This window comes from Olleya sp. KKT75, from assembly GCF_055635485.1.
Genome location: NZ_CM145759.1, coordinates 2143014 through 2200684, shown reverse-complemented (window position 1 = coordinate 2200684; position 57671 = coordinate 2143014). Strand labels below are relative to the sequence as shown.

At 33.3% G+C, this 57671-nt stretch carries 63 protein-coding genes (2 of these 63 cut by a window edge); 14 read left to right on the top strand and 49 right to left on the bottom strand.

Annotated features, from left to right (window positions below):
* From secDF to ACZ2G2_RS09725, 9 genes are all read right to left on the bottom strand, one after another.
* Nucleotides 1-1375: the beginning of a protein translocase subunit SecDF gene (gene secDF, locus ACZ2G2_RS09765; RefSeq protein ID WP_101203411.1), read on the bottom strand. It extends 1640 nt beyond the left edge of the window; the window shows 1375 of its 3015 coding nt (coding positions 1-1375); the start codon lies at nucleotides 1373-1375; the stop codon falls past the left edge of the window.
* 155 nt (nucleotides 1376-1530) lie between these two features.
* Complete coding sequence (locus tag ACZ2G2_RS09760) at nucleotides 1531-2121, bottom strand: hypothetical protein (RefSeq protein ID WP_470391964.1); 591 nt, start codon at nucleotides 2119-2121, stop codon at nucleotides 1531-1533.
* Nucleotides 2122-2244: 123 nt separating this feature from the next.
* On the bottom strand, nucleotides 2245-2895 hold the full coding sequence (locus ACZ2G2_RS09755) for a DUF4412 domain-containing protein (protein ID WP_470391963.1): 651 nt from the start codon (nucleotides 2893-2895) through the stop codon (nucleotides 2245-2247).
* 298 nt (nucleotides 2896-3193) lie between these two features.
* Nucleotides 3194-4120 (bottom strand): malate dehydrogenase, encoded by a 927-nt coding sequence (locus tag ACZ2G2_RS09750; protein ID WP_090841192.1) that lies wholly within the window; start codon nucleotides 4118-4120, stop codon nucleotides 3194-3196.
* Between the two features lie 93 nt (nucleotides 4121-4213).
* Nucleotides 4214-5227: a DUF6588 family protein gene (locus tag ACZ2G2_RS09745; RefSeq protein ID WP_090841194.1), complete on the bottom strand. Its 1014-nt coding sequence runs from the start codon at nucleotides 5225-5227 to the stop codon at nucleotides 4214-4216.
* 167 nt (nucleotides 5228-5394) lie between these two features.
* The gene (gyrB, locus tag ACZ2G2_RS09740; RefSeq protein WP_470391962.1) at nucleotides 5395-7344 is read right to left on the bottom strand and encodes a DNA topoisomerase (ATP-hydrolyzing) subunit B; all 1950 of its coding nucleotides are present in this window, start codon (nucleotides 7342-7344) and stop codon (nucleotides 5395-5397) included.
* Nucleotides 7345-7646: 302 nt separating this feature from the next.
* Nucleotides 7647-9323: an asparagine synthase B gene (gene asnB / locus ACZ2G2_RS09735; RefSeq protein WP_090841197.1), complete on the bottom strand. Its 1677-nt coding sequence runs from the start codon at nucleotides 9321-9323 to the stop codon at nucleotides 7647-7649.
* Between the two features lie 467 nt (nucleotides 9324-9790).
* Nucleotides 9791-10339, bottom strand: a complete 549-nt coding sequence (locus ACZ2G2_RS09730; protein WP_282068674.1) for an HNH endonuclease — start codon at nucleotides 10337-10339, stop codon at nucleotides 9791-9793.
* A 64-nt stretch (nucleotides 10340-10403) separates the two neighbouring features.
* Complete coding sequence (locus ACZ2G2_RS09725; protein ID WP_090841201.1) at nucleotides 10404-11033, bottom strand: 7-carboxy-7-deazaguanine synthase QueE; 630 nt, start codon at nucleotides 11031-11033, stop codon at nucleotides 10404-10406.
* A 106-nt stretch (nucleotides 11034-11139) separates the two neighbouring features.
* On the opposite strand from ACZ2G2_RS09725, the gene ACZ2G2_RS09720 reads away from it, so the two are divergent.
* The 6 genes from ACZ2G2_RS09720 (at nucleotide 11140) to ACZ2G2_RS09695 (ending at nucleotide 15904) form a co-directional block, all read left to right on the top strand.
* A complete protein-coding gene (locus ACZ2G2_RS09720; protein WP_272023432.1) occupies nucleotides 11140-12681 on the top strand; it encodes a helicase HerA-like domain-containing protein in 1542 nt (513 codons plus the stop codon).
* 72 nt (nucleotides 12682-12753) lie between these two features.
* Complete coding sequence (locus tag ACZ2G2_RS09715) at nucleotides 12754-13305, top strand: hypothetical protein (RefSeq protein ID WP_090841205.1); 552 nt, start codon at nucleotides 12754-12756, stop codon at nucleotides 13303-13305.
* Nucleotides 13306-13354: 49 nt separating this feature from the next.
* Complete coding sequence (locus ACZ2G2_RS09710) at nucleotides 13355-13726, top strand: cupin domain-containing protein (protein ID WP_090841207.1); 372 nt, start codon at nucleotides 13355-13357, stop codon at nucleotides 13724-13726.
* A 3-nt stretch (nucleotides 13727-13729) separates the two neighbouring features.
* Nucleotides 13730-14569 (top strand): alpha/beta fold hydrolase, encoded by an 840-nt coding sequence (locus ACZ2G2_RS09705; protein ID WP_232782604.1) that lies wholly within the window; start codon nucleotides 13730-13732, stop codon nucleotides 14567-14569.
* Nucleotides 14570-14575: 6 nt separating this feature from the next.
* Nucleotides 14576-15478: a 23S rRNA pseudouridine(2604) synthase RluF gene (gene rluF, locus ACZ2G2_RS09700; protein ID WP_090841209.1), complete on the top strand. Its 903-nt coding sequence runs from the start codon at nucleotides 14576-14578 to the stop codon at nucleotides 15476-15478.
* Nucleotides 15479-15481: 3 nt separating this feature from the next.
* Entirely contained in the window at nucleotides 15482-15904 is a 423-nt protein-coding gene (locus ACZ2G2_RS09695) for a VOC family protein (protein WP_470391961.1), read from the top strand.
* A 74-nt stretch (nucleotides 15905-15978) separates the two neighbouring features.
* On the opposite strand, the gene ACZ2G2_RS09690 is transcribed toward ACZ2G2_RS09695, so the two are convergent.
* The 4 genes from ACZ2G2_RS09690 to ACZ2G2_RS09675 all read right to left on the bottom strand — a co-directional run bounded on the left by ACZ2G2_RS09690 (nucleotide 15979) and on the right by ACZ2G2_RS09675 (nucleotide 20861).
* On the bottom strand, nucleotides 15979-16686 hold the full coding sequence (locus ACZ2G2_RS09690; protein WP_470391960.1) for a YwaF family protein: 708 nt from the start codon (nucleotides 16684-16686) through the stop codon (nucleotides 15979-15981).
* A 58-nt stretch (nucleotides 16687-16744) separates the two neighbouring features.
* Complete coding sequence (locus ACZ2G2_RS09685) at nucleotides 16745-17629, bottom strand: bifunctional 5,10-methylenetetrahydrofolate dehydrogenase/5,10-methenyltetrahydrofolate cyclohydrolase (protein WP_090841215.1); 885 nt, start codon at nucleotides 17627-17629, stop codon at nucleotides 16745-16747.
* Between the two features lie 115 nt (nucleotides 17630-17744).
* Complete coding sequence (gene ffh, locus ACZ2G2_RS09680) at nucleotides 17745-19073, bottom strand: signal recognition particle protein (RefSeq protein WP_090841217.1); 1329 nt, start codon at nucleotides 19071-19073, stop codon at nucleotides 17745-17747.
* A gap of 132 nt (nucleotides 19074-19205) precedes the next feature.
* Nucleotides 19206-20861: a hypothetical protein gene (locus tag ACZ2G2_RS09675; RefSeq protein WP_470391959.1), complete on the bottom strand. Its 1656-nt coding sequence runs from the start codon at nucleotides 20859-20861 to the stop codon at nucleotides 19206-19208.
* Between the two features lie 137 nt (nucleotides 20862-20998).
* Here ACZ2G2_RS09675 and ACZ2G2_RS09670 point away from each other — a divergent pair, with 137 nt between their 5' ends.
* The 3 genes from ACZ2G2_RS09670 to ACZ2G2_RS09660 are packed head-to-tail and all read left to right on the top strand — an operon-like array spanning nucleotide 20999 to nucleotide 24739.
* Nucleotides 20999-21514 carry an RNA polymerase sigma factor gene (locus tag ACZ2G2_RS09670; RefSeq protein WP_090841221.1) on the top strand — a complete coding sequence of 172 codons (516 nt, stop codon included), beginning with the start codon at nucleotides 20999-21001 and terminating at the stop codon, nucleotides 21512-21514.
* 56 nt (nucleotides 21515-21570) lie between these two features.
* Nucleotides 21571-22470 carry a FecR family protein gene (locus ACZ2G2_RS09665; protein ID WP_470391958.1) on the top strand — a complete coding sequence of 300 codons (900 nt, stop codon included), beginning with the start codon at nucleotides 21571-21573 and terminating at the stop codon, nucleotides 22468-22470.
* The gene (locus tag ACZ2G2_RS09660; protein ID WP_470391957.1) at nucleotides 22463-24739 is read left to right on the top strand and encodes a TonB-dependent receptor plug domain-containing protein; all 2277 of its coding nucleotides are present in this window, start codon (nucleotides 22463-22465) and stop codon (nucleotides 24737-24739) included. The genes ACZ2G2_RS09665 and ACZ2G2_RS09660 overlap by 8 nt, the downstream gene beginning before the upstream one ends.
* Before the next feature lie 94 nt (nucleotides 24740-24833).
* On the opposite strand, the gene ACZ2G2_RS09655 is transcribed toward ACZ2G2_RS09660, so the two are convergent.
* The 36 genes from ACZ2G2_RS09655 to rpsL all read right to left on the bottom strand — a co-directional run bounded on the left by ACZ2G2_RS09655 (nucleotide 24834) and on the right by rpsL (nucleotide 47081).
* On the bottom strand, nucleotides 24834-25748 hold the full coding sequence (locus tag ACZ2G2_RS09655) for a dimethylarginine dimethylaminohydrolase family protein (RefSeq protein ID WP_090841227.1): 915 nt from the start codon (nucleotides 25746-25748) through the stop codon (nucleotides 24834-24836).
* Between the two features lie 65 nt (nucleotides 25749-25813).
* Complete coding sequence (locus tag ACZ2G2_RS09650) at nucleotides 25814-27100, bottom strand: citrate synthase (protein WP_470391956.1); 1287 nt, start codon at nucleotides 27098-27100, stop codon at nucleotides 25814-25816.
* 182 nt (nucleotides 27101-27282) lie between these two features.
* Nucleotides 27283-28578 carry a phosphopyruvate hydratase gene (gene eno, locus ACZ2G2_RS09645; protein WP_090841232.1) on the bottom strand — a complete coding sequence of 432 codons (1296 nt, stop codon included), beginning with the start codon at nucleotides 28576-28578 and terminating at the stop codon, nucleotides 27283-27285.
* Between the two features lie 151 nt (nucleotides 28579-28729).
* Complete coding sequence (gene carA, locus ACZ2G2_RS09640; RefSeq protein WP_470391955.1) at nucleotides 28730-29833, bottom strand: glutamine-hydrolyzing carbamoyl-phosphate synthase small subunit; 1104 nt, start codon at nucleotides 29831-29833, stop codon at nucleotides 28730-28732.
* A gap of 90 nt (nucleotides 29834-29923) precedes the next feature.
* On the bottom strand, nucleotides 29924-30388 hold the full coding sequence (rplQ, locus tag ACZ2G2_RS09635) for a 50S ribosomal protein L17 (RefSeq protein WP_090841237.1): 465 nt from the start codon (nucleotides 30386-30388) through the stop codon (nucleotides 29924-29926).
* Between the two features lie 60 nt (nucleotides 30389-30448).
* Nucleotides 30449-31441 (bottom strand): DNA-directed RNA polymerase subunit alpha, encoded by a 993-nt coding sequence (locus ACZ2G2_RS09630; protein WP_090841239.1) that lies wholly within the window; start codon nucleotides 31439-31441, stop codon nucleotides 30449-30451.
* 94 nt (nucleotides 31442-31535) lie between these two features.
* A complete protein-coding gene (gene rpsD, locus ACZ2G2_RS09625) occupies nucleotides 31536-32141 on the bottom strand; it encodes a 30S ribosomal protein S4 (RefSeq protein ID WP_090841241.1) in 606 nt (201 codons plus the stop codon).
* A gap of 178 nt (nucleotides 32142-32319) precedes the next feature.
* Entirely contained in the window at nucleotides 32320-32712 is a 393-nt protein-coding gene (rpsK, locus tag ACZ2G2_RS09620) for a 30S ribosomal protein S11 (protein WP_090841244.1), read from the bottom strand.
* Between the two features lie 8 nt (nucleotides 32713-32720).
* Nucleotides 32721-33095, bottom strand: coding sequence for a 30S ribosomal protein S13 (gene rpsM / locus ACZ2G2_RS09615; RefSeq protein ID WP_090841247.1), 375 nt, complete (start codon nucleotides 33093-33095; stop codon nucleotides 32721-32723).
* A gap of 2 nt (nucleotides 33096-33097) precedes the next feature.
* The gene (ykgO, locus tag ACZ2G2_RS09610) at nucleotides 33098-33214 is read right to left on the bottom strand and encodes a type B 50S ribosomal protein L36 (protein WP_013305171.1); all 117 of its coding nucleotides are present in this window, start codon (nucleotides 33212-33214) and stop codon (nucleotides 33098-33100) included.
* A 4-nt stretch (nucleotides 33215-33218) separates the two neighbouring features.
* Nucleotides 33219-33434 (bottom strand): translation initiation factor IF-1, encoded by a 216-nt coding sequence (infA, locus tag ACZ2G2_RS09605; RefSeq protein ID WP_007094967.1) that lies wholly within the window; start codon nucleotides 33432-33434, stop codon nucleotides 33219-33221.
* A gap of 11 nt (nucleotides 33435-33445) precedes the next feature.
* Complete coding sequence (gene secY, locus ACZ2G2_RS09600; protein WP_101203395.1) at nucleotides 33446-34795, bottom strand: preprotein translocase subunit SecY; 1350 nt, start codon at nucleotides 34793-34795, stop codon at nucleotides 33446-33448.
* 14 nt (nucleotides 34796-34809) lie between these two features.
* Nucleotides 34810-35262, bottom strand: coding sequence for a 50S ribosomal protein L15 (gene rplO / locus ACZ2G2_RS09595; protein WP_090841251.1), 453 nt, complete (start codon nucleotides 35260-35262; stop codon nucleotides 34810-34812).
* A gap of 11 nt (nucleotides 35263-35273) precedes the next feature.
* Nucleotides 35274-35456: a 50S ribosomal protein L30 gene (gene rpmD, locus ACZ2G2_RS09590; RefSeq protein WP_028283887.1), complete on the bottom strand. Its 183-nt coding sequence runs from the start codon at nucleotides 35454-35456 to the stop codon at nucleotides 35274-35276.
* Nucleotides 35457-35467: 11 nt separating this feature from the next.
* On the bottom strand, nucleotides 35468-35992 hold the full coding sequence (gene rpsE, locus ACZ2G2_RS09585; protein WP_101020225.1) for a 30S ribosomal protein S5: 525 nt from the start codon (nucleotides 35990-35992) through the stop codon (nucleotides 35468-35470).
* A 6-nt stretch (nucleotides 35993-35998) separates the two neighbouring features.
* Nucleotides 35999-36352, bottom strand: coding sequence for a 50S ribosomal protein L18 (rplR, locus tag ACZ2G2_RS09580; protein ID WP_090841255.1), 354 nt, complete (start codon nucleotides 36350-36352; stop codon nucleotides 35999-36001).
* A gap of 5 nt (nucleotides 36353-36357) precedes the next feature.
* Nucleotides 36358-36900 (bottom strand): 50S ribosomal protein L6, encoded by a 543-nt coding sequence (gene rplF / locus ACZ2G2_RS09575; protein ID WP_272023445.1) that lies wholly within the window; start codon nucleotides 36898-36900, stop codon nucleotides 36358-36360.
* An 18-nt stretch (nucleotides 36901-36918) separates the two neighbouring features.
* A complete protein-coding gene (gene rpsH / locus ACZ2G2_RS09570; protein ID WP_101020232.1) occupies nucleotides 36919-37317 on the bottom strand; it encodes a 30S ribosomal protein S8 in 399 nt (132 codons plus the stop codon).
* A gap of 59 nt (nucleotides 37318-37376) precedes the next feature.
* Nucleotides 37377-37646, bottom strand: a complete 270-nt coding sequence (rpsN, locus tag ACZ2G2_RS09565) for a 30S ribosomal protein S14 (protein WP_090841262.1) — start codon at nucleotides 37644-37646, stop codon at nucleotides 37377-37379.
* A 3-nt stretch (nucleotides 37647-37649) separates the two neighbouring features.
* Complete coding sequence (gene rplE, locus ACZ2G2_RS09560; RefSeq protein ID WP_470391954.1) at nucleotides 37650-38201, bottom strand: 50S ribosomal protein L5; 552 nt, start codon at nucleotides 38199-38201, stop codon at nucleotides 37650-37652.
* 2 nt (nucleotides 38202-38203) lie between these two features.
* Nucleotides 38204-38515, bottom strand: a complete 312-nt coding sequence (rplX, locus tag ACZ2G2_RS09555) for a 50S ribosomal protein L24 (RefSeq protein WP_090841266.1) — start codon at nucleotides 38513-38515, stop codon at nucleotides 38204-38206.
* Between the two features lie 11 nt (nucleotides 38516-38526).
* On the bottom strand, nucleotides 38527-38895 hold the full coding sequence (gene rplN / locus ACZ2G2_RS09550; protein ID WP_028283879.1) for a 50S ribosomal protein L14: 369 nt from the start codon (nucleotides 38893-38895) through the stop codon (nucleotides 38527-38529).
* Nucleotides 38896-38897: 2 nt separating this feature from the next.
* A complete protein-coding gene (rpsQ, locus tag ACZ2G2_RS09545) occupies nucleotides 38898-39155 on the bottom strand; it encodes a 30S ribosomal protein S17 (RefSeq protein WP_028283878.1) in 258 nt (85 codons plus the stop codon).
* Nucleotides 39156-39168: 13 nt separating this feature from the next.
* Nucleotides 39169-39360 carry a 50S ribosomal protein L29 gene (gene rpmC / locus ACZ2G2_RS09540; RefSeq protein WP_090841268.1) on the bottom strand — a complete coding sequence of 64 codons (192 nt, stop codon included), beginning with the start codon at nucleotides 39358-39360 and terminating at the stop codon, nucleotides 39169-39171.
* Between the two features lie 13 nt (nucleotides 39361-39373).
* Entirely contained in the window at nucleotides 39374-39793 is a 420-nt protein-coding gene (gene rplP, locus ACZ2G2_RS09535) for a 50S ribosomal protein L16 (RefSeq protein ID WP_090841271.1), read from the bottom strand.
* A gap of 20 nt (nucleotides 39794-39813) precedes the next feature.
* Nucleotides 39814-40530, bottom strand: a complete 717-nt coding sequence (rpsC, locus tag ACZ2G2_RS09530; protein WP_090841273.1) for a 30S ribosomal protein S3 — start codon at nucleotides 40528-40530, stop codon at nucleotides 39814-39816.
* A 7-nt stretch (nucleotides 40531-40537) separates the two neighbouring features.
* On the bottom strand, nucleotides 40538-40945 hold the full coding sequence (rplV, locus tag ACZ2G2_RS09525; RefSeq protein WP_090841275.1) for a 50S ribosomal protein L22: 408 nt from the start codon (nucleotides 40943-40945) through the stop codon (nucleotides 40538-40540).
* A 3-nt stretch (nucleotides 40946-40948) separates the two neighbouring features.
* Complete coding sequence (gene rpsS / locus ACZ2G2_RS09520) at nucleotides 40949-41227, bottom strand: 30S ribosomal protein S19 (RefSeq protein WP_090841277.1); 279 nt, start codon at nucleotides 41225-41227, stop codon at nucleotides 40949-40951.
* A gap of 6 nt (nucleotides 41228-41233) precedes the next feature.
* The gene (gene rplB / locus ACZ2G2_RS09515) at nucleotides 41234-42058 is read right to left on the bottom strand and encodes a 50S ribosomal protein L2 (protein ID WP_470391953.1); all 825 of its coding nucleotides are present in this window, start codon (nucleotides 42056-42058) and stop codon (nucleotides 41234-41236) included.
* A 10-nt stretch (nucleotides 42059-42068) separates the two neighbouring features.
* Nucleotides 42069-42359: a 50S ribosomal protein L23 gene (rplW, locus tag ACZ2G2_RS09510; protein WP_090841281.1), complete on the bottom strand. Its 291-nt coding sequence runs from the start codon at nucleotides 42357-42359 to the stop codon at nucleotides 42069-42071.
* A gap of 7 nt (nucleotides 42360-42366) precedes the next feature.
* On the bottom strand, nucleotides 42367-42996 hold the full coding sequence (rplD, locus tag ACZ2G2_RS09505; protein WP_470391952.1) for a 50S ribosomal protein L4: 630 nt from the start codon (nucleotides 42994-42996) through the stop codon (nucleotides 42367-42369).
* Nucleotides 42996-43613 carry a 50S ribosomal protein L3 gene (gene rplC / locus ACZ2G2_RS09500; RefSeq protein ID WP_470391951.1) on the bottom strand — a complete coding sequence of 206 codons (618 nt, stop codon included), beginning with the start codon at nucleotides 43611-43613 and terminating at the stop codon, nucleotides 42996-42998. Before rplC ends, rplD begins: the two co-directional genes overlap by 1 nt.
* Nucleotides 43614-43757: 144 nt before the next feature.
* Nucleotides 43758-44063, bottom strand: coding sequence for a 30S ribosomal protein S10 (gene rpsJ / locus ACZ2G2_RS09495; protein WP_010181931.1), 306 nt, complete (start codon nucleotides 44061-44063; stop codon nucleotides 43758-43760).
* 12 nt (nucleotides 44064-44075) lie between these two features.
* Nucleotides 44076-46202, bottom strand: a complete 2127-nt coding sequence (gene fusA, locus ACZ2G2_RS09490) for an elongation factor G (RefSeq protein ID WP_470391950.1) — start codon at nucleotides 46200-46202, stop codon at nucleotides 44076-44078.
* 6 nt (nucleotides 46203-46208) lie between these two features.
* Entirely contained in the window at nucleotides 46209-46685 is a 477-nt protein-coding gene (rpsG, locus tag ACZ2G2_RS09485; protein WP_090841290.1) for a 30S ribosomal protein S7, read from the bottom strand.
* 21 nt (nucleotides 46686-46706) lie between these two features.
* Complete coding sequence (rpsL, locus tag ACZ2G2_RS09480) at nucleotides 46707-47081, bottom strand: 30S ribosomal protein S12 (RefSeq protein ID WP_028283866.1); 375 nt, start codon at nucleotides 47079-47081, stop codon at nucleotides 46707-46709.
* 181 nt (nucleotides 47082-47262) lie between these two features.
* On the opposite strand from rpsL, the gene ACZ2G2_RS09475 reads away from it, so the two are divergent.
* From ACZ2G2_RS09475 to ACZ2G2_RS09455, 5 genes are all read left to right on the top strand, one after another.
* Entirely contained in the window at nucleotides 47263-48954 is a 1692-nt protein-coding gene (locus tag ACZ2G2_RS09475) for a ShlB/FhaC/HecB family hemolysin secretion/activation protein (RefSeq protein WP_470391949.1), read from the top strand.
* 118 nt (nucleotides 48955-49072) lie between these two features.
* On the top strand, nucleotides 49073-52297 hold the full coding sequence (locus ACZ2G2_RS09470) for a SusC/RagA family TonB-linked outer membrane protein (protein ID WP_470391948.1): 3225 nt from the start codon (nucleotides 49073-49075) through the stop codon (nucleotides 52295-52297).
* 12 nt (nucleotides 52298-52309) lie between these two features.
* The gene (locus tag ACZ2G2_RS09465) at nucleotides 52310-53746 is read left to right on the top strand and encodes a SusD/RagB family nutrient-binding outer membrane lipoprotein (protein WP_470391947.1); all 1437 of its coding nucleotides are present in this window, start codon (nucleotides 52310-52312) and stop codon (nucleotides 53744-53746) included.
* Between the two features lie 427 nt (nucleotides 53747-54173).
* The gene (locus tag ACZ2G2_RS09460) at nucleotides 54174-57179 is read left to right on the top strand and encodes a SusC/RagA family TonB-linked outer membrane protein (RefSeq protein WP_470391946.1); all 3006 of its coding nucleotides are present in this window, start codon (nucleotides 54174-54176) and stop codon (nucleotides 57177-57179) included.
* Nucleotides 57180-57191: 12 nt separating this feature from the next.
* Nucleotides 57192-57671, top strand: the beginning of a protein-coding gene (locus ACZ2G2_RS09455) for a RagB/SusD family nutrient uptake outer membrane protein (RefSeq protein ID WP_470391945.1). The gene runs 999 nt beyond the window's last position; 480 of the gene's 1479 nt are visible here — the first part of the coding sequence; the start codon lies at nucleotides 57192-57194; its stop codon lies off the right edge, out of view.

Below are 57671 nucleotides of genomic sequence, written 5' to 3'. Positions count from 1 at the left end.
TTCCAGAGATTTCTGTACTTCCTCCTGCAATTGGTCCAGAGTTTGAAGTTGGTGCAGAGTATACTGTTTTATCTAAAACAACAGCAATTTGACTTTGCGTTTTAAAAGCATCACCCGTCATTTGCTCCCAGATTTTTGCTCCTTTACTGTTCATTTGCATACTAACTACAACCCTATTACCTTGGTCATAAGATTGACGTGCATCTGTAACTACAGCTCCATTTAATGGTGGCTCGTTATCTCTGTTACCTTTTAATACATATAGGTCTATTAACTCACTATCTTCAGATGGCTTACCGAATAAGAATTTAGTGTACCTTAAGTCTGCTGGTAGTAACCCTCTAACTTCTGGCATTGCTAAGTAGCTAGCTACTTTTTCTCTATCTGCAATATTAAATTGTGCTAAAGTTGCACCAAAACCAGGTCCTGCAATTAGGTCTAATAATGGGTTAACTTCATTAATAGTTTCGTCTTGTTCTCCTGTAAGAGCAGCAATTGCTTTTTCCTCTTCAGTCATTTCTTTTTCTTCTGCGTCTGCAGTAGCGTCCGTCTTAGTAGTAGCGTTTAATTTAGTTTTTAATAAATCGTTTGCAGATAATAAAAACTGGCTAAATTGCTCTCCTTTTAGACCTTCCCAGAACTCTAACTGTGCTGTTTGAGTAATTAACTCTGTAGCACGTGCTACATCTTTAACACCTGGTAATTCTAATAATACACGTCCAGTGTTACCTAAACGTTGGATGTTTGGAGACGTTACACCAAACTCATCAATACGCTTACGTAATACTTCAAAAGCAGAAACGATTGACTCGTCAACCTTTGTTTCTAAAACTGCTTGCGCATCACTATTAGACATATTTAAGTCAATTTCTCCAACTAAAGATCTGTTAGCAAAGATATCTGGAGATGCTAATTTTTTATCTCCGTCAATATCTTCAAATGCTGTAAAGAAATCTTCTAAGTAGGTGTTTTGACTATCTTTTTGGATTTCGTCTGCATCATCTAATGCTTTTCTGAATGTAGGATCCTTACTATCGTTTGATAATCCTACTAATAAATCTCTAACTGAGATTTGTAATATTGCTTCTAAACCACCTTTAAGGTCAAGACCTAACTTCATTGAGTTTTGCTTAACGTCCTCATAAGTGTTACCTAAGAAAACGCTTTCTTTTGAAGCTGCTAACGTATCTAAATACTTAGCCGCATACTCGCTTACTAGATTGTTACGGTCTGTTGCTGAGGCGTCAATCTTACTTTCGGCCACTTGTGCTGCACTGTTTTCAATCGCATTATTTTTAAATGTGAAAGACAGTTGGTAAATACTTACCAACCCAAACAATACTGCAAATAATTTTACTAATCCTTTATTTTGCATGGTTTTGTTTATTTAGTCATTTTTTTTGATCGCGCAAATATATGGTATGCACGTAAATTTGACAATTATTTTTAATGGTTTAAAATGAATTATTTATGACTCCAATAACGCGATGTTTTGAAGTCTATAAGGTAATATGATGTTATTGAAAAATATTAAGCAGTTGGTCCCGCTCTGCCTTCTGGTATATTGAAGGTCCCCTTATCTATACTAATAGAGATGTTAGTATTTACTTTTTCACCAACCACAATAGGTTGATTTAATTGTATAATGTTTTCTGATATGGCAGAAAAAGATACCGTAACCTGAGAGGCTCTAGTATATTCTTGTTTTGCTTCGACAAAATATTTACCATCAAAACCTGCACCGGACTGGGTTGTAGTTTTAATTTCAAAAACATCAAAGTTGTAATTCTGGCTTTGTGGATTATCAGACGGTTTATCTTGTCCAATAAGTTTGATTAACTTCTCTTTTAGTAAAATAGCTTTTACACTGGCAACAGAGGCATCACTATAATACGTGATTTTTAGTGTTCCGTTTTGCTCAATAACTGATGTGTTTTTTACACCAATACTTTTAAGTTGGCGTTTTACAACAGCAATAGTAGTTTCTGTTTGAGAAACAGAGGTTTGGTTATCAGTAAATTGAAAGACAATTTGCTGATTAGGTACAGTCATTTCTTGTTGACAAACAACAAAAAATGCAAGTGCAGTGATTACAATACCAAAGTACCATTTAGACTTCATGCCTCAAATATAGAAAATAAGGTGATAGTACTATAGTTTTTAAGCAATTAAATAAGGTTATAACGCAAAAAAAAGAGCAACTATTACGCTGCTCTTTTTTTGTATTTGTTTTAAAAGGAACTATTACATTCCTTCCATTTTCTCATATCCTTCTGGAGGTGTCATATCAAACTTATCATCTGATACAGATTCTTTATTAACTCCAGTAACTTCATAAGTCATTTTCATTTGCATTCCTGACTGATTAACATTAATGGTCATTAATAATGGAAACCCTTTAAAGTCCTCTCCAAACTCAACTGTTTGTTGGTTTGAAGCTTCAATAGCTTCAGTAGTATAAATATCCATAGTCATAGCAACCCCTTGTTGGTCCATAGCTACGTTATACTCATTACAAGTGTATCCTAAAATAGTTTTAGTCCCTTCTCCTTTTGTAATAGTAATTCCTGATGTATCAGGATTAGCTTCAATTTCTGTCTCTGAGTACTTCTTACCCATCATTGGGTTATTAAGTAACGTTAACATCTTTTTAGCTTGTGTATCAATTATTGAAACAGACTCACCAGACATTGGGTTATTAGTTTCAGATCTTGTTTTATCCCCTTTAAAATATGTTTTAATAGCGATATCTCCAATCATTTCGAATTGAGCCTTCATTTGCTCATTATCACTAGACATAGTCATTTTAGAATCGATTACACCTTCTGTCAATTTTTCTTGAGCAACCATAGATAAACTAAAAGTCGCTACTAATAAGAATACTAATTTTTTCATTTTGTAAAATTTGTTATGATTAATTACGGTTATGTTGTTTGCCTCATTAATGACAAATACCTTGCCACAACAATTTTACAACAATAAATAGAAAGCTACAATACTAGCTTTTTATTTAAATACTAATTTTTTAGAACGTAAAAGTAGGATTTATATCTCAAACTTAAAACAGAAAATAAAAAGTAATAGTTCAAATACATATTATTTTGCATTTGGATTATTAAATAATACTACTTTAAACAAAAAAAAGACTGCCTTTACAGACAGTCTTTTAATTTATATAAATATTAGATACTTATTATAGCTCTAATAATGCGTTAGTTTTTTTAACACCTTCTGCAGACTCAGCTAATTTTGCTTTTTCAGCATCACTTAAGCTAATCTCTACAATTTTCTCAATTCCTTTTGCACCTAATACACAAGGTACACCAATTGATAAATCACTTAAACCAAACTCACCACTTAATAAAGCAGAACATGGGAAGATTTTTTTAGTATCACAAGCAATTGCTTGAACCATTGCAGATACTGCTGCTCCTGGCGCATACCATGCAGATGTACCTAATAAACCTGTAAGTGTTGCACCACCTACTTTAGTATCTTGTACTACTTGCTCCATTCTTTCTTCTGATAAAAACTCAGAAACTTTTACACTATTTCTAGCTGCTTTATTAATTAATGGCACCATTCCTTTATCAGAGTGTCCACCAATTACCATTCCGTCAACATCGCTAATAGGTGCTCCTAAAGCTTCTGCTAATCTGTATTTGAAACGTGCAGAGTCTAAAGCTCCACCCATACCAATAATTCTTTCTTTTGGTAATCCTGTTGTTTTATGCACTAAATAAGTCATAGTATCCATAGGGTTACTTACAACTATAATAATAGTGTTTGGAGAATTTTTGATTAAGTTAGAAGATACTGTTTTTACAATTCCTGCATTAATACCAATTAACTCTTCACGAGTCATTCCTGGTTTTCTTGGAATACCTGAAGTAATCACACAAACATCACTTCCTGCTGTTTTAGTATAATCGTTAGTTACTCCTGTAATTTTTGTATCAAAACCGTTTAATGATGCAGTTTGCATTAAATCCATTGCTTTACCTTCAGCAAAACCTTCTTTAATATCTAATAAAACTACTTCTGATGCAAAGTCTTTAATTGCAATATATTCTGCACAACTTGCTCCTACTGCTCCTGCTCCAACTACTGTTACTTTCATATCTTATTTACTATTTAAAATTAATTGTGTATGTTTTTTACTTCTTACAAAATTAACATTTTAAAATTACTTTTTATTAAGAAAATTATAAATCTAGAACATCAAATTTATTCCTAATGATGCTGTGTCAAAATCTGCTAGTGTATAAGAGGCGTTTAAACCAAAAACACCCAATTTCAAATTCGCGCCAAGTGTAGCTGTAACACCACTTGTGTCTGATTTTACAGAGAATGGATCTACAATTTCTTCTGAAAACAAAATACCGTTTGAGACTCTGTAAGTCCCTAATAAATCTGTTTCTGATGTTGCACTTAAATATCCTATCGCTCCGTAAACATTAAAAACATCGTAATTAGTCCCTGCAATTAATTGAAATAACAAACTATTGACATTGGTTTGTACTTGTTGATTCTCGCCATCAACGACATCTGTTTTTGTAAAATCATAATTAGCATCTAAATGTGTGTACGCTACCAAACCCGAAACTGAAAGCGGAAAACTAGTCCCTTCTGGTAACCAAGCTGTAAATTCTTGCTGAAGACCAACACCGTACAATCCTATTTTAGTATCGTCTGTTTCTACTTTTGGAAAATATCTAGCTTTTATTTGTGTGCCCTTAAATACAGAAAAGCTTCCTTGTAAAAAAGCAGTCGGAATTAAATTTACATTAGCAGACCCTACGCCTGTCGGTAAGGTTAACTCCACTTCTTGATTACCAAAAATAGGATCGCTATAGGTTACAATAACATTTATTTCTGGATCATTATGTCCTAAAGCTGTAGCTACAGTTTTTGAGGCACTATTATCTGAAAACCTTATATTTTCGTAATCTGACACATTTAAATCAAATGCTTTGTTTTCGTCCTTTATAAAAGAAGCATTTCCTATAATTGAGAATTCAAAACCATATTTTTCTGGTGATTTAGCATTATTAAACCATCCAGAACTAATCCCATAAGCCAATCCATCTGTTGCTGGCAATACATATTGTCCGGCAAACTGCTGTGCATCATTAATACCTGCTGCCAATAAATCGTTTAAGTTTTGTTGCGCAAAAGACATCTGAAAAGAAAGTGCTAATACTATTAAAATAATTGTTTTTTTCATTGTTATATATTTGTTTCTATAGATATAAACGTAAAAATATGTGTTTTGGTTTTTCTGAGTAAAATTATTACCATCAAAAACTAGTATCGTGTTGACTTAAACCGATTCACAAAAAAAAAGGAAACATTAAAAAATGCTTCCTTTTCAATATAAAAATACTTTCCTATTTATGCGTCAATGTTTGCGTAAATAGCGTTTTTCTCAATAAACTCACGTCTTGGTGGCACTTCGTCCCCCATTAACATAGAAAATACGCGATCAGCTTCTACACCGTTATCTATTTGAATTTGACGTAATGTTCTAAATTCAGGATTCATTGTTGTATCCCAAAGTTGTTCTGCATTCATCTCTCCAAGACCCTTATAACGTTGAATTTTTGAAGACTCACCAAACTCTTCCATAATCTTAATACGTTCTTCATCACTCCAAGCATACTGCTTTTTAGCACCTCTTTTAACTAAGTATAAAGGTGGTGTTGCAATATAGATATGTCCGTTTTCGATTAATTCTTTCATATATCTAAAGAAGAAAGTCAAAATTAAAGTTTCAATATGCGAACCATCAATATCGGCATCACACATGATTACTATTTTATGGTATCTTAATTTAGAAAGGTTTAAGGCTTTACTATCTTCTTCTGTACCGATAGTTACACCTAAAGCTGTAAAGATATTTTTTATCTCTTCGTTTTCAAACACTTTATGTGTCATCGCTTTTTCAACATTTAAAATCTTACCACGTAACGGTAAAATAGCTTGAAACGCTCTGTCACGACCTTGCTTTGCTGTACCACCTGCCGAATCCCCCTCGACTAAGTATACTTCACATTTTGCAGGATCTTGCTCAGAACAATCAGATAATTTTCCAGGTAAACCACCTATACTCATTACTGTCTTACGCTGTACCATTTCACGTGCTTTTTGAGCGGCGTGACGGGCTTGTGCTGCAAGTATTACTTTTTGCACAATGATTTTAGCATCGTCTGGATTTTCTTCTAAATAATCAGATAACATTTCTGAAACAGATTGACTTACCGCTGCAGAAACTTCTCTGTTTCCTAATTTAGTTTTTGTTTGTCCTTCAAATTGAGGTTCTTGAACTTTTACCGAAATAATAGCTGTTAAACCTTCACGGAAATCATCTCCTGCAATATCAAACTTTAACTTGTCTAACATTCCTGACTCATCCGCATACTTTTTAAGCGTATGTGTTAAACCACGTCTAAAACCAGAAAGGTGCGTACCACCTTCGTGCGTATTAATGTTGTTTACATAAGAGTGTAAGTTTTCTGCATATGATGTATTATAAATCATTGCAACCTCAACTGGCACTCCGTTTTTTTCACCTTCAAAAGAAATAACATCTTTCATTAAAGGCTCTCTTGTAGCATCTAAAAACTTGATAAATTCTTTTAATCCTTCTTCAGAATGAAATGTTTCACCTTCAAAAGAACCATCTTCCTTTGTAAAACGCTTATCTATTAAATGTACCGTAATACCTTTATTCAAATACGCCAATTCGCGCATTCTACTAGCTAAGGTATCATAGTTATAAATTAACGTTTGTGTAAATATTGTTGGATCCGGTCTAAAAGTAACTGTTGTTCCTCTTTTATCTGTATCTCCAATTGCTTTTACTGGGTATAATGCTTTTCCTTTAGAATACTCTTGCTCCCAAATTTTTCCTTCTCTATATACTGTTGCTGTTAAATGATCTGACAATGCATTTACACAACTTACACCAACACCGTGAAGTCCACCAGATACTTTATAAGAATCTTTATCAAACTTTCCACCGGCACCAATTTTAGTCATAACAACCTCTAAAGCTGAAACACCTTCTTTTTTGTGCATTCCTACAGGAATACCACGACCGTCATCTTCTGTAGTAATCGAGTTATCCTCGTTAATTGTAACTGTAATATTATCACAATGACCAGCTAAGGCTTCATCAATCGAGTTATCTACAACTTCATATACTAAATGGTGTAAACCACGTACTCCTACATCTCCAATATACATTGAAGGACGCATACGTACATGCTCCATACCCTCTAAAGCTTGGATACTATCTGCTGAATATCCATCTTTATTGAACTCTTCCTTTTTTTCGCTCATATTTATATTGTTTATGATCTATTTCTGTTATTTAGGCATAAAAAAAGATGCGATTAAGCATCCTTTTGAATACAAACAAATATACACAATTAAAAACGTTTTTCAAGTGTATTTAAGCGTAGAGATGAAAAATTATTAACATTTGTTAATTATTACAAAACCCTCTTAAAACGTCTAAAAATAGCTTTAAAATTAAAACACAGAATTTAAAATAGTCGTAAAAAAGCTAAAAAACACAAAACCCCGCAGAAGCGAGGTTTTGAGGCTAATAATCTTTATAATATTCAATCAATTACACAAAATTACTTGGATGTTGCGTAAGATTTATCATGTACATTGGCAATTGCACGTCCAGATGGCTCATTCATGTTTTTAAAGGCTTCATCCCACTCTAATGCTGTCGCAGTACTACATGCAACACTTGCTTCTTGTGGCACGCTTAAAGCAGCTGCATCACTAGGGAAGTGTCCTTCAAAAATAGAACGGTAATAAAACTCTTCTTTGTTTTGCGGTGTCTGTATTGGAAAACGGAATTTAGCATTTGCCATTTGCTCATCTGTTACTGCTGTATCTACTACTTCTTTTAAAGTATCAATCCAACTATATCCTACACCATCACTAAATTGTTCTTTTTGTCTCCATGCTACGCTTTCTGGCAACATATCTTCAAATGCTTTACGGACTACCCATTTTTCCATGCGCTCTCCATTAATCATTTTATCTTGTGGGTTGATACGCATGGCAACATCCATAAATTCTTTATCCAAGAAAGGTACACGACCTTCTATTCCCCAAGCTGCTAAACTCTTGTTTGCTCTTAAGCAATCGTACATGTGCAACTTATCTAATTTACGTACAGTTTCTTCATGAAACTCTTGTGCATTGGGCGCTTTATGAAAATATAAATACCCTCCAAAAATCTCATCGGCACCTTCACCAGACAATACCATTTTTATTCCCATAGATTTAATAACTCTCGCCATTAAATACATTGGTGTAGACGATCTGATTGTTGTTATATCATAGGTTTCTATGTTATAAATCACATCTTTTATAGCATCTAAACCTTCTTGAATAGTAAATTTAATTTCATGATGCACTGTTCCAATATGATCCGCTACTTTTTGTGCTGCAGCTAAATCTGGAGACCCTTCTAATCCTACAGCAAAAGAGTGCGTTTGTGGATACCAAGCTTCTGACGTGTCATCACTTTCAATACGTTTTTGAGCATACTTTTTAGCAATTGCTGATACTACTGAAGAGTCTAAACCTCCCGATAATAAAACACCATAAGGCACATCACTCATTAATTGTCTGTGTACCGCTGCTTCTAGAGCTTCTTTTATTTCGGCAATACTTGTTTCGTTTTCTTTTACAGCATCATACTCACTCCAATCTCTATTGTACCATTTTACAAATTCACCATCTTTACTAGACATATAATGTCCTGGAGGAAATAATTCTATCTTAGTACAAACACCTTCTAAAGCTTTTAATTCTGAAGCAACATAAAAAGTTCCGTTTTGATCCCAACCAATATATAATGGTATAATCCCCATGTGGTCACGTGCAATAAAGTACTCGTCTTTTTCAACATCGTAGATTGCAAATCCAAAAATTCCGTTCATTTCATCTACAAAATCAACACCTTTTTCTTTATAAAGCGCTAAAATAACTTCGCAGTCACTTTCTGTTTGAAACTCGTATTTACCTTCAAACTGCTTACGTAATGCTCTGTGATTATAGATTTCGCCATTAGCTGCTAAAACCAATTTACCATCAGGGCTAAATAACGGTTGTTTTCCAGATGCTGGATCTACAATTGCTAAACGCTCATGCGCTAAAATAGCTTTATCATCACTATAAATCCCTGACCAATCTGGTCCACGATGACGAATAGTTTTAGACATTTCTAAAACCTGAGGTCTTAAATCTTCACTTTTTTGTTTTAGGTCGAAAGCACATACAATTCCACACATAACTTATATATTTTAAATTCTTTAATTCTAATTGATGTAGCAAATATTGGCTTTATGTTTCAATTTTAAAACAGTAAACATTAAAACGCTTACAAATTGAAACTAAAAAACACAAATTCACCATCAATTGTATCTCTTAACCAATAATTATCTAAGGTTTGGTATAGATTTTTAATTTTAAACAACCTTTTTAGCTTAAAAACCAAATACTAACCAACAGTATTACAGAAAAAAGCAAGATTACATATTTTCTTAACTTATTTAAGTTATACTATTTAAAACAATAACACGACATTAAATACAAATGACAAACTACAATAATATAAAAGTGCTCCAAAAGGAATACCTATTCCAATTGAAGCACTTTTTATAAATTATTATAATATTTAGGTTACTTAAAAAACATAAGATAAACTGAAGAAATATCGAAAGAAAGATTTAAACCAAACACTACACTAAAGCAAAAATTAGATTTTAACATGTCCCCAATTCTCACCTGTTTTAATACGGTGTAACTGCATTTCGGACACACCAAATTGTCGTGCTAGTATTTTTAACCTTGTGCGCCTTTTAGGATCAAAAAGTCGTTTTTTAAGTCTTATCACCTCCGTTTCGGTTAATTTAGAGGTTGGAATGACTTTTTTTCTGGTTTTGTAATGCGGATTATTAAATTGATGCACTTCCTTTTCTCGCTTAGTTGCCCATTTTAAGTTTTCGATAATATTATTGCTTTTATCGTAATCTAAGTGCAACACAAATTTAGCGTCTTCAGGTTTTTCCAAATGGTGTTGGGCAACTAATTTGTGGATGTATCTTGCAGTACGCTTACCATCCTTTTTAAAAACAGGTATGGTACTATATCCATTAATAGGATATGGCTTCTCTATTAAAACATCTACCCCATCTACGACTTTACAAAGCCGTCCAAGGTTAGATATTTTATATTTTATTTGTTCCGAAATAATTTGGTCAAAAATTACGGGTTTCCAAGTTTCGTTGTAAAAATTTCTAATCATAAAGCAAAGTGTATAAGGATTACTTACGCTGTGATTAATAGTTATAGTCTAAAGTACAACTTTTTTACGGAATATTTAAATACTTATGCGTTTGTAATGATACTTTCCATTTTGGATTAGCCATAACATAATCCACAATCATAGGAATCATAGTATCACGCTTGCTCCATTCTGGCTGTAGATATAAAATACAATCGCTATTCACTTTAGCAGCTTGCTCTTCAGCAAACTTAAAATCGTCTTTATTATAAATAATACATTTTAACTCGTGTGCCTTATCATAAACCCCTTGAGTAGGTAGTTTCATTTTTTTAGGGGATAAACAAATCCAATCCCATTGCCCAGTTAACTCGTAAGCACCAGAAGTTTCAATATGGATTTTACAGCCTTCAGCTTTAAGCTTATCTGTTAATGCTGTCATATCCCAAGTTAATGGCTCACCTCCAGTAACTACTACAGTATCACTATACTTTTTAGCATTAGCAACTATAACATCTGTACTAGTTGGCGGATGTAAATTAGCATTCCAACTTTCTTTAACATCACACCAATGACATCCAACATCACAACCACCAATTCTTATAAAATAAGCAGCAGTTCCTTTATGGAAACCTTCTCCCTGGATAGTATAAAATTCTTCCATTAAAGGCAGCATCAATCCTTTGTTAACTAAATCTTGTATCTCTTGTTTCATGGACTGCAAATATAATCTTATCTATTGGAAATTTTAAGCATTTAAAGTTGAAAGTTTTCAATGATTTACGCTAAGATTAGTATTTTTACATCAAATAATTTCAAGAATGAGTAGACAAGACGAATTTTTCAAACACATCACAGAGGGAAACACTTGTAAAGGCGACTATATAACATTGGGATCTGCTATGCTAGATGGCCAAACGGTTAAAGATGCTTTTGTAAACGTGCCATTAAAAACCATGAATAGACATGGTTTAATCGCAGGTGCTACAGGAACGGGTAAAACTAAAACCCTACAAGTTTTAGCAGAAAACCTAAGTGATAAAGGAATTCCGGTCTTACTTATGGATATTAAAGGGGATTTAAGTGGTATTGCACAACCTAGTCCTGGACATGAAAAAATTGACGAACGTCATGCTAAAATTGGATTACCCTTTGAAGCTAAAGGTTTTCCAGTCGAGATATTAAGTCTATCGGAACAAGATGGTGTAAGACTTCGTGCTACAATTAGCGAATTTGGCCCTGTATTATTATCAAGAATTTTAGACCTTACAGATACACAATCTGGAGTAGTGTCTGTTATTTTTAAATATTGTGATGATAATAAATTACCGTTATTAGATTTAAAAGATTTCAAAAAAATATTACAATACTGTACTAACGAAGGTAAAGAAGAGTTTCAAGAAGAATATGGACGTATCTCCTCTGCCTCCACTGGAGCAATCCTTAGAAAAGTTATAGAAATAGAACAACAAGGTGGTGATCTATTTTTTGGCGAAAAAAGTTTTGAAGTTGAAGATTTATTAAGAACCACAAGAGATGGTCGTGGGTATGTTAATATTATTAGATTAACAGACATACAGGATAGACCAAAATTATTCTCGACATTTATGCTAAGTTTATTAGCCGAATTATATGAGACTTTACCCGAGCAAGGTGATTCTGGAAAACCAGAACTAATCATGTTTATTGATGAAGCACACTTAATTTTTAACGAAGCCTCTAAAGCCTTATTAAACCAAATAGAAAGTATTGTAAAACTAATCCGTAGTAAAGGTGTTGGTTTATACTTTGTCACACAAAATCCAACAGATGTGCCAGAAGGTGTATTAAGTCAGTTAGGTTTAAAAATACAACACGCCCTGCGTGCCTTTACAGCAAAAGACAGAAAAGCAATTAAATTAACTGCTCAAAATTATCCAGACACGGATTATTATGACACCGCAGAGGTCTTAACCTCATTAGGTACAGGAGAAGCTTTGGTATCTGCCTTAGACGAAAAAGGAAGACCTACACCACTTGCATCAACTATGATGCGTGCACCAATGAGTAGAATGGATGTTTTAAACGATAATGAGCTACAAGCGTTACTAGATGACTCTAAGTTAGTTTTAAAATATAACGACACAATAGATCGCGAAAGTGCCTATGAGTTATTAAATAAAAAAATAGAAAAGGCTGAAGCTTTACAAATTGAAGAAGACGCTAAAGCGGAAAAAGAAAAAGAGAAAGAACAAGCAGCAAAACAATCTAGATCAACAAGTACAAGACGAAGAAGCACTGCCCAAAACCCGATAATTAAAGTACTAACAAGTGCCACTTTTATTAGAAGTGTCTTCGGTATTTTAAAACGTGTAATGAAATAGTTTTAAAACACGACAGCGTAACAAAACACTATAAAAAGTATTTCGCTTAAGCGGAAATAAAAAATAACACCAATGAAAAAAACAATAGTATCCCTTAGTATTTTAGCATTAATCCTTACTTCTTGTGGTAAAGGAACAGATCCATATTTAGTTCAAAACCAAAACGTAGGATTATTAACCGACTCTACTCAAGTTAAAGAATTAAAAACGATATATGCAAACGACTCCATAATAAGTCCAATTGCTGGAGATGAGTTTTCCGGATCAATAAACACTATCGAGGTATACGAAAAAGGAGGAAAACATTTATTAAGTATTATTCCAAAACAATTACTAGATTCTACTTCAACAATATCAAGCATCAAGTTTAAAGACCCAAGATTTAAAACCGATAAAGGGATTACTAGTAATAGTACTTTTGGAGATATAAAAAAGAATTACACAATAACAAAAATTCAGAACTCATTTAAAAGCGCTTCTATTTTTGTAAAAGAAAGTGATGCGTTTTTCTTAATTGATAAAAAAGAATTACCAGCAGAATTTAAAGTTGATACGCACAAAACAATCGAAGCAACTAACATTCCAGAAACTGCCAAGGTTAAGCATTTTATTTTAGGTTGGTAAAACCTTTAGTCTACTAGACTTAAAAACTGCTCATCAATATTTCAAAAAAATGGAAAACAAAAAAAAATACACCATACAAAACAGTCCATTTGTTGTTCCTACAACGGATGGTAAATTAATTGAAGAACATGTTGGTTTAGCAACAGATGGTAATAAAGATATTAGCATTGCCCACATGGTTGCTCCTGCTGGTTGGAGCGAACCGTTTCAAACCCCTGCATTTGATGAGTATACTTACATTATTAAAGGAAAGAAGCAATTTATTATTGATGATGAAGAAATAATATTAGAAGCTGGACAATCTATTAAAATAGAAAAAAATACTCGTGTACAATACTCAAACCCATTTACAATAGCTTGCGAATATATTGCCATTTGCACACCTGCTTTTTCAATGGACTTAGTAAACAGAGAAGAATAAAAAATGAAAAAAACAATTGCTAAAGTACTGCCTAAAATAATTGGTAACGGTTTAAACGCGGTTAGCTATGTTGCTCCTAAATATGCAAGCGCAAAAGCATTAGACATATTTGCAACGCCTAGACAAGGACGCTTTAAAGACAAACATCAAGCGTTTTTAGACACTGCTAAACAACATACTTTAAACTACGATAATAACACTATACAAACCTACAATTGGGCTGGAACTAAAAAAACAATCTTACTGGCGCATGGTTGGGAAAGCAACACCTTTAGATGGAAAAAATTAGTTGAAGCGCTACAGCTTTTAGACTATAATATAGTATCCTTAGATGGTCCTGCTCATGGAAATTCTAGCGGTACACAGTTTAATGCAATTTTATATTCTGAGTTTTTAAATGTAGTTGCTAAACACTATAAGGCAAATGTGATTATTGGTCATTCGGTTGGTGGCATGGCTTCTGTGTTTTTTCAACATAAATATCAAAATGATTCGTTACAAAAAATGATTTTGCTTGGCGCACCTTCAGAATTTACAAACGTTTTTAAAAACTATGTCAATATGTTAGGTTTTAATAAACGTATTGAGAACGGATTAAACCAATTAGTTTTAGAGCGTTTTAATAATTTACCATCACATTTTTCAGCTGCTAAATTTATAAAAGAAATTGATTTAGAAGGTCTTATTATTCATGATAAAGGAGATAAGATTATACAATATGACGAAGCAGAGCTAATTTCGTCTAACTTTAAAAATTCAACATTAATTACCACACAAGGTTTTGGTCACGGACTACGCGACGATAGTGTAAACAAGGCTATTATTAACTTTATTAAATCGTAAAACATTTTGGAAGAAAAATTAACAAGACTTAATAAATACCTCAGCGAAGCTGGTTTTTGCTCACGTCGTGAAGGCGATAAACTAATTGATGCTGGACGCGTTACTATTAATGGTGTTGTACCAGAAATGGGAACAAAAGTAACTCCTAGTGATGTTGTTGCTGTAGATGGCGAGATTATTAAAGCCAATACAGAAAAGCCTATATACTTAGCGTTTAACAAACCAGTAGGTATTGTTTGTACAACAGACACAAATGTTGAAAAAGACAATATTATAGATTACATTAATTATCCAAAACGTATTTTTCCAATTGGACGTTTAGATAAATTAAGTGATGGTTTGATCTTTATGACAGATGATGGTGATATTGTAAACAAAATTTTACGTGCTAGTAACAATCACGATAAAGAATATTTGGTAACGGTTGACAAAGCAATATCGCAAACCTTTATAAACAGAATGGCTAGCGGAATATATCTTGAAGACTTAGACCGTACGACTAAAAAATGTTCTGTTAAAAAAATAGATTCTCATACATTCAGAATTATTTTAACGCAAGGTTTAAACAGACAGATTAGACGTATGTGTGAGTATTTAACTTATGAAGTAACATCACTTAGACGTGTTAGGATAATGAATATCAAATTAGATGTTCCTGTTGGAGAATACCGTGAGTTTACAGAAAAAGAGTTAAAAACACTACACTTACTTTTAGAAGACTCTACTAAAATACATGAAGCTAAAACTGCCAAAGAAAACACTACTAGAATAAGTAAAGCGAGTAAAGAGAGACAATCTCGAGAAACTACTGAGCATAAAGCAGAACCGTCTAGAGATGATTTAAAGGAAGAACAACCTATTAGAGAAAATAGAGAACGTCCAATTAGAAACCGTCGTAAAGAAGATTAAATTATGGGCAGCGTATCTCCTTTTCATTTAGCAATTCCAGTTCATAATTTAGAAGCTTGTCGTCTGTTTTATAGAGATATTTTAAATTGTGAAGAAGGACGTAGTAGTGACCAATGGGTTGACTTCAATTTTTTTGGACACCAATTAGTCATTCATTATAAAGAAAAAACAACAACAGAAACTGTAGCCAATGAAGTTGATGGAAAACACGTACCTGTACCGCATTTTGGTGTTGTTTTAGATTGGGACGCTTTCGCGGAATTTGAAGCACACTTGAAAACTAAAAAGATTCATTTTATTATTGAACCCTACGTGAGATTTGAAGGTTTAGTTGGAGAACAAAAAACAATGTTTTTTAAAGATCCTTCTTGCAATGCTTTAGAGTTTAAGACCTTTAAAGATAATAGCCAATTATTTGCGAAGTAATAATTGTACAATATAAAATAGCCCTCACTAAAAAAACTAGTGAGGGCTATTTTTTTTAGCACAAATTAAGCTTACTAATTAACCGCCTTTTTATTTTTCTTACTAACTAAAAAGAAAGGAAAATAAATAAGGAAAAAAGCTGGTATTAAAATTAACTGCGCTGTAATAACATACGTGGGCCACTCTCCAAAATAATCTAAAATAGTAGCTGATTTTGGTTTCTGATTTAAGTAGCCATAATTAGCATCAAGCAATTTATTTATACCCATTAATATTAGTAAATACACTTGTAAACCTATAAATGACTTAACAACGCTTTTCAGGTTTGGTTTCATTTTAAAAACTACAATAGCATAAGCAATTATCAATATTAATCCTAAATGGACCACCCAATATCGGAAGTAATCAAAACTAGGAAAACCAACTTCAATCTCTGGTGTAATAACGCCCTGAGTAGTGCCAATAATAACCCAAAATACTAAAAACTCAAATAAGACAAATCGCCTGGTTGCAGTAAACGCCACTATAAATAAGGCCATAAAACTGCATAAAAACAACGGTAAATCTGTTTGTAAACTGTACCCACCTTTACTAATTTGATACCCATGAAAAACAACCATAACCCCTGATACAAAAACCCCAAGTAATTTAAACACTTGTATTTGTATACTCTCATGTTTGTTTTTTGCATATAAAATAACAACAAAACCCAATACTATAGTTAATAGTATTGGTAGTATATGTTGTAAACTTCCAAACAGTACTCGTGTAGTTAATTCCATAAAAAAAACCTGAAACAATTAGTTTCAGGCTGTAAAATAAGTAATTATTTTTATATCGTTATGATCTTTGAATATGACGCTCTCTTGCCAATAATGTGTTTTTTAATAACATTGCTATAGTCATTGGTCCTACGCCTCCAGGAACAGGTGTTATATGACTTGCCTTTTTACTTACGTTTTCAAAATCTACATCTCCAGTAATACGGTAACCTCTCTCTTTAGTCTCATCCGGCACACGTGTAATACCAACATCAATAATAACTACATCATCTTTTACCATTTCTGCTTTTAAGAAATTAGGAACACCTAATGCCGAAATAATAATATCTGCTTGACTAGTAATTTGTGTTATGTTTTTAGTATGACTGTGTGTTAACGTTACGGTACTGTTACCAGGAAATCCTTTACGTCCCATTAAAATACTCATTGGTCTTCCAACAATATGAGAACGACCTATTACTACAGTATGCTTCCCTTTAGTATCTACATTATACCTGTCTAACAATTCTAAAATCCCGAAAGGTGTTGCAGGAATAAAAGTAGACATATCTAATGCCATCTTCCCAAAATTCATTGGGTGAAAACCATCAACATCTTTATCAGGGTTTACAGCCATTAAAACCTTTTGTGTATCTATTTGATCCGGTAATGGTAATTGAATGATAAAACCATCAATATCATCGTTATTATTAAGCTCTTCAATTTTATCTAACAACTCAACTTCACTTGTAGTATTAGATAATCTTACCATTGTAGATTCAAAACCTACACGTTCACAGGCTCTAACTTTACTTCCTACGTAAGTTAAACTTGCACCATCGTTTCCAACTATAACAGCAGCTAAATGGGGTACTTTTTCGCCATTAGCTTTCATCTTATCGACTTCTGCTTTTATTTCGTTTTTGATGTCGTTACTAACTTTTTTTCCGTCTAAAATTGTCATGGTTTAAATAGTCTTCAGATTGTAGGCCTCAGTTGGCGATCTACAAATTAATATATATTGTAAAACAACGTAAAAAGCAAAAACAGCCTACTTTGGACTGTTTTTTACTTCTAATTTATTTCATGTTTTTCATGGCTTGCATCATGGCTTTTCCTTTACCACCTTGCATCATTTTCATCATCTTGCTCATTTGATTAAATTGCTTTAGCAACTGATTAACTTCTTGCACAGATGTTCCAGATCCTTTACCAATTCGTTTTTTACGACTGGCGTCAATTATAGCTGGATTAGTACGCTCCTTAACTGTCATGGAGTGGATAATAGCTTCGATACCTTTAAAAGCATCATCATCTATATCTACATCTTTCATCATTTTTCCAGCACCAGGAATCATTCCAATAAGGTCTTTCATGTTCCCCATTTTCTTGATTTGCTGAATTTGCTTTAAGAAATCGTCAAACCCAAATTGATTTTTAGCAATTTTCTTTTGAAGCTTTCTAGCCTCTTCCTCATCAAACTGCTCTTGAGCACGCTCTACTAAAGACACAACATCTCCCATACCAAGGATACGATCTGCCATACGAGAAGGATAGAATATATCAATAGCTTCCATTTTCTCTCCAGTACCAATAAATTTAATTGGCTTATTTACTACAGATTTAATAGATATTGCTGCTCCACCACGTGTATCCCCATCTAATTTAGTTAAGATAACACCGTCAAAATTAAGAACATCATTAAAGGCTTTTGCTGTATTTACTGCATCTTGCCCTGTCATTGCATCTACCACAAATAATGTTTCTTGTGGTTGTATAGCTTCATGGATATTAGAAATTTCTTTCATCATTGCTTCATCAACAGCTAAACGACCGGCTGTATCAATAATAACAACGTTATGTCCATTTTGCTTTGCATGCGCAATACCCGCTTTTGCAATAGCAACAGGATCAGTATTTCCTTTATCACTATAAACATCAACTTTTATTTGATCTCCTACAACATGTAATTGATCTACTGCAGCTGGACGATAGACATCACAAGCTACTAATAAAGGTTTTTTAGTTTTTTTATTTTTCAAGAAGTTAGCTAACTTACCTGAAAAGGTAGTTTTACCAGATCCTTGTAAACCAGACATCAAAATAATAGTAGGTGTACCAGACATGTTAATGCCTTCTACATCACCACCCATTAATTCAGTTAATTCGTCTTTAACGATTTTAACCATTAATTGTCCTGGTTGTAACGTTGTTAAAACGTTTAGACCTAGTGCTTTTTCTTTTACTCTATTAGTAAAATCTTTAGCAATTTTAAAGTTAACATCGGCATCTAAAAGTGCTCTACGTACTTCTTTTAAGGTTTCGGCAACGTTTACTTCTGTAATGCTACCATGTCCCTTTAATACGTGTAACGCTTTATCTAACTTTTCGCTTAAATTATTAAACATAATTTTTTCTGGTTTTAAGAAGCACAAAAATAGCAATTTGAAGCGTATTTACGAAGTTTCATATATAAATAATTCCATAAAAAAAGGCTACTAAAATTAGCAACCTTTAATCAACTTAACTTAAACTAAGTTTTAAATACAATCTTTATCCAAAACTAACTCGTTATTACTATTGCTGACGTCATGCAGTATCATTTGCTCTCCAGTACACTCCACAACATTAAAATCGCCATTTAAAACCTGTACATTTCCTCCAGATATATTTGAAAAAGAAACCACTACTTGACCGCTACTACCAGAAGTAGCCCAATTACCGGTGTAAGTTTCAGTATCTGATGCGATTGTCATGTTTTGATCATCCTGAAAATTAATGTCAAATATATCAAAACTACTATCTCCGGCGTAATTGGTAATAGTCCATACGCACATTTGCAAGGTGCCATCAACATCATCTTCTGTGCAGCTAGTAGAACAGTTTTCTACAAGAATAGTAACCTCAAATATTTGAAATGTATTAGGATCATTAGCTAACTCAACTCTAGCATAAAGCACATCTGGGTTTGCCATATTTGTGTATGGAGATACTAATGCGTTTATACTTGCTTCTGCGTCTGCATTAGTATTATAATAGTAAACTACTAAATCATTTTGTGCACAGTCTTGATAGATTGTATCAATATCAAAAGCGGTAAATAAATCCAATGTATCGTCATTATCACATATTGTAACAGTAATATCTTCAAAACAATCAAAAAGATTAGCCGTATTACAATTATTAAGTAGCACTAATGTATCATCACCTTGTTCCAAAATTAATTCGCCCGAAGCACATTCCACAACTTTCCATTGTCCATTATATTCTTCTAAACCATTAAAATCTATAAACACATACAAGTAACCTCCAATTGTAGCAATATCCCAACTACCATCATAAAACAAATCACCTTCAAACAATGTTGATATTATAGTATTATCTTGAAAACTAAATGTGGTAAAGGATGGAGTATATCCATTTAAACTAGGAATTTGACCACAACTTAGTAAATAATCACTAACATCTATTTGTGTACAGTCATTATCATCTGTATAATCGTAATCATCATCCTCATCACAATTACCATCGGCATCATTTATAGCATTTTCTAATTCTTGATTGCTATTAACTTCAATAGTATCACCATTAGCCAAAACCATTGTTACAGGAAAATTTAAACTTGCCAGTATCGGTCCTTGTAACGATTCTAAAAACAGATATAATGCTTGATCATCCTCTATTATTGTTACTTCTGTAACCTGAAAATCAGTATTATAAATAGAAAACGCAATTGGATATTGAAAATCAATACACTCAATATCATCATCTGCTTCATTCTCACCATTACAATTTTCTATTTGCCCTTCTAATTCGTCTTGATTATTTATTACAATTTGAGAATAATCATTTAAAACAACGGTAATAGGAAACGTGATCCCAATGATATCATCATCTGTTGTAAAGGCTTCTAATAATGTTTCCAACACATTGTAATCTGTAATACTTTCAATAGTTACTGTAACGCCATTTGTTGTAATGGTAACCGGTAACACGACCTCCAAACAATTAGCATAATCTATAATATTATCTATAGACCCATCGTTTAAAACGGTATTACTTATAAGGTTGGCAATTGTTGAATTACCTGATATTAAATCGTCTTGCAGATTTACAATTTCTGACTCTTCATTTTGACAAGAAAAAAATAACATCAAAACTAATAACGGAAATACAAGGGTAGTTTTAAAATTCATAATTGTTTTGGGATTGGTTAATTTCTCTTTTTCAAGGGTATACATTTCGGGTTTCGTTAATAAAACATTTATTTTTAAGAAACTCCTACCCTAAAAATCAAAAAAAATAGTTCTACTTTGTAGCTCTATAAAATACTATGTCAAAAAATTTACATAAAGATATTTGCGATAAATCAAGATTTGAAGCGCTATTTAAACAGCATGCTAAAAACCTACATGACTTTTTGTATTACAAATTTGGTGATCGCTTAAATCCAGAAGATAAAGCACAAGAAGCATTTATTAAATTATGGCAAAACTGTGAAAAAGTGACGCCAAGTAAAGCAAAAAGCTTTCTATTTACAATTGCTAATAATTTAATGTTAAACGAAGTTGCGCATCAAAAAGTGGTCTTAAAACATCAAAAAACAATAACATCACACCACACCAATTTGTCTCCTGAATTTTTAATGGAAGAAGATCAATACCGTCAAAAATTAGAAAAAGCAATATCTAATCTTACAGAAGCGCAACGTGTCGCTTTTTTAATGAATCGTGTAGAAGGTAAACGTTTTAAAGAAATTGCATCCCTTTTGGATATTAGCACAAAAGCAGTAGAAAAGCGAATCTATGGCGCTTTAAAAAAATTAAGACAAGACATAGAAGAATTATAATAGTAATTAAGGTAGGATTTTTACTCTTGACCTTGTTATATGTTTGAATTGCAATTATGAATAAAGAAGAATTAATATTAAAATGGTTAGATAATAACTTATCGCCCGAAGAGCTTGAAGCATTCAAAGCTCTGGAGGAGTATGAGTCTATTACAAAATTATCTAATTACACCAATGAATTTAAAGCACCAGAATTTAATACTGAAGCTGCTTTACAGTCTACATTATCTAAATTAGAATCTAAATCTGTTTCTAAAAACAAATGGTTTGCACCGTTACTAAAAGTAGCTGCCATACTAGCCATCTGCTTTAGCACTTATTATTATACCACAACTTTAGACACTACTATAGCCACACAATACGCAGAAAAAACACAAATAAATCTTCCGGATCATTCCAAAGTAAATATAAACGCATTATCAAAAATTACTTATAATAAGAATCAATGGGATGCTAATAAACGTAATATTAACCTTGAGGGTGAAGCCTTTTTTAAAGTTGAAAAAGGAAGCACTTTTAACGTTATCACAGATGCCGGAATTGTAAGTGTCGTTGGGACACAGTTTAATGTTAAGCAACGTCAGAATTATTTTGAAGTTACTTGTTTTGAAGGTATAGTAAGCGTAACTCTTAAAGATCAAACTACTGTATTAAAAGCTGGAGGTTCTTTTTTAATTATAGATGGTAATCAAATAGAACGCTTAAAAACTAACAGCCAACAACCTGATTGGATAAATAGTGTAAGTAGTTTTATTAGCGTACCTTTAAAAGAGGTATTAGCTGAGTTTGAAAGACAATATAATGTCAAAATAGAAGTTAATACTATAACAACAAGTACATTGTTTTCTGGTAAGTTTACACATAATGACATAAATATTGCATTACAATCTATAACGCAACCATTACAATTACAATACAAAAAAGTTAACAAAACCATTATTTTAACGCGTGAGTAAATCGTTAAAGACTACACTACTTATTTACCTATTACTAGTTTGTAGTTTTTCCGTTTATGCCCAAAATAAAAAACTACCATTGTTAGATGTTTTGTCTACAATAGAGTATCAATTTAAAGTCAGTTTTTCTTATGCTGACAAAGTCATTAATGGCGTTATGGTTGACTATAACGTAAAAGATAACCTTAGTACTACCCTTTTAAAATTAGAATCTCAAACGGACTTAAAATTTAACCGTTTAGACAGTCACTTTATTACAGTTACTACTAATAAAGATGCCTTTTCTTTTCAAAAATTAGACGAAATTACTATATCCAATTATTTAACAACCGGAATCAATAAAGACAACTCCGGAGCTATTACTATTGCACCCAAACAATTTGGTATTTTACCAGGTTTGATTGCACCAGATATTTTAAAGACCATACAAGACTTACCCGGTGTTTTAAGTGTTGACGAGACCGTATCTAATATTAATGTTAGAGGTGGTACGCATGACCAAAATCTGATTTTATATGACGGTATTAAGATGTATCAATCCGGTCATTTTTTTGGATTAATTTCGGCCTTCAACCCTTATTTAACAAAAAGTGTTGCTATAACAAAAAACGGTACAAGTGCTAGATTTGGAGATGGTGTATCTAGTGTTGTAGATATGCAATTATCGGATAGTTCTAACGAAGAATTTAGTGCTGGAATTGGTATAAATATGATTACCGCAGATGGCTTTGCAATAATGCCCTTAGCTAAAAACACACAACTACAGTTATCTACAAGACGATCTTTAACAGATGTATTAAATACTCCAACTTACAACCAATACTTTAAACGTGTCTTTCAAGACGCTAATGTTAGTAATAATGCAATATCCACTACTAAAAACAAAACCTTCAAGTTTAGTGACATCTCTTTAAAATTATTACACGATTTTAGTAAAAAAGACAAACTAAGATTTACACTCTTAAATGTATTTAATCAATTGGATTTTGAAGATGCTAGCAATACATCAGATTCAGAAAACAGAACTAATCAATTAAAGCAACAAAATCGAGCATCGGCATTACAGTATGAACATGTTTGGAATAATAAATTAACAACAAGTATAAAAGGATATTATTCTAATTATGATTTAAGATCCTCAGACTACGATATTATTAATAACCAACGCCTGATTCAAGAAAACAAAGTCATTGACAATGGGTTTAACATAGATGCTAGTTATACCTTTAATAAGGTAATAAAGGTAAATGGAGGCATTCAGTTTAACGAAATTGGTATCAGTAATCTAGAAGAAGTAAATGCGCCCTTTTTTAAACGCAATATAAAACGTGTCCTTCGTACTTATAGCGCTTACGCGGAAACTGTGTTTAGTTCTATTAATAAAAACACACAACTAAAACTGGGACTGCGACAAAATTATTTCCGAAAATTTAATATTTCCATTACCGAACCTCGTTTTTATATTAGTCAGCGTTTTCTAAAAGATTTTAGGTTGGAATTATCTGGAGAATATAAAAGTCAAAGCACTTCTCAACTTATAGATTTGCAAAACGATTTTTTAGGAGTAGAAAAAAGACGATGGGTTTTAGCCAATGACAATACAATTCCGATTCAAAAAAGCAAACAAATAAGTTTAGGATTAATATATAACAAACACAAATTATTACTAAGTGCTGAAGGGTATTATAAAACTGTAAATGGTATTACCACTAGAAGCCAAGGATTCCAGAACCAATACCAATTTACAAATGCAATCGGAGACTATACCGTTAAAGGTTTAGATGTCTTAATAAACAAAAAAACGGATGCTTTAAGCACATGGATAAGCTACAGTTATAGTGATAACAACTACACTTTTGATAACTTAAATAATAACGATGCTTTTCCAAGTAATTTTGATGTAAAACATCAGATAAACTTTGGGAGCACTTATCAATGGGAGCAACTAAAATTAGCCTTTGGAGTTAATTGGCGCTCCGGTAAGCCTTACACTAAACCAGATAGCAATACGCCTAATACAGGTAACACTATTAACTATCAAGCACCAAATAGTAGTCGATTAGAATCCTATGTCAGAGCCGACTTATCTGCTACATATCAATTAAAACTAGGAAACAATAAGGCTGTTATTGGCGCATCAATTTGGAATATTCTAGATAAAGAAAACATATTAAACACCTATTACACTGTAAAAGAGGATCAAGTCTCTAAAATAGAAAATGTATCTTTAGGCCTAACCCCTAATGTTAGTTTTAGAGTAAAATTTTAATTTAATTTTGGTCTAATAAAAAAATATACAAACAAAAAACGCCTCTTAAATAAGAGGCGTTTTTTTATAATAAATAGTTTACTTAAAAGTATACTTAATCTCTTAATAAAGGCATTGTACTGCAACGTAACAAGCCTTCTTGTTTTGCAATCTCTGCATACGGTACTTCTTCAACAGTAAAACCATTGTTTCTTAACCACCCGTTTAAACGTGTAAAGTTTTTTTCAGAAATAATAACATCCTCAGAAATACTAAATATGTTACTATTCATATTAAACATTTCTTCTTTTGAAATTATAAAACAATTGTCTTTGCCAAAAAAGTCTAATAACCATTCAAATTCAGTTTCATCTCTAAAACCTTCTTTATGCAAAATAGCTTTATTAGTTCCAATAGGCTGAAAACAACAATCTAAATGCAATGCATTATCATGTGGATTAGTTTGCGATTTATTAAGATCAAAACTCTTTACTGTTTTATTAGGAAATTGTTCTGTAATAAAGTCTACTCCTGCCTTGTTAGTTCTAGCCACGATATAATCAGAATAATCTTCACCTCTATAGGTACCTATAAAAATATAGTCATTCCAAAGCATAACATCTCCACCTTCAATATGTACTTCCTCTGGTGGACGAATTACCTTTTTAGGATCTATCTGGTCAATAACATATTGTATTGCTTCTAGCTCGTTCTCACGATCTGGAAGGATATTAGCTTTTACAAAAACGTCATCAATTACAAATGCAATATCACGAGCAAAAATCTGATTACAATCCTGAATTAATTCAGGTCTGTAAACTTTAACATCATATTTCTCAAAAACTTTAGCCACAGCTTCCATTTCTGTAACCATATCTTTTTCTAAAGGATAAGTTCCGGCTTTAATATGTAATAAAGATTTTGGATCGTAAGCCTCTTCTAATTTAGGTGTTGGTCCATTACTAACTGCTGTTCCTAAAACAACTGCTCTTAATCTAGATGTTTCGTTTTTTACGTTTATTTTTAACATAAAGTGTGGGTATAAAAAAGCTCCATAGTAATATATGAAGCTTTCTTTAATATAATTTTGAAATTTTATCTTTCTGTAATTGACTTGAAAGGTCTTAGGTTTTCACCAATATAAATTTGTCTTGGTCTTCCAATTGGTTCTTTACGGTTACGCATTTCTTTCCATTGTGCAATCCAACCTGGTAAACGTCCTAATGCAAACATTACTGTAAACATTTCTGTTGGAATCCCCATACCTCTGTAAATAATTCCTGAGTAGAAATCTACGTTTGGATATAATTTACGATCTACAAAGTAAGGATCACTTAAAGCTTCTTCTGCTAAACCTTTTGCTATATCTAATACTGGATCATCAATACCTAAATCAGCTAAGACTTCGTCAGCTGCTTTTTTAATAATTTTTGCTCTAGGATCAAAGTTTTTATAAACTCTGTGTCCAAAGCCCATTAAACGGAAAGGATCTTGTTTATCCTTAGCTTTAGCCATATATTTTTTAGTGTCTCCACCATCTTCCTTAATACCTTCTAACATTTCTAAAACTGCTTGGTTAGCTCCACCATGTAATGGTCCCCATAATGCAGAAATACCTGAAGATAAAGACGCGAATAAACCAGCGTGAGAAGATCCTACAATTCTAACAGTAGATGTAGAACAGTTTTGCTCATGATCTGCATGTAAGATTAATAACTTATCTAAAGCATTTACTAAAATTGGATTTTGAGTATACTCTTGATTTGGTTTTTTAAACATCATTTTAAGGATGTTTTCTACATAACCTAAAGAATCATCACCGTAATCTAATGGCAATCCTTTTTGCTTACGCATTGTCCATGCTACTAACACAGGAAATTTACCCATTATCTTACAAACTGTATTGTAAACATCTTCTTCAGAGTCTACATTTACAGAAGATGGGTTAAATGCTGTTAAAGCACTTGTTAAAGATGATAACACTCCCATTGGATGTGCTGACTTAGGAAAAGCATCTACGATCTTCTTTACATCATCATCAACAACAGATTGTTCTTTAATATCTTGTTCAAACTTTAATAATTGTTCTTTAGTTGGTAACTCTCCAAAAATCAATAAAAATGCAACTTCTAAGAAATCTGCTTTTTCGGCTAATTCTTCAATAGAATAACCTCTATATCTTAAAATTCCTTTTTCTCCATCTAAAAATGTAATAGCACTTTCGCAAGATCCTGTGTTTTTAAAACCTGGATCTATAGTTGTTACTCCTCCAGTAACAGCTCTAAGATTTTTAATATCTATTCCTATTTCATTTTCTGTACCAACAATTAAAGGAAATTCGTGCTTTTCTCCATTAATTTCAATCGTTGCTTTATCTGACATATATATTAATTTATTGTAAGTTATTTTGGATTGTAAATTTACAAAAACTATAACGATTTAGAAAGTCTATTTATAATGGTTTTAACAATTTTACTATAGGATAAACTTATTCTTATAAATTTAACATAAAAAAGCCTTTCAATTTACATTGAAAGGCTTTTTACAAGAACTTTAAAAATTTCTTATTTTTTTATTTTGAAAGCTTTTACACCAGGATAGTATGCTACTTCTCCTAATTCTTCTTCAATACGCAATAATTGATTGTATTTTGCCATACGATCACTTCTTGATGCCGACCCTGTTTTAATTTGCCCACAATTTAAAGCTACAGCCAAATCAGCAATAGTATTATCTTCTGTCTCTCCAGATCTATGAGACATCACAGACGTATAACCTGCATTATGTGCCATATTAACAGCTGCAATAGTTTCTGTTAACGTTCCGATTTGATTTACTTTAATTAAAATTGAATTAGCTATGTCTTGAGAAATCCCTTTAGCTAAACGTTCTACATTAGTTACATATAAATCATCACCAACTAATTGCACTTTATCTCCAATTTGTTCAGTTAAATATTTCCAACCTTCCCAATCGTTTTCATCCATACCATCTTCAATAGAGATAATAGGATAATTTCTTGATAATTCTGCTAAATAATCAGCTTGTTCTTTACTAGAACGTACTTTACCTGTTGGTCCTTCAAACTTAGAATAATCATAATTACCATCTACATAAAATTCTGCAGCAGCACAATCTAAAGCAATCATAACATCATCTCCTAAAGTGTATCCTGCGTTTTTAACAGCTAATGCAATAGTTTCTAAAGCATCTTCAGTACCTCCTTCTAGATTTGGAGCAAAACCACCTTCATCACCAACAGCTGTACTTAAACCTCTATCATGTAATACCTTTTTAAGATTATGGAAAATTTCCGTTCCCATTTGTAATGCATGTGTAAAGTTTTTAGCTTTTACAGGCATCACCATAAACTCTTGAAAAGCAATAGGTGCATCACTATGTGATCCTCCATTAATAATATTCATCATAGGTACAGGAAGTGTATTAGCACTTACCCCACCAATGTATCTGTATAATGGCAAACCTAATTCTGCTGCAGCAGCTTTAGCCACCGCTAGAGATACTCCTAAAATAGCATTAGCTCCTAATTTAGATTTATTAGGTGTACCATCTATTTCGCACATTAATGTATCTATATAATTCTGTTCGAAAACATTAACACCTAAAAGTTCTGAAGCTAAGATAGAATTTACATTATCTACAGCTTTAGATACCCCTTTACCCATATACTTATCGCCACCATCACGTAATTCTACAGCTTCATGTTCTCCAGTAGAAGCTCCTGACGGTACAGCTGCTCTACCAAAAAAACCATTTTCAGTTTCTACATCTACTTCAACAGTTGGGTTTCCTCTAGAATCAAAAATTTGTCTTGCGTGAACGTTGATTATAATACTCATATAAGTGTGGTTTTAATTTATTAAATTCAAATTTAATGTTTAATTATTAGCTATAAATAAGATTTACAGTAGAAATACATAATAATCTACCTATAACGTTTTAGTATAATAAAAAAGACAACGAAATATGAATATCGTTGCCTTTTTAATATTATTTATTTTTAATATTACTTATAAACTGATCAAATAAGTAAGATGAATCATGTGGCCCAGGACTTGCTTCTGGGTGATATTGAACGGAAAAAACATTTTTCGATTTCATTTTTAAACCTGCTACAGTATCATCATTTAGATGTAAGTGCGTTATTTCTAAATCTGAATGTGCTTCAGCTTCCACTCTATTAACAGCAAAACCATGATTTTGAGATGTTATTTCTCCTTTACCTGTTACTAAATTTTTAACAGGATGGTTAATACCTCTATGTCCATTATGCATCTTGTAAGTGGAAATACCATTAGCTAAAGCAATCACTTGGTGTCCTAAACAAATACCAAATAATGGTAAATCTCTGCTAATAATTTCTTTAGCTAACGCCTGAGCATCTACCAAAGGTTGTGGATCTCCTGGTCCATTAGACAAGAAATAACCATCAGGATTCCAAGAACTTAAATCCTCAAAACTAGCATTGTAAGGATATACTTTTACGTAAGCATCACGCTTAACTAAATTTCTTAAGATATTCTTTTTAATACCAATATCTAAAGCTGCAATTTTGATTGGCGCATTTTCATCACCAACAAAATAAGGCGTTTTAGTAGATACTTTAGAAGCTAATTCTAAACCATCCATAGAAGGTATATCAGATAATTCTTTTTTAAGGTTTTCAAGATTATCAACATCAGTAGTAATTACAGCATTCATAGCACCATTATCTCTAATGTAACTAACTAATGCACGTGTGTCTACGTCAGATATTGCCAAAAGATTATTTGCATTTAAAAAATCTTCAAGAGAACCGTTAGAATCTACTCTAGAATAATCATAACTAAAGTTTTTACAAATTAAACCAGCAATTTTAATTGAATCTGATTCAACCTCATTATCATTTACCCCGTAATTACCAATATGTGCATTAGTAGTTACCATAAGTTGTCCATAATACGAAGGGTCTGTAAAAATCTCTTGATAACCCGTCATTCCAGTATTGAAACAAACTTCACCAAATGCAGATCCTTCTCTACCTACTGCTTTACCATGAAAAATGGTACCGTCCTCTAATAAGATTAAGGCTTTTTTTAATTTTTGATACTTCATAGTCTTTAAAAAAGTTTAGCAAAATTGCATAAAAAAAAGGATAATCTAAAATAGATTATCCTTTTTATATTAAATGCTTATTAACATTTCTTATTCTTCTTCGTTAGATGCTACTGGTGGCGTTACTGTTTTAGCACTACCTCCTCTTCTACTTCTACGAGTAGTTTTCTTAGCTTTATTATCTGCATTGTAGATTTCATTGTAATCTACTAATTCGATCATAGCCATATCAGCATTATCCCCTAAACGGTTTCCTAACTTGATAATTCTTGTATAACCACCTGGACGGTCTCCAATCTTAGCTGCTACATCTCTAAATAATTCCGTTACTGCCTCTTTTTGACGTAATCTAGAAAATACTATACGTCTGTTGTGCGTAGTATCATTCTTTGATTTTGTAATCATTGGCTCTAGGAATCCTCTTAAAGCTTTAGCCTTAGCAACAGTTGTGTTAATACGTTTGTGTTCAATTAAAGAACAAGCCATATTAGCTAACATTGCTTTTCTGTGAGCTGTTTGTCTACCTAAGTGGTTTACTTTTTTTCCGTGTCTCATGACATTTTTTGTTTAATCACCATCTTGCTACAACTCTTACGAGGAGCAAAATATGATGTATTAGTCTTTATCTAGTTTATATTTTGATAAGTCCATTCCGAAATTAAGACCTTTTACATTTACTAGCTCTTCTAGCTCAGTTAAAGATTTCTTACCGAAGTTACGGAACTTCATTAAATCATTTTTGTTGAATGATACTAAGTCTCCTAAAGTATCAACCTCTGCAGCCTTTAAACAATTAAGAGCACGAACAGATAAGTCCATATCAACTAATTTTGTCTTAAGTAACTGTCTCATGTGAAGTGATTCTTCATCATAAGTTTCAGTTTGTGCAATTTCATCCGCCTCTAAAGTAATACGCTCATCAGAGAATAACATAAAGTGGTGGATTAACGTTTTTGCTGCTTCAGTTAAAGCATCTTGAGGACTAATAGATCCATCAGTTTGAATTTCAAAAACTAATTTCTCATAATCCGTCTTTTGCTCTACACGGTAATTTTCAATGCTATATTTAACATTTTTTATCGGTGTGTAAATTGAATCAGTAAAGATTGTTCCAATTGGTGCAGAAGCTTTCTTATTTTCTTCAGCAGGAACATAACCTCTTCCTTTTTCAATTGTAATTTCCATATTGATGCTTACTTTAGAATCAAGATTACAGATAACCTGATCTGTATTTAATACTTGAAACCCTGAAATAAACTTCTGAAAATCTCCAGCAACTATTTTATCCTGACCAGAAATTGAAATAGAAATAGACTCATTGTCTACATCTTCTATCTGACGCTTAAAACGAACTTGCTTTAAGTTTAAGATAATTTCTGTTACATCTTCAACAACCCCTGCGATTGCTGAAAACTCATGATCTACACCTTCTATTCTAACAGAAGTTATTGCAAATCCTTCAAGAGAAGATAATAAAACTCTTCTTAAAGCATTTCCTACTGTTAAACCGTAACCAGGTTCTAGTGGTCTGAATTCGAATTTCCCTTCGAAATCAGTAGAATCAATCATGATTACCTTATCAGGCTTTTGAAAATTAAATACTGCCATATTGTTCTTCGTTTTAATTGTTATTTAGTTGCGCGATTTAAAAGCTTGAAGATCACTAACAAATCCTTTGGCTAAATACCAATATGATTATTTATTATTTAGAGTATAATTCAACGATGAATTGCTCGTTGATGTTTTCTGGAATCTGAATTCTAGCAGGAACAGAAACATAAGTCCCTTCCTTTTTCTCACTATTCCAAGTAATCCATTCAAATACGTTACTTGAGTTAGCTAAAGAACTTCCAATAGCTTCAAGAGATTTAGACTTTTCTCTAACTGCAACAACATCTCCAGCTTTTAACTGGTATGAAGGTACATTTACTAATTGTCCATTAACAGTAATATGTCTGTGAGACACTAATTGTCTAGCACCACTTCTAGAAGGAGAAACTCCCATTCTAAATACTACATTGTCTAATCTAGACTCACATAATTGAAGTAACACCTCACCTGTAATTCCAGGAGAAGCAGTAGCTTTTTTGAACATGTTTCTGAATTGACGCTCTAATATACCATAAGTATATTTAGCTTTTTGCTTCTCCATTAATTGGATTGCATATTCAGATTTCTTTCCACGTCTTCTTGCGTTACCGTGTTGCCCAGGTGGGTAATTTCTTTTTTCGAAGGATTTATCATCTCCGAAGATAGCTTCACCAAACTTACGAGCTATTTTAGTTTTAGGACCAGTATATCTTGCCATTTCTTTAATTGATTTAAGAGTGATTATGAATTAAGGTCTTAATCTTATCCTTCGATAATCGTTAATCTCTTGTTGATACTTGTTAATAATTTCAGTTTGCAAATTTATACAAAAAATTAATACCATCTGTAAACAGATGATATTAATTTTTCAATTTGCTGTATTTTAAAAAAAGTAATTAAACTCTTCTTCTTTTTGGAGGACGACATCCATTATGTGGTAAAGGTGTAACATCAATAATTTCTGTTACTTCTATTCCCGCATTGTGGATTGAACGAATAGCTGATTCTCTACCATTCCCAGGTCCTTTAACGTAAACTTTCACCTTTTTTAAACCTGCCTCTTTAGCTACTCCAGAAGCATCTTCCGCTGCTAACTGTGCTGCATAAGGTGTGTTTTTCTTAGATCCTCTAAATCCCATCTTACCTGCAGAAGACCATGAAATAACGTCTCCTTTTTTATTGGTAAGTGAAATAATGATATTGTTAAATGAAGCAGTAATGTGAGCCTCTCCAACAGCGTCAATAATAACTTTACGTTTTTTCGTGCTTTTAGCGTTTGTCTTTGCCATACTACTTATTATTTAGTTGCTTTTTTCTTGTTAGCAACAGTTTTTCTTCTACCTTTTCTTGTTCTAGAGTTGTTTTTAGTACGTTGACCTCTTAAAGGTAAACCAGCTCTATGACGTATACCTCTGTAACATCCAATATCCATTAGACGTTTAATGTTCAATTGTGTTTCAGAACGTAATTCACCTTCAATTGTAAAAGTTCCAACAGCGTCACGGATTGCTCCAATTTGATCATCTGTCCAATCTTGTACTTTGATGCTTTCGTCTACTTTAGCTGCTGCTAAAATTTCTTGAGATCTACTTCTACCTACTCCGTAGATATAAGTTAAAGAGATTATTCCTCTTTTCTGTTTTGGTATGTCTACACCTGCGATTCTTGCCATAATTACCCTTGTCTTTGTTTGAATCTAGGATTCTTTTTGTTAATGACGTAAAGTCTACCTTTTCTGCGTACGATTTTACAATCTGCACTTCTTTTTTTAACTGATGCTCTTACTTTCATCGTATTAGTATCTATAGGTTATTCGAGCCTTAGTTAAATCGTAAGGACTCATTTCTAATTTCACTTTATCTCCTGGTAACAATTTAATGTAATGCATACGCATTTTACCTGAAATATGTGCGGTCACAATATGACCATTTTCTAATTCAACACGAAACATTGCATTTGATAATGCTTCTATTATCGTACCGTCTTGTTCTATTGCTGCTTGTTTTGCCATAGTGAAAAATATTAAGCTACTGCTTTTCTGTTTTTACCTGTTTTCATCAAGCCATCATAATGTCTATTTAACAAGTAAGAATTTACTTGTTGCATAGTATCTATTGCAACTCCAACCATAATTAATAAAGATGTACCTCCAAAAAATAAGGCCCAACCTTGCTGTACATTTAACAACTTAACTATAAACGCTGGGAACACAGCTATTAAAGCAAGAAATATAGAACCAGGTAAAGTTATTTGAGACATAATTTTATCCAAATACTCTGATGTTTCAGATCCAGGACGAATACCAGGAATAAATCCTCCGCTACGTTTTAGATCATCTGCCATTTTATTTGTAGGAACAGTAATTGCAGTGTAAAAATAAGTAAATATTACAATTAACAATGCAAATACTAAGTTATACCAAAATCCGAATATATCCGAAAAGTTTGATTGCATCCATAAACCAGTAGCTGTATCCTTTAATAAAGAAGATCCTCCTATTAGCCCAGGAACAAACATAATTGCTTGAGCAAATATAATTGGCATTACACCAGAAGCATTTAATTTTAAAGGAATGTACTGTCTTGATCCAAAAACATTCTTCTCATATCCTCCAGTTGCAGAACGTCTAGCGTACTGAACTGCGATTTTACGTACTGCCATCACTAATAATATTGATAGCAAAATAATAACGAACCAAATTACGATTTCAAATAAAATCATCATAACGTTGTTTCCAGTTTCTAATCTTGATGCAGCATTCTGTAAGAAAGACTTAGGCAAAGTAGCAATAATACCTACCATAATTAATAATGAAATACCATTACCAATTCCTTTATCCGTAATCTTTTCTCCTAACCACATAGCAAAAATAGTACCTGTAACTAAAATAACTATTGATGAGAAATAAAACACCCCTCCTTGACCAAGTAAAAACGCTGAGTTTGGAATCCCAAACATAGGCTGTAAACTAGCCAAATAACCAGGTGCCTGTACTAAACAAATAGCAATAGTTAACCAACGTGTTATCTGAGTGATTTTTTTCTGACCACTAGCTCCTTCCTTTTGTAGTTTCTGTAAATAAGGAATAGCTATTCCCATTAACTGAACTACAATAGAAGCAGAAATGTATGGCATAATTCCAAGTGCAAATACAGAAGCATTAGCGAAAGCCCCTCCTGTAAATGCGTTTAAGATACCGAATATACCATCAGATGTACCAGCTTGTAAACTCTCTAATTGAGTAGCGTCAATACCTGGTAATACAACTTGTGCTCCGAAACGATAAACTAATAACAGTCCTAGTGTAACTACGATTCTGTTTCTTAACTCTTCAATTTTCCAAACATTTTTTAATGTCTCTATAAATTTCATCCGTTCAATTATTCTTATAAAGTTACAGCTTCTCCTCCTGCAGCTTCAATAGCAGCTTTTGCAGTAGCAGTAAATTTATGAGCTGTGATACTTAATTTAGCTTTTAATTCTCCTCTTCCTAAAATCTTAACTAGCTCGTTTTTACCAGCTAAACCAAGACCTACTAAGGTATCAAAATCTAAAGTATCTTTAATTTTCTTATCGTCAACTAATTGTTGTATCACATCTAAGTTTACACCTTGATGCTCTATACGATTAATATTAGTAAAACCAAACTTAGGTACTCTACGTTGAAGTGGCATTTGCCCTCCTTCGAAACCTACCTTTTTAGAATAACCAGATCTAGATTTAGCTCCTTTGTGACCACGTGTTGCAGTACCACCTTTACCAGAACCTTGACCTCTACCTATTCTTTTACCTTGATTTTTAACTGAACCTTCTGCAGGTTTTAAATTACTTAAATCCATTTTCAGTATTATTATTTAGTTTCTTCAACAGAAACTAAGTGATTTACTTTTGCTACCATTCCTAAGATATTAGGAGTAGCCTCGTGTTCTATAGTTTGCCCAATCTTTTTAAGACCAAGAGCCAATAAAGTTCTCTTTTGTCTCTGTGTTCTATTGATTGCGCTTTTAACTTTTGTTACTTTTATCTTAGACATTGCTGTTATGATTATCCGTTAAAAACTTTTTCTAAAGAGATACCTCTTTCACGAGCAATCGTTCTTGGGTCTCTTAGTTGTAATAAAGCATCGAAAGTTGCTTTTACAACATTATGAGGGTTTGATGAACCTTGAGATTTAGATAATACATCATGTACACCCACTGCTTCCAAAACTGTTCTCACAGCTCCACCAGCAATAACTCCTGTTCCAGGCGCTGCAGGTATAACATTTACTCTTGCACCACCAAATTTTCCTTTTTGTTCATGAGGTAAAGTTCCTTTCATGATTGGAATACGAACTAAGTTTTTCTTAGCATCTTCAATTGCCTTTGCGATTGCACTTGCAACATCTTTAGATTTTCCTAAACCATGTCCAACAACACCAGCTTCATCTCCAACCACTACGATTGCCGAGAAACCAAATGCTCTACCCCCTTTTGTTACCTTAGTAACTCTCTGTACACCAACTAAACGATCTTTAAGATCTAAACCACTTGGTTTTACTAGCTCTGCGCTTCTATATTTTTTAAACATAATTTCTTAAAATTTAAGTCCGCCTTCTCTAGCTCCTTCAGCTAATGATTTGATTCTACCATGATATAAATATCCACCTCTATCAAAAGCTATAGTTGCAACTCCAGCCTTAAGGGCCTTCTCTGCGATAGACTTACCTACTAATGCAGCTACTTCTACTTTATTTCCTTTTGCAGCAATATCTTTATCTCTAGAAGATGAAGCTACTAATGTTTTACCATTAACGTCATCTACAATTTGAGCATAAATTTCTTTATTACTTCTAAAAACAGCTAATCTAGGTCTAGCTTCTGTACCAGAAACAACCTTACGGATTCTGTTTTTAATTCTTAATCGTCTTTCGTTTTTTGTTAACGCCATAACTATTATGCTGATTTACCTGCTTTTCTTCTTAATATTTCTCCAACAAATTTGATACCTTTTCCTTTATAAGGCTCAGGTGGTCTAAATCCTCTAATTTTAGCAGCAACCTGACCAACTAATTGTTTGTCAAATGATGTTAAAATTACTTTTGGATTTTTCCCTTTATCAGAAACTGTTTCTACTTTAACTTCTGGAGCTACACTTAAAACTATATTGTGAGAAAAACCTAAAGCCAAATCAAGGATATTACCTTGGTTTGATGCTCTATACCCAACACCAACTAATTCTAATTCTTTCTTCCAACCTTTAGATACACCTTCAACCATGTTGTTAACTAATGAACGATATAAACCGTGCTTAGCTTTGTGTTCTTTAGTATCTGCTGAACGAGTAACTAATACGTTACCATCTTCAACTTTTACTTCTACAGCATCAAAATTCTGAGTTAATTCTCCTAATTTTCCTTTTACTGTTATCGTTCCGTTGTCTACTGTTACAGTTACTCCTTCTGGAATGGCAACTGGATTATTTCCTATTCTTGACATTTTCTTCTGGATTTTAGATTAGTAAACGTAACATAAAACTTCACCACCTACGTTTTCTCTTTGCGCTTGCTTACCAGTCATAACTCCGTGAGAAGTTGAAACGATAGCAATACCTAATCCATTAAGAATACGTGGTAATTCAGTTGAACCAGAATATTTTCTTAAACCAGGCTTACTGATTCTTTGTAATTTTCTAATTACTGGTTCTTTAGTTTCCTTATTATACTTTAAGGCTATTTTGATAGTACCTTGAACAGTACTATCATCGAACTTATAACTTAAAATATACCCTTGATCGAATAATATTTTAGTCATGTCCTTTTTTAAATTTGATGCAGGAATTTCTACAACTCTATGATTAGCACGCACTGCGTTTCTAATTCTAGTCAAGTAATCTGCAATTGGATCTGTATACATATGTATTGATTTGCGGACTGGGTTTTCGGACTATTCCGAACCTTAGACCAATTATAATTTTACCAACTTGCTTTTCTAACACCCGGGATTAACCCTTGGTTAGCCATTTCTCTAAACATTACACGAGAAACACCAAAGGTACGCATATATCCCTTTGGTCTACCAGTTAATTTACATCTATTATGTTGACGAACTGGTGAAGCGTTTTTCGGTAACTTTTGTAACGCCTCATAATCTCCAGCTTCTTTCAAAGCCTTACGTTTTTCAGCATATTTAGCTACAGTTTTTGATCTTTTGACCTCACGGGCCTTCATTGATTCTTTAGCCATATCTTAATTTTTTTGAAAAGGTAAACCTAATTCAGTTAATAATGATTTTGCTTCCTTATCTGTCGGAGCAGAAGTTACAAATGTAATATCCATTCCGTCAATTTTATTAACTTTATCGATATTTATTTCTGGAAAGATAATTTGCTCAGTAACTCCTAAGTTATAATTACCTCTTCCATCAAATCCTGTAGCTTTAACTCCGTTAAAATCTCTAACACGTGGAAGTGCTGAAGTTATTAAACGATCTAAAAACTCATACATTCTTTCTCCTCTTAACGTAACTTTCGCACCAATTGGCATCCCTTTACGTAGTTTAAAAGATGCAACATCTTTCTTAGATATAGTAGCAACTGCTTTTTGACCAGTTATTGTAGTAAACTCGTCTACTGCATGATCTACAAGTTTCTTATCTGCAACTGCAGCTCCAACTCCTCTAGATAATACTATCTTTTTTAGTTTTGGAACTTGCATTACATTACTGTATCCAAATTCTTCTGTAAGAGCAGCAATTACTTTGCTTTTATACTCTTCTTTAAGTCTCGGTGAATATCCCATAACTATATTACTTCATTAGATTTTTTAGAAAATCTGACTTTTTTATCACCTTCAACTCTATAACCTATTCTTGTTGCTTCTCCTTTAGAAGTTAGCAATGATAAATTAGAAATATTGATTGGCGCCTCTTTTTCTACGATACCTCCTTGAGGGCTTTGTGCACTTGGTTTAGTATGTTTCTTAACCATGTTCACACCTTCAACTATAGCCTTATTTTTCTCAATAAAGACCTTTTGGACTTTACCTTCAGAACCTTTATGATCCCCAGCTATAACTTTGACTGTATCTCCTGTTTTAATTTTAAGCTTTGTCATTTTTTTATCAATTAAAGCACCTCTGGTGCCAATGATACAATTTTCATGAATTGTTTATCACGAAGTTCTCTAGCTACAGGTCCAAATACACGTGTTCCTCTCATTTCACCCGTTGGGTTTAAAAGTACACAAGCATTATCGTCAAATCTAATATAAGATCCGTCTGGACGTCTAACTTCTTTCTTTGTACGTACAACAACTGCTGTTGATACCGCTCCTTTTTTAATGTTTCCATTAGGAGTTGCATCTTTTACAGTGACAACAATTTTGTCACCTACAGAAGCGTATCTTCTCTTAGTACCACCTAGAACACGTATTGTTAATACTTCTTTTGCTCCAGTGTTATCTGCTACTCTTAGTCTTGATTCTTGTTGTACCATAATTACTTCGCTCTTTCAATTATTTCAACTAATCTCCAACATTTAGATTTACTTAAAGGTCTTGTTTCCATGATCTTTACTGTATCTCCAATATTACAATCGTTTGTCTCATCGTGTGCAACATATTTCTTTGTTTTTAACACGAACTTTCCGTACATAGGGTGTTTTACTTTTTTAACTTCAGCAACCACAATTGATTTCTGCATCTTGTTACTAGTAACTATCCCGATACGCTCTTTTCTTAAGTTTCTTTTTTCCATCTTGTAAGCAGAATTATTGTAAATCTCTTTTAGTTAATTCTGTTGCAATTTTTGCAACCGAACGTCTTACTTGACGTAATTGAATTGGGTTCTCTAAAGGAGAAACTGCATGAGCCATTTTTAAATCTGAATAACTCTTCTTTGTTTCACTAAGTTTCTCTTGTAACTCAGCTACAGATAATTCTTTAATTTCTGATTGTTTCATAATATCAAATAAATTATGCTTCGTAATCTCTAGCGATTACAAACTTAGTTTTTACTGGTAATTTTTGAGCTGCAAGTCTTAATGCTTCTTTAGCTATTTCTAAAGGCACTCCTCCAACTTCGAAAAGGATTCTTCCTGGTTTAACAACTGCTGCCCAATATTCTACTCCCCCTTTACCTTTACCCATACGTACTTCAAGAGGTTTCTTAGTGATCGGCTTATCTGGAAATATCTTAATCCAAAGCTGACCTTCTCTTTTCATGTGACGAGTAGCGGCAATACGAGCTGCTTCTATTTGACGTGATGTTAAAAAATTAGAATCCAATGATTTTATTCCAAAAGTTCCGTTTGAAAGTAAGTGACCTCTACCAGAGTTCCCTTTCATACGTCCCTTTTGCATTTTTCTAAATTTTGTTCTTTTAGGCTGTAACATTTTTTCTGTTCTTTAAAAAATTACTTTCTACGACGTTGTTGTGGCTTTCCACCTTGGCGTCCACCTTTTCCTTGCTTCTTAGCTAAGCCAACAAGAGGAGAAAGTTCTCTTTTACCATATACTTCACCTTTCATGATCCATACTTTAACCCCTAATCTACCATAAGTAGTATGAGACTCAACTAAAGCATAGTCAATATCGGCTCTGAATGTAGATAAAGGAATACGTCCTTCTTTGTAGTGTTCTGAACGTGCCATCTCTGCCCCGTTTAAACGTCCACTAATCTGGATTTTAATTCCCTCAGCATTCATTCTCATTGTAGCAGCAATAGCCATCTTAATTGCACGTCTGTATGAAATTCTGTTTTCAATTTGACGAGCAATGCTAGATCCTACTAAAAATGCATCAAGCTCAGGTCTTTTAATTTCAAATATATTTATTTGAACTTCTTTCCCTGTAATTTTCTTAAGTTCTTCTTTTAACTTGTCTACCTCTTGTCCACCTTTCCCAATAATAATACCAGGTCTAGCAGTAGTGATAGTAACGGTTACAAGTTTTAAAGTTCTCTCAATAATTACACGAGAAACACTAGCTTTAGATAAACGCGCGTGAACGTATTTTCTGATCTTATCGTCTTCGGCAAGTTTATCACCATAATCGTTTCCTCCGTACCAGTTAGATTCCCATCCTCTGATAATTCCTAAGCGATTTCCGATTGGATTTGTCTTTTGTCCCATATCTATCTTAGCTTTGTGTGTTATTGTTAGCACCAACCACGATTGTTACGTGGTTAGAGCGTTTTCTTATTCTGTGAGCACGTCCCTGTGGTGCTGGACGTAATCTTTTTAACATAGATCCACCATCTACTCTTATTTCTTTAACGACTAATTCAGCATCTTCGATACTTGCATCTTCGTTTTTTGCCTGCCAATTAGCTATCGCTGAAAGTAATAATTTCTCTAAACGATTTGAAGCTTCTTTTTGACTGAATTTCAAAATATTAAGTGCCTTTTCTACGCGTTCACCTCTTACTAAATCGGCTACTAAACGCATTTTTCTTGGTGACGTAGGACAGTTATTAAGCTTAGCAAAAGCGATTTGCTTTTTACCTTCCTTAATAGCGTCTGCCATTTGTTTTTTACGACTTCCCATAGCTTACTTTTTACCTTTATTTTTAGCACCTGCATGACCTCTAAAAGATCTTGTTGGTGAAAATTCTCCTAATTTATGCCCAACCATGTTTTCTGTAACATAAACTGGAACAAACTGACGACCGTTATGTACTGCGATTGTTTGTCCAACAAAATCTGGAGTAATCATACTTGCTCTTGACCAAGTTTTGATTACCGTTTTCTTGTCAGCTTCAACATTAGCAGCTACTTTTTTCTCTAATTTATAGTGAACGTAAGGTCCTTTTTTTAATGATCTTGCCATGATTTCTTATTTCTTTCTACGTTCTATAATATATTTATTACTCGCTTTAGTTTTAGAACGTGTTCTATATCCTTTAGCTGGTATACCGTTTCTAGAACGTGGATGTCCACCTGATGACTTACCTTCACCACCTCCCATTGGGTGATCTACTGGGTTCATTACAACTGGTCTTGTTCTTGGTCTTCTACCTAACCATCTGCTACGTCCTGCTTTACCAGAAACTAATAGTTGATGATCAGAGTTAGATACTGCTCCAATTGTTGCCGCACATGTTACTAGTATTAATCTAGTTTCACCTGAAGGCAATTTAATTGTTGCAAATTTACCATCCCTAGCCATTAATTGAGCAAAAGCTCCAGCACTTCTTGCCATTACAGCACCTTGTCCTGGTCTTAACTCTACACAAGAAATAATTGTTCCAAGTGGAATGTTTGCTAATGGCATTGCATTTCCTATTTCAGGAGCTACATTTTCACCAGAAACAACAGTTTGTCCAACTTGTAAACCATTTTGAGCAATGATATAAGTCTTTTCACCATCTTGATAATTTAACAAAGCGATGAATGCTGTTCTGTTTGGATCGTATTGGATTGAAGCAACTTCTGCAGGAATACCTGCTTTAGTTCTCTTGAAATCGATAATACGATATCTACGTTTATGACCACCACCTTTGTAGCGCATTGTCATACGTCCTTGACTGTTTCTACCACCTGATCGTTTTTTCGGAGCCAATAGGCTTTTTTCCGGCTTATCAGTAGTAATGGCGTCAAATCCGTTTACTACTCTAAATCGCTGACCTGGTGTGATTGGTTTTAATTTTCTTACTGACATTTGTCTTTAATTACATGTTAGTGTATAAATCAATCATTTCACCTTCCGCCAGTTGTACAATTGCCTTTTTCTTAGCATTTGTTTTACCATGCTGAATACCAGTTTTTGTAAACTTGGTACTCCTATCTGGACGGACATTTATAGTACGAACTTTTTCAACAGAAACTCCATAAGCAGCTTCCACTGCTTTTTTGATTTCTACCTTGTTCGCCTTAGTGTTCACAAAAAAGCTAAAACAATTGTTTAACTCGCTGTTAGCAGTTGCTTTTTCTGTGATTATAGGTTTAATTAAGATATTCATTTTGTTTCTATTTGCTTAAATTCGACTCAATAGCTTCTAAAGAACTCTCTAGAAGAATAACTTGATTTGCATTTAATATTTTATAAGTACTTAATTCTGAGCTCATTATAACTTCAGAGCCTTTTAAATTACGTGATGACAAATATACATTATTATTTGACGTACCCAACACAAACAATGATTTTTTGTTTTGTAGGTCTAACGCATTTAAAACCGCTGTAAAATTCTTAGTCTTTGGAGCGTCAAAATTAAAGTCTTCTAAAACAATAATTGACTTTTCACTTGCCTTAATACTAAACGCTGATTTACGTGCTAAACGCTTCAGGTTTTTGTTAAGTTTAAATGAATAATTTCTAGGTCTTGGTCCGAACATACGTCCACCTCCTCTAAAAACTCCTGACTTAATACTACCAGCTCTGGCTGTACCAGTACCTTTTTGTTTTTTAATCTTACGTGTACTTCCAGTTATCTCAGCACGCTCTTTAGCTTTGTGAGTACCTTGTCTTTGGTTAGCTAAGTATTGCTTAACATCCAAATATACAGCATGATTATTAGGTTCAATAGCAAAAACACCGTCAGAAAGGTCTGCCTTTCTACCTGTTTCTTTTCCGTTTATATCTAAAACTGCTACTTTCATTATTTTCTAATAATTACATAAGCGTTTTTGTGTCCAGGTACACAACCTTTAACAACAAGTAAATTCTTTTCAGGAACTACTTTTAAAACTCTTAAATTTTCAACTTTAACTGAGTCCGTTCCCATTCTTCCTGCCATACGCATTCCTTTGAATACTCTAGCTGGATAAGACGCTGCTCCAATAGATCCCGGTGCTCTTAAACGGTTATGTTGTCCGTGAGTAGCTTGACCTACACCCGCAAAACCATGACGTTTTACAACCCCTTGAAATCCTTTTCCTTTTGATGTACCTGATACATCAACAAATTCACCTTCTGCAAAGTGATCTACAGTGATTGCATCACCTAATTTGTACTCCGAATCAAAACCTTTAAATTCAACGATTTTGCGTTTTACAGAAGTCCCTGCTTTTTTAGCATGACCTAAGTCAGCTTTAGTAGCACTTTTTTCTGTCGCGTCATCGAAACCAAGTTGAACAGCACTATAGCCGTCAACTTCTTCAGTTCTGACTTGGGTAACGATACATGGTCCAGCTTCGATTACTGTACATGGCATATTCTTACCATTTTCATCGAAAATGCTGGTCATACCGATTTTTCTTCCAATTAACCCAGACATAATTTTTATTTATTTGTTATTACTATTTATTAAAACACAAGGCTGAAAAATACGTTTCAGCCTTGAATTGTATTTTAACCGTTTTTCCTTCGCACGAAGCTTAGGACATGTTTCGCTTAATCAACGTTAAACGAATAAGTTTACTTAAACCTTAATTTCAACTTCTACTCCACTTGGTAATTCAAGTTTCATTAAAGCGTCAATTGTTTTAGAAGATGAAGAGTAAATATCTAATAATCTCTTGTAAGAGCTTAATTGAAATTGTTCTCTTGACTTCTTATTAACGTGAGGTGAACGTAATACAGTGAAAATTTTCTTGTGCGTTGGTAATGGAATTGGTCCAGTTACAACAGCACCTGTACTTTTTACTGTTTTTACAATCTTTTCAGCAGACTTGTCTACTAAGTTATGATCGTAAGACTTTAATTTTATTCTAATTTTTTGACTCATTTTCTTAACTTTTTAAGATTGTTCTCCTTTAGCTGCTTTTATAACTTCTTCAGATACATTTGAAGGTGTTTGAGCATAGTGTGAAAATTCCATTGTTGATGTTGCACGACCAGAAGATAATGTTCTTAATGTTGTAACATAACCAAACATTTCTGATAATGGAACAGTAGCTTTTATTGTCTTTGCTCCAGCACGGTCACCCATACCTTCCATCATACCTCTTCTTCTATTTAAATCACCTACAATATCACCCATGTTTTCTTCTGGTGTGATAACCTCTAGCTTCATAATAGGCTCCATGATTACAGCTTTGGCAGCTTTAGCACAGTTTTTAAATCCTAATTTAGCTGCTAGCTCAAAAGATAATTGATCAGAATCCACATCATGGTAAGATCCATCTCTTAAAGTAACTTTCATTGAATCAACTTCAAAACCTGCTAATGGTCCATTAACCATCGCCATTTTAAATCCTTTTTCAATTGAAGGGATAAATTCCTTAGGAACGTTACCACCTTTAATTACAGATTCAAATTGAAGACCAATAACACCTTCATCAGCTGGTTCAACTGTAAATACAATATCAGCGAATTTACCACGACCACCAGATTGTTTCTTATAAACCTCTCTATGATCTGCAACTGCTGTAATTGCTTCTTTATACTCAACCTGAGGTTGACCTTGATTTACTTCAACATTAAACTCACGTCTTAAACGATCTACAATTACATCAAGGTGAAGCTCACCCATTCCTGAAATAATAGTTTGTCCAGAAGCTTCGTCAGAACGTACAGTAAACGTAGGATCCTCTTCAGCTAATTTAGCCAAACCAATACCTAATTTATCAACATCTGCTTTAGTCTTAGGTTCCACAGCGATACCAATTACTGGATCTGGAAAGTCCATAGATTCTAATACAATAGGATGATCTTGATCTGAAAGTGTATCACCTGTTTTGATTGACTTAAATCCAACAGCCGCTCCAATATCTCCAGCTTCTATATAATCAATTGCATTTTGCTTATTTGCATGCATTTGGTAGATACGTGAAATACGTTCTTTTTTACCAGAACGGTTATTTAACACATAAGAACCAGCGTCTAAACGACCAGAATAAGCTCTAAAAAATGCTAAACGTCCTACGAAAGGATCTGTAGCAATTTTAAATGCTAATGCAGCGAAAGGCTCCTTAACACTTGGCTTACGAATTTCTTCTTTGTCCGTATCTGGGTTAATTCCAACAATACCTTCCTTATCCATAGGAGAAGGCAAGTAACGACATACAGCATCTAATAAGAACTGAACACCTTTGTTTTTAAACGCAGAACCACAAATCATAGGAATAATTGCCATATCCATTACAGCTGCTCTAAGTGCTCTATGCACTTCGTCTTCTGTAATAGAATTTTCATCTTCCATAAATTTTTCTAAAAGATTCTCGTCATAACTTGCTACTTCTTCAATCAAAAGTGCACGGTACTTACGAGCTTCTTCTTTCATATCCTCAGGGATTTCGATTACATCGAAAGTTGCTCCTTGAGTTTCATCATGCCATACAATAGCACGGTTTTTTACTAAGTCAATAATACCTTTAAAATCCTCTTCGTCACCAATATTTAAAACTATTGGCACCGCGTTAGACTTTAACATGTCTTTTACTTGTTGACAAACTCCTAAAAAGTCAGATCCTTGACGGTCCATTTTATTAACGAAACCAATTCTTGGCACTTTATAGTTGTCAGCAAGTCTCCAGTTAGTTTCAGATTGAGGCTCAACACCATCAACTGCACTAAATAAAAACACTAAACCATCTAATACACGTAAAGATCTATTTACCTCTACAGTAAAATCTACGTGACCAGGAGTATCAATAATGTTAAAGTGATAACCCTTTGTATCAGGAGTAGGTTCTGCATTTTCTAATGGAAACTTCCAAGTACAAGTTGTAGCTGCAGACGTAATAGTAATACCACGTTCTTGCTCCTGCTCCATCCAGTCCATTGTAGCAGCACCATCATGTACTTCTCCAATTTTGTGTGAAACACCTGTATAATAAAGAACACGCTCTGTTGTTGTAGTTTTACCTGCATCAATATGAGCCGCAATTCCAATGTTTCTTGTATATTTTAAATCTCTAGCCATATCTTATTAAAATCTAAAGTGAGAGAATGCTTTGTTTGCCTCAGCCATTTTGTGAGTATCAGTACGTTTCTTAACTGCTGCTCCTTCTTCTTTAGCTGCTGCTAAAATTTCTGATGCTAAACGTAGTGCCATAGATTTTTCATTTCTCTTACGAGAAAAACTAATTAACCACTTCATTGCAGTTGAAACCTTACGGTCTGCACGTATTGGGTTAGGAATTTGAAATGTAGCTCCACCTACTCTACGACTACGTACTTCTACGTGAGGCATAACGTTAGATAATGCATCCTTCCAGATTTCTAATGCTGTTTTTTCTTCGTCTGTCTTTTTAGTATCTACGATGTCAATTGCGTCGTAAAACACTTTAAAGGCTACAGACTTCTTTCCGTCCCACATCATCATGTTAACAAATCTAGTTACTAACTGATCGTTAAATCGAGGATCTGGTAAAAGCGGTCTTTTTTTTGCTGCTCTTTTTCTCATGTCTTCTTCTTAAGTTTTTAATTAACTTTTAGGGCGTTTTGCACCATACTTAGATCTACGTTGTGTTCTACCTGCAACACCTGCTGTGTCTAAGGCACCACGAACGATGTGATATCTAACTCCTGGTAAATCTTTTACCCTTCCACCTCTAACCAATACTATCGAGTGCTCTTGTAAATTGTGACCTTCTCCACCGATGTATGCATTTACTTCGTTACCGTTTGTTAAACGAACCCTTGCTACCTTACGCATTGCTGAGTTTGGTTTTTTAGGTGTCGTTGTATAAACACGAGTACACACACCACGTCTTTGAGGACACGAATCTAAAGCAGCCGATTTACTCTTCTTGGTTATTTTGGCTCTTCCTTTTCGTACTAATTGTGAAATTGTTGGCATATAATTCTAATATAATTTTATGTTACCTCTCTCTAAGAGGGGTGCAAATGTAGTGATTTAATTCAAGTAATCAAACCTTAATGCATTAATTTTCAATAGAATTTAAAATTAAATTTCCACCAGATATTATTTAGTTACTTTTTTACGTTAATTTTACTTTCAACATATAATCAAACAGAATTTGAATTTTAAAACATATACAACTTGTCTAATCTTCATTTTATACGCCTCTATATTATGCAGTCAAAATTTACAATTAAAAGTAATAGGGTTTGATGATAACGAAACTTCAATATTAAGCCAATACAATACCAAAACAACGTTTGATTCTTATGAAGAACTTAAGCTAAATCTATCTCATATTAAAAATACCTTAAGACAAAATGGTTATATTAATAATCATTTACTATCTATAACTAATAGTAAAAACAAACTCTATATTGCAAAAATAGCACTCAAAAATAAAATAGAAAATGTTGTCCTATATATAGACCCTACTTTTCAGTCTAAAAACTATTTCTCTAAACTAAACATAGATAACTTAAAAAACAACACTTTTGAAGTTCCCTATTTAGCATTAGAAAAACTGTTAATTAAGTACAATAAAATAATAAGTGAAACCGGTCAACCATTTTCCACTTTACAACTTAGTGATGTCAAACAAAAAAATAACACAACCCTTTCTGCAAATCTAACAATCACGACTCAAGAAAAAAACAGACAACTAGACAAAATAATTATCAAAGGATATGATAAGTTTCCTAAATCTTATCTAAAACGATTTCTTAAAATCCAGAAAAACAAAACGTTTAACCTTTCTTCCATTAACAAAAAGACACTTCAATTAAACAACTTAAGTTTTGCTTCTCAAACTAAACCTGCTGAAATACTATTTACAAAAGATTCGACACAATTATATTTATACTTAAAAAAAACACCAAGTAACAACTTTGATGGATTTATTGGATTTACAACAAATGAACAAACCAACAAATTAGAATTTAATGGCTACTTAAATTTACAACTAGTTAATAATTTAAATTATGGCGAAAGTTTATACTTAGATTACAAAAGTGATGAGAGTGAACAGAAAAACTTCAACTTAATCGCAAATCTTCCTTATTTATTCAAAACACCAATAGGACTAGAAGCTTCACTTAATATAACAAAAAGAGATTCCTCATTTATTAACACAAAACAGAAAGCAAGTCTTTTTTATCAATTAAATGACAAAACAAGTTTATACGCGGGAATTGAAACTACAGAATCAAGTCATTTATCTGACAACCTAGAAAATATAGAAGATTACAGCTCAAATTTTCTTAAATTAAGATATCAATTCAGACAACTACAAAATGAAGACCCTCTATTTAAAATAAAGACAGAAATAAATACTGAATTTGGTACCGGAAAAAGACAAGCAACACTAAACAACCAAAGCCAAAATTCTATAGATTTTAATGGTAGCCACATTTTTAATTTAAATAATAATAACAGCTTCTATATTAAAAGCATAATTCAACTCATTTTGTCAGAAAACTACCTCGAAAACGAGCTTTTTAGGTTTGGAGGTGTTAATACTATACGAGGATTTACAGAAAATAGTCTAATTGCTAACAGCATTTACATATTAAACACAGAATACAGATACAAATTAAGCGACAGTATTTTTCTTAATTCTGTTATAGATATAGCACACTTTAAAAACGATAATTTAAACCAAAAAGAAAATCTATATGGTTTTGGTTTTGGTTTCGGAATACTCACCAATGCTGGATTACTTCGATTTATTTATGCTAATGGTAAAACAGAACAAGCCCCTTTCAACTTCTCTAATTCTAAGATTCATATTAGCCTAAAGGCGACCTTCTAATTTAGAATAAATCAAACATTTTAACTCATGTTAATTTAATATTAAAAAAAACTGCCTAAACATTGTTTTATTACCAAATTATTTAGATTTTTGGGATAGACTAATTTAATATATTAATATGAAAACAAATTTAAATCGAATTTTAACACTGTTCTTAGTGATGGTAGCCAGTCTATCGTACGCTCAAGAACGAACAATCTCAGGAACTATTACTGATGAAAATGGACTACCATTGCCCTCAGCAACAATTGTTGTAAAAGGAACTTCTAATGGTAGCACTTCAGATTTTGATGGAAACTACTCTATTCAAGCAAGTAATGGTCAAGTATTAAACTTTAGCTATGTTGGGTATGACTCTGTTGAAAAAACAATTGGAGCCTCTAGCACTATTAGCGTTAGTTTACAACCAGGTAATACTTTAGACGAAGTTGTTGTAACAGCTTTAGGTATTAAAAGAGAAAAGAAAAGTTTAGGTTATGCTACTCAAGAAGTTGCAGGTGATGAAGTTTCTAAAGTGAAATCTTCAAACTTTGTTAATTCTCTTTCAGGAAAAGTAGCTGGTTTAGACGTAAAATCTTCTGGTACTTTAGGAGGATCTACAAACGTTGTAATTAGAGGTAATGCCTCTATTGCAGGTAACAACCAAGCTTTATTTGTAATTGACGGAATACCTGTTGATAACGGAAATTCTAACAGTGCTACACAACGTTCTGGTGGTGGTGGTTATGACTATGGTAATGCCGCTTCAGATATTAACCCTGATGATATTGCAACTATTAACGTTTTAAAAGGTGCTGCAGCAACTGCACTTTACGGATCTAGAGCATCTAACGGTGTTGTAATGATTACGACTAAAAAAGGTAAAAAAAGAAAAGGTATTGGTGTAACTTTAAATTCTAGTTATACTATCGGATCTGCTGATACTGAAACATTACCAGTATACCAAAAGAAATACGGTGCAGGTTATGGACAATTTTATGATGATCCTTCAGGGTACTTTGGATACACGGATATTGATGGAGATGGTAACCCAGATCTAACAACTCCTTTTACTGAAGATGCATCTTACGGTGCTGCTTTTGACCCATCATTAGATGTTTACCAATGGAACTCTATTTACCCACAATTAACGGATACTTACCAACAAGCTACTCCATGGGTTGCAGGTGCTAATGATCCAAATTCTGTATGGAAAAGTGGAGCTACTAGTGTAAACTCTGTATCTCTTGACGGTGGTAATGACACAAGTTCTTTCAGATTAGGTTTCACAAACATGTTACAAGAAGGAAACCTTCCTAACAGTGAAATTAAAAGAAACACAATTAACTTTTCGGCATCTCACGACTTAACAGAAAAATTAACTGCATCTACAACGTTTACATATACTAAAACAAACGGAAAAGGTAGATATGGTACCGGTTATTCTGCAAACAATGTTATGCAACAATTTAGACAATGGTTTCAAGTAAACGTTGACGTTGCTGCTTTAGAACAGGCTTATTTTGATACAGGAGACAACATTACATGGAATCCAACATCTGCAACAAACCTTTCTCCAATTTATTCTGATAATCCTTATTGGACATTCTACGAAAATTATGAGACAGATCAAAGAAATAGATATTTTGGTAACTTTGCATTAGATTACGAAATCAATGATTGGTTAAGTATTTTAGGTAGATTTACATTTGATACTTATTCTGAATTACAAGAAGAAAGAATTGCTATTGGTAGTAATAATGTTTCTTCTTACAGTAGATTTAACAATAACGTAGCAGAATATAACTACGACTTTATCTTAAGTGCAAACAAAAACATTACAGAAAAATTAAATATTGAAGGTAACATTGGATTTAACTTAAGACGTAATGATAGAAATAGTATTGATGCACAAACAAATGGTGGTTTAAACCTTGCTAACTTGTATGCATTATCTAATAGTGTAAATGCAATGAACGCTCCAGTAGAATATGATGCAACTTCAAAAGTAGATGGAATATATGGAAGAGCTAGTTTAGGTTATGACGGTTTTGCTTACTTAGAAGGTACATATAGAGTAGACCGTTCTTCTACGCTACCTAAAGAAAATAATAGTTTTGACTATTTTTCTGTAGCATCTAGTATAATCTTTTCTAAATTTATAGATGCAGATTGGTTATCATTTGGTAAACTTAGTGCTAATTATGGTGAAGTAGGATCAGATACTACTCCATACAGTGTATTTAACACTTATGGTATTGGAACTCCGTTTTCAGATACAGGTATAGCTTCTAACCCAGGAGCAAGAAACAACCCATATCTCGAACCAGAAAGACAAGAAAATTACGAATTTGGTTTAGACACACAATTCTTCAACAGAAGATTAGGTATTAACGTATCGTACTACAATACTCAAAACATAAATCAAATTACAAGTGTACCAGTATCAAATGCAACAGGATATACGTCTGTTTTATTAAATGCAGGTACAATGGAAAACAAAGGTTGGGAAGTGCAATTAAATGCAACACCTATAAAAACTGAAAACTTTAGCTGGGATGTAAATGTAAACTGGGCGAAAAACAAAAGTTTAGTTGTATCACTTGCTGATGGTATTGATAACTTACAGTTAGCATCACTACAAGGAGGAATTTCTATAAATGCAACTCCAGGACAACCTTACGGAACAATTAGAGGTACAGACTTAGTATACCACTCTAATGGAGAGCCAATAGTGCAATCAAATGGATATTACCAAACTACTAGTACTAATAACGAAATAATTGGTGACATTAACCCAGAATGGACTGCAGGTTTAAACAACAGTTTTAACTACAAAAACTTCAACTTAAGCTTCTTAATTGATATGCAAAAAGGTGGAGATGTATTCTCTTTAGATACTTGGTACGGTTATGCAACAGGATTGTATGATTTTACAGCTGCCAACAACGAATTAGGAAACCCAGTAAGAAACCCAGTAACAACTGGAGCAGATAGCGGTGGTGTACTTTTATCTGGTGTACAAGCTGATGGTTCAGTAAACACAGTAAGAGCTAATGCTAGTAACTACGCAAACCCATGGGGTTATGTAAGAACAGCAAATAGCCAACACGTTTATGACGCTGGATTTATTAAATTAAGAGAAGCAAGTATTACTTACAAATTTGATGACAAGATTTTAAGCCAAGTACCATTTACAGCAGCTTCTATTTCATTAATTGGAAGAAACTTATGGATCATTGATAAAAGCGTACCTTACGCAGATCCTGAAGCAGGTTTAAGCTCAGGTAATGTTCAAGGATACCAATCAGGTACTTACCCTTCTATTAGAGAAATAGGGGCTTCATTAAAGTTACAGTTCTAAAAACAAAACATTATGAAAAAAACATTTATAACAATATTATCAGTCATAACATTGTTTGGTTGTCAATCAGACGAGCAATATGAAGACTTAAATAGAGATCCAAAAAATCCAACGGAAGTTGATGCCGATTTTTTATACAACTCTGCAACAAAGAGTTTGTTTAATCAAATGACCAGTACTAACGTCAATAATAACGTATTTAGATTATTAGGACAATACTGGACTGAAACGACATACACGGACGAAAGCAACTACGATTTAGTTGGACGTAATATTCCAGAAAGTCATTGGTCTGAGCTATACAGAGATGTATTATTAGATTTACAAACTTCTAATCAAGTAGTTTTAGCAGACCCTATATTAACTCAGTCTGAAAAAAATGCTAGAATTGGACAAATAGAAGTGTTAGCAATCTACACTTGGCAACAAATGGTAGATACATTTGGAGATATACCTTACTCGGATGCTCTAGGTCTATCAACGTTACCAAAATACGATGACGCTGAAACTATTTACCTTGATTTATTAGACAGAATAAATGCTGCCATTCCTAATTTGGCAGGAACAGGATTTACTTCTACTGATAAAATATATGGAGGTGACATGGTTGCTTGGAACAAATTTGCAAATTCTTTAAAATTAAAATTAGGAATTCGTTTATCTGACTTCAATACAGCTTTATCACAGTCTACTGTAGAGTCTGCATATGCAGCGGGAGTATTTACATCTAATGCAGATAATGCATTATTAACTTACGAATCTGCTACACCTAATACAAATCCATTATGGGTTGACTTAGTACAGTCAGGGCGTACGGATTTTGTACCTGCTAACACTTTAGTAGATGTAATGAATACACTTGAAGATCCAAGAAGAATGACCTATTTTGATGAAAATATGGGTGCAGGAACTTACGTTGGTGGAATATACGGTGATAACAATACATTTGGTAACTATACTCATATCGTAGGATATGACGACGGTACATCTTTACACGACCCAACATTACCAGGTGTTTTATTAGACTTTTCTGAAGTATCTTTTTACTTAGCAGAAGCTGGTCATAGAGCATGGAATGTAGGTGGTACCGCTGATCAACACTATACAAATGGTATCACAGCATCTTTTGATTACTGGGGAGCTGCAGACTTAGCAACTTACTTAGCTGATCCTGCTGTTGCTTATGCTACTGCTGCTGGTGACTGGAGACAAAAAATTGGTACTCAGTTCTGGTTAGCAATGTATAATAGAGGATTTGAAGGATGGACTGTTTGGAGAAAATATGACAATCCAACATTTAACCTTCCTGTAGTGACTTCTAATCCTGTTCCAACAAGATACACGTATCCTGTAAACGAACAAAACTTGAACGAAACAAACTGGTCTGCTGCTTCTGCTGCAATTGGTGGGGATAGTCAAACAACTAAAATATTCTGGGATGTAAACTAATCATTCCTAAAACATATTTAAAAGCCTCATAAGTTAATCTTATGAGGCTTTTTTTATTCAATTAATTTAAAAATAAAAACATCATAAAAATTGTAGGAAAAATATTTAATATAATCTTAACATTAGTATGGGTAACAAAATTGAAAAAGTAATTTAAGTATAAAAGCCTTTAACATATTATTAGCATTACTAGTTCACTATCACATTATTACGACAAAACAACGGAATACGCACAACAGAAATGCCACGACAAAAAACCATGAATTCCAATATAGCAAGACAACCAACCTACTATTGAATATATGCAAACACATTGCTCAAATCCTTGCATAATTCACTTATCTAAATCAAATATTATGATAAAAAAGTTGTTTTATTAAGTTTTTATTATGATTTTTGGCACAGACTAATTCAAATAAAAATAAAAATGAAAACAAAGTTTAGTGGAATTTTAACGCTATTTCTAGCGTTTGTTGTGCAAATAACGTTTGCACAAGACAAAACAGTTTCAGGAGTTGTTTCTGACGAAAATGGTATGCCATTACCAACTGCAAACGTAGTTATTAAAGGTACATCAACTGGGACATCAACAGATTTTGATGGTAATTACTCAATCAAAGCAAAAGTTGGTGACAAACTGCAATTTAGTTATGTAGGATACGGTAACAAAGAAGTTACAGTCCAAGCAGCTAATAAAATTAACATTGCCTTAGAACCTGACAATGCATTAGATGAAGTGGTAATTGTAGCTGCCTACGATATCAGACGTACTCAAAAAACGACTACATCGGCAATACAAACAGTTTCCTCTGAAACTATTTCAACAAGACCAAACGCTTCTTTAGTTCAGACGTTGCAAGGACAAGCAGCTGGTTTAAACATTACTACTAACTCTGGGCAACCTGGAGGAGATAGTGAGATTAACTTAAGAGGTGTTGGATCACTATCTGGAAAAACTGAGCCATTGTTTATAATGGACGGAATACCTATCGATCAAGATAACTTTAGAAGTTTAAACCCTAATGAAATTGCGTCGGTATCTGTACTAAAAGATGCAGGAGCAACATCTATTTACGGAAATAGAGGTGCAAATGGTGTAATTATCATTACAACTAAAAGAGGAAAGAAAAACAGTAATTTACAAGTTACTTATACGGGTATAACAAGTATATCTCAACTACAAGGTCATGATTATGATCTAATGAACTCTAAAGAGCAATTACTTTTAGAAAGAGCTGTAGGAAATGGTAGAGGTGCAACTATTGGTGATGCAGAAATCGATGCAATAGCAAGATATGCGGACACTGAATGGGTTGATGTGTTTTTTAGAAATGCAATGACACAAAATCATACAATAGGAATTACTTCTGGTGGAGAAAACTCTAGTTCATTTACATCTGTAGGTTATTTTGACGCTCAAGGTATTTTAAAGCAAAGTGCACTACAACGTTTTAACTTAAGAAATAACTTTAATGGTAATTCAAAAAACGAACGTTTTAATTACGGTACGTCTTTATCTTTAAACTTTTCTAAAAATGATGAACCAAACAGTATTGGATCTGGAGCAGTAAACCGTAACTATGTATTAGGAGCTTACCAATCTTTACCTTACAGATCACCTTCTGAATACACAGTAGGAGCTGGAGGAGATTTAGCACCTACATTTGCAAATACGCCATTATTATTATTAGATAGATTAGCAACTTATGAGCGTAGTGAGAATGAAATAAAGATATTAGCAAGTATTAATGCTGGGTATAAATTAACCGACAAGTTAACATTTAACACAAGAGTAAGTGCAGATTTTACTGATGAGCAATTTATCAGATCTGAAGCTCCTGAAAGTTTTAACTCTCAGTTTTTTGCAGGTGTTGGCGAAGATTTACCTGGTACAGTTGATCAACAATCTACTAGAACAGTTGCAATGGATATTGTAAACTCATTAAACTATTCTACTAAATTTGGTGATAAACACACCTTAGATACTGGGATATACATGGAGTATTACAAAGCACATTTAAGATCATTTGGATTTAGACAAAATGGTTTAGACCCAAAAACATGGTACCCTGGTGATGGAAGTGGGTTTATAGATGATAATGCTGATAATGACTTTTACGTTGATACTGTAAATGCGGGTTATAACAATGCTGGGTTATTCTCTTACTTTGCTAATGCAGATTACGATTATGACAACAAATATGGATTAACACTTACTGGTCGTAGAGATGCATCATATAGATTTGCAGGATCAAATAAATGGGGAACGTTCTACGCAGTAGCTGGACGTTGGAACATTGATCAAGAATCATTTATGGAAGACTCTGCTTTTAATTTATTAAAACTTAGAGCTTCATACGGTACTTCTGGTAACCAAGATATAGCTGGTGTTTCAGGGCAAGGAGCTGACTTTAGCGCAAACTCATTAACATTAGATTTATACGCTACAGGATCTGGTTACGGAAACCAGAACTCAATCTTTCAATCTCAAATAGCTAATCCTGATTTAAAATGGGAAACAAGTGGTATGACAAACATTGGACTTGATTTTGAGGTATTTAATTCAAGATTAAGAGGATCTTTAGATGTATACAAAAAAGATACAGAAGATGTATTCCAATTTCAACCAACATCTTCGTATACAGGTACAACAGGACAATCTGTAAACGCAGGAAACTTAATTAACAAAGGTGTTGATTTAAGTTTAGGATATGATGTATTAAAAAGTGATGAAGGTTTAAACCTATCTGTTAGTTTTGTAGGTAACTATAATAAATCAGAACGTTACGGAGCACAAGACAGTACTATAGAAGAAGGAGGTCCAATAGGTCAATACTATTTAATTAGATATGCTGGAGTTAATCCTGCAAATGGTAATCTGTTATTTTTAGATGCTAATGGAGACTTAACGGAAACGCCAGATGAAGATGCAGATAGAGTGTTTACAGGTAAAAATCGATATGCAGATTATCAAGGAAGTTTTGGTTTTGAAGCAGACTATAAAGGTTTTTACGTCTCAACACAGTTTAACTATGTAATTGGTGCTGATAGATTCGATTTCAACTACTCTGGTTTTATTGACCCAACAAGTGTTGGTAACTTTAGAAGCTCACGTGATTTACAAAGAGCATGGACTCCTACAAACAGATATACTGATATTCCATCTCTTACAGCAACTAACCTAAATTTTGCTGGTGATCGTTTTTTACAAAGCGCAGATTATCTAAGATTAAGATTTCTTAGTTTTGGATATAACTTTAACAGAAGTGTCCTAGAAAAAATGAACTTAAAAACATTAAGACTATTTGCTAACGCTGAAAATTTCTTAACTATTACAGGTTGGAGAGGTGATGATGCAGAAGGTATTGGATCAACTCAAAATAATTACCCAACACCAAGAACATTCTCAATAGGTTTAGAATTAGGTCTTTAAAAAAAAACAAAAATGAAGAAAATAAATAAATTTTACGCGATAATTTTAGCGTTGATTACGTTTGCTTGTAACGATGCTATAGACATAGATCAACCAGGACTATTACTAGCTGAAAACGCTTTTCAAAGTGTAGGAGATCTAGAAGCTGGTTTGTATGGTGCTTATGCCAATTTTGATTATACAGGAGAAATACTATTTAATGGTATTTATACTGATGAGTTAGCTTTGGGTACCGAAAATGGTGGACAAAATGCTAGTGAGTATGATTTAGTATTAACATCTGCTAGTGGGTTTCCTGCAATAATGTGGACAAAATATTACATTGCATTAGCTAATGTTAACTTATTAATTGAAGCTTCTAACGCCATTCAACCTGAAGATGACGAATTAGATAACTATAATTCAATAGTAGGACAGGCTTATGCTTTAAGAGCATTTGCACACTTCCAATTACAAACATACTATACAACGGACTATACTGATGACTCAGCA

Coding starts and splice junctions, on each gene's coding strand:
- ACZ2G2_RS09730 (WP_282068674.1), bottom strand. CDS start 10,339: ATGATTAGAAATTTTTACAACGAAACTTGGAAACCCGTAATTTTTGAC.
- carA (WP_470391955.1), bottom strand. CDS start 29,833: ATGAAGTATCAAAAATTAAAAAAAGCCTTAATCTTATTAGAGGACGGT.
- ACZ2G2_RS09685 (WP_090841215.1), bottom strand. CDS start 17,629: ATGACAATTTTAGACGGAAAAAAAGTTAGTAACGACATCAAAAACGAA.
- ACZ2G2_RS09760 (WP_470391964.1), bottom strand. CDS start 2,121: ATGAAGTCTAAATGGTACTTTGGTATTGTAATCACTGCACTTGCATTT.
- rpsC (WP_090841273.1), bottom strand. CDS start 40,530: ATGGGACAAAAGACAAATCCAATCGGAAATCGCTTAGGAATTATCAGA.
- rpsH (WP_101020232.1), bottom strand. CDS start 37,317: ATGTATACAGATCCAATTGCAGATTACTTGACTAGAATTAGAAACGCA.
- ACZ2G2_RS09650 (WP_470391956.1), bottom strand. CDS start 27,100: ATGTCAGATAAAGCAACGATTGAAATTAATGGAGAAAAGCACGAATTT.
- ACZ2G2_RS09460 (WP_470391946.1), top strand. CDS start 54,174: ATGAAAACAAAGTTTAGTGGAATTTTAACGCTATTTCTAGCGTTTGTT.
- ACZ2G2_RS09750 (WP_090841192.1), bottom strand. CDS start 4,120: ATGAAAGTAACAGTAGTTGGAGCAGGAGCAGTAGGAGCAAGTTGTGCA.
- ACZ2G2_RS09755 (WP_470391963.1), bottom strand. CDS start 2,895: ATGAAAAAATTAGTATTCTTATTAGTAGCGACTTTTAGTTTATCTATG.
- rplR (WP_090841255.1), bottom strand. CDS start 36,352: ATGGCGTTAACAAAAAACGAAAGACGATTAAGAATTAAAAACAGAATC.
- rplP (WP_090841271.1), bottom strand. CDS start 39,793: ATGTTACAGCCTAAAAGAACAAAATTTAGAAAAATGCAAAAGGGACGT.
- rpmC (WP_090841268.1), bottom strand. CDS start 39,360: ATGAAACAATCAGAAATTAAAGAATTATCTGTAGCTGAGTTACAAGAG.
- rpsG (WP_090841290.1), bottom strand. CDS start 46,685: ATGAGAAAAAGAGCAGCAAAAAAAAGACCGCTTTTACCAGATCCTCGA.
- rplE (WP_470391954.1), bottom strand. CDS start 38,201: ATGGGATATTCACCGAGACTTAAAGAAGAGTATAAAAGCAAAGTAATT.
- ACZ2G2_RS09705 (WP_232782604.1), top strand. CDS start 13,730: ATGAAAAAAACAATTGCTAAAGTACTGCCTAAAATAATTGGTAACGGT.
- eno (WP_090841232.1), bottom strand. CDS start 28,578: ATGAGTATTATAATCAACGTTCACGCAAGACAAATTTTTGATTCTAGA.
- rpsM (WP_090841247.1), bottom strand. CDS start 33,095: ATGGCAAGAATCGCAGGTGTAGACATACCAAAACAGAAAAGAGGAATA.
- ACZ2G2_RS09695 (WP_470391961.1), top strand. CDS start 15,482: ATGGGCAGCGTATCTCCTTTTCATTTAGCAATTCCAGTTCATAATTTA.
- rpsN (WP_090841262.1), bottom strand. CDS start 37,646: ATGGCTAAAGAATCAATGAAGGCCCGTGAGGTCAAAAGATCAAAAACT.
- rplD (WP_470391952.1), bottom strand. CDS start 42,996: ATGAAAGTAGCAGTTTTAGATATAAACGGAAAAGAAACAGGTAGAAAG.
- rpsJ (WP_010181931.1), bottom strand. CDS start 44,063: ATGAGTCAAAAAATTAGAATAAAATTAAAGTCTTACGATCATAACTTA.
- rplC (WP_470391951.1), bottom strand. CDS start 43,613: ATGTCTGGGTTAATTGGAAGAAAAATCGGTATGACCAGCATTTTCGAT.
- rpsE (WP_101020225.1), bottom strand. CDS start 35,992: ATGTTTAAAAAATATAGAAGCGCAGAGCTAGTAAAACCAAGTGGTTTA.
- ACZ2G2_RS09675 (WP_470391959.1), bottom strand. CDS start 20,861: ATGAATTTTAAAACTACCCTTGTATTTCCGTTATTAGTTTTGATGTTA.
- rplF (WP_272023445.1), bottom strand. CDS start 36,900: ATGTCAAGAATAGGAAATAATCCAGTTGCCATTCCAGAAGGAGTAACT.
- ACZ2G2_RS09725 (WP_090841201.1), bottom strand. CDS start 11,033: ATGAAACAAGAGATACAAGATTTAGTTAACAAAGGATTGATGCTGCCT.
- rplX (WP_090841266.1), bottom strand. CDS start 38,515: ATGACAAAGCTTAAAATTAAAACAGGAGATACAGTCAAAGTTATAGCT.
- rplB (WP_470391953.1), bottom strand. CDS start 42,058: ATGTCAGTAAGAAAATTAAAACCAATCACACCAGGTCAGCGATTTAGA.
- ACZ2G2_RS09665 (WP_470391958.1), top strand. CDS start 21,571: ATGAATAAAGAAGAATTAATATTAAAATGGTTAGATAATAACTTATCG.
- rpsK (WP_090841244.1), bottom strand. CDS start 32,712: ATGGCAAAGACAAACGCTAAAAGCACGAAAAAACGTAAAGTTATTATT.
- rpsL (WP_028283866.1), bottom strand. CDS start 47,081: ATGCCAACAATTTCACAATTAGTACGAAAAGGAAGAGCCAAAATAACC.
- rpsD (WP_090841241.1), bottom strand. CDS start 32,141: ATGGCAAGATATACTGGTCCTAAAACTAAAATAGCTCGTAAGTTTGGT.
- ACZ2G2_RS09720 (WP_272023432.1), top strand. CDS start 11,140: ATGAGTAGACAAGACGAATTTTTCAAACACATCACAGAGGGAAACACT.
- rplV (WP_090841275.1), bottom strand. CDS start 40,945: ATGGGAAGTCGTAAAAAACAAATGGCAGACGCTATTAAGGAAGGTAAA.
- ACZ2G2_RS09710 (WP_090841207.1), top strand. CDS start 13,355: ATGGAAAACAAAAAAAAATACACCATACAAAACAGTCCATTTGTTGTT.
- ACZ2G2_RS09655 (WP_090841227.1), bottom strand. CDS start 25,748: ATGTTAAAAATAAACGTAAAAAACGAAACATCTAGATTAAGAGCAGTT.
- ACZ2G2_RS09745 (WP_090841194.1), bottom strand. CDS start 5,227: ATGAAAAAAACAATTATTTTAATAGTATTAGCACTTTCTTTTCAGATG.
- rpmD (WP_028283887.1), bottom strand. CDS start 35,456: ATGTCTAAGATAAAAGTAACAAAAGTTAAAAGCGCAATCAATAGAACA.
- asnB (WP_090841197.1), bottom strand. CDS start 9,323: ATGTGTGGAATTGTATGTGCTTTCGACCTAAAACAAAAAAGTGAAGAT.
- rplO (WP_090841251.1), bottom strand. CDS start 35,262: ATGGATTTAAGTAATTTAAAACCTGCAGAAGGTTCAGTTAAAAATCAA.
- gyrB (WP_470391962.1), bottom strand. CDS start 7,344: ATGAGCGAAAAAAAGGAAGAGTTCAATAAAGATGGATATTCAGCAGAT.
- ACZ2G2_RS09470 (WP_470391948.1), top strand. CDS start 49,073: ATGAAAACAAATTTAAATCGAATTTTAACACTGTTCTTAGTGATGGTA.
- secY (WP_101203395.1), bottom strand. CDS start 34,795: ATGAAATTTATAGAGACATTAAAAAATGTTTGGAAAATTGAAGAGTTA.
- ACZ2G2_RS09690 (WP_470391960.1), bottom strand. CDS start 16,686: ATGGAATTAACTACACGAGTACTGTTTGGAAGTTTACAACATATACTA.
- fusA (WP_470391950.1), bottom strand. CDS start 46,202: ATGGCTAGAGATTTAAAATATACAAGAAACATTGGAATTGCGGCTCAT.
- infA (WP_007094967.1), bottom strand. CDS start 33,434: ATGGCAAAACAAGCAGCAATAGAACAAGACGGTACGATAATAGAAGCA.
- ACZ2G2_RS09630 (WP_090841239.1), bottom strand. CDS start 31,441: ATGGCAGTATTTAATTTTCAAAAGCCTGATAAGGTAATCATGATTGAT.
- ACZ2G2_RS09715 (WP_090841205.1), top strand. CDS start 12,754: ATGAAAAAAACAATAGTATCCCTTAGTATTTTAGCATTAATCCTTACT.
- ACZ2G2_RS09670 (WP_090841221.1), top strand. CDS start 20,999: ATGTCAAAAAATTTACATAAAGATATTTGCGATAAATCAAGATTTGAA.
- rpsQ (WP_028283878.1), bottom strand. CDS start 39,155: ATGGAAAAAAGAAACTTAAGAAAAGAGCGTATCGGGATAGTTACTAGT.
- rplQ (WP_090841237.1), bottom strand. CDS start 30,388: ATGAGACACGGAAAAAAAGTAAACCACTTAGGTAGACAAACAGCTCAC.
- ACZ2G2_RS09465 (WP_470391947.1), top strand. CDS start 52,310: ATGAAAAAAACATTTATAACAATATTATCAGTCATAACATTGTTTGGT.
- rplW (WP_090841281.1), bottom strand. CDS start 42,359: ATGAATATCTTAATTAAACCTATAATCACAGAAAAAGCAACTGCTAAC.
- ykgO (WP_013305171.1), bottom strand. CDS start 33,214: ATGAAAGTAAGAGCATCAGTTAAAAAAAGAAGTGCAGATTGTAAAATC.
- rplN (WP_028283879.1), bottom strand. CDS start 38,895: ATGGTACAACAAGAATCAAGACTAAGAGTAGCAGATAACACTGGAGCA.
- rpsS (WP_090841277.1), bottom strand. CDS start 41,227: ATGGCAAGATCATTAAAAAAAGGACCTTACGTTCACTATAAATTAGAG.
- ffh (WP_090841217.1), bottom strand. CDS start 19,073: ATGTTTAATAATTTAAGCGAAAAGTTAGATAAAGCGTTACACGTATTA.